The sequence below is a fragment of the Methylobacterium sp. 1973 genome (assembly GCF_040545035.1).
Lineage (GTDB): Bacteria > Pseudomonadota > Alphaproteobacteria > Rhizobiales > Beijerinckiaceae > Methylobacterium > Methylobacterium fujisawaense.
Genome location: NZ_JBEPLA010000001.1, coordinates 607,844 through 663,478 on the forward strand (window position 1 = coordinate 607,844; position 55,635 = coordinate 663,478).

Here is a 55,635-nt window from a genome sequence, read left to right on the forward strand (position 1 = left end):
GGTGGAGATCGTGGAACCCGCGGGCTTCGATGTCTCCGACCGGCACCTGCGCCGCTCCGGGCTCGACTACCTCGACCACGTGGCGATCACGCGGCACCGCTCATTCGCGGCCTTCGCGGCGTGGCGGGCCGAGGCCGGGATCCGGCTCGTCCTCGCAACCACGGCGGGCGCCCTGCCCTACACGGACTTCGCCTTCCGCCCGGACGATTGCGTGATGATGGGACGCGAATCCGCCGGCGTACCGGAGGCGGTGCACGCGGCGGCCGATGCCCGGATCGTGGTGCCGATCCGGCCCGGCCTGCGCTCGCTCAACGTCGCGGTTGCGGCCGCGATGATCGCCGGCGAGGCCCTGCGGCAGGTGGGCGGGCCATCGCGGGCGGGCGTCTAGAATCTGAACGCGGCCGGATTGGCCGCGCGCACGGCTGCGTTCGACCCGATACCGTCACTCAGCGGACTGTGACGCCATCCCATAGGCGGACCGTGCGGGCTGCGCGGGGCCGTCGGCAGAGTGATCCGCCCCCGTGAAGGGGCAGTCCTTTTGGCGCTGCAGCTTGCCGCGCTCCGGGGGATCGCCTTGAGCGGCCCTCACCGACATCCCACCGGATCGCTGTGCCATTGCCGATCAGGCCCGTCCCGCAGGCATCGGTCGGACGAGGGGGCGCCTGCGCCAGGTGCCGCCGCTTGCAGGCCACTAGGAGCCGGCCGTCTCGCCGACATGACTTGCGGATGTGGAGATGGCCCCCTCGGCGACGTGGCGCGGCGGTCCGCCGAGCGCCGGTCGATGCTGCGAAACGGGGCGGCGAAGTCGGGCGGGCCTCGGCCGCGCGCCCGACCGGCGGCCGCGGCCCAGATCTGGCCTCTGGAGATCGAGCGAAATCAGAATTTCGGAACTGGCAGGATAGGTGAATGTTCTGATAGACGCTGAATAATGTAGTTTCAGGCCGACGCGGCGACTCGCCTGCACGGCCGTGAGGTTCGTCCATGTCCGGATTTGCACTGCGGACGATTGTGTTCGCCGCCGCCGCCGCGGGGAGCATCACCGCCGCTGCGGCGCAGGGCGCGCCGGTGCCGAACGTGAACGACTGCACCTTCATCCGCGACCCGACGGCCCTCCGGGACTGCATCGAACTCTACGAGGGGCAGCGCCTCGCGCCCGGCCCGCGACCGGCTGCGTTTCAGCGGGCGCCGGTGATCGACCGGTCCCTGCTTGAGGCGGCGGGCCCAATCCCGGCGGCGGGGGCATCACGGCGCGGGAAGCGGCGCAGGCTTCGGCAGAGCCGCCAGCCGACCACGCCCGCCCAGGCGGTCCGGATCGAGCAGCTCGCGCCCCCTCAATAGACCGCCTGGACGAGGCAGGTGCGGCCTTCGCCGTTCAGGACCGCGCAGAGGGCCTGCTCGGAGCGCGGCTGCGGGCTCCGTGCCGACGGGCGCTGGGGCCTCGTCCTGGCGGAGCGCGCCGTCGACGGCACGGGCCCGTCGCGCAAGACCGCCTCGGCCTCTAGCAGGGACGCAGGACGCAGGAGCGGGTCGGCGCGGCCGGCCCAGGCAGAGTCGAGACTGCGCGGGGCGAGGAAGGCCAGCGCCGTCCCCGGCAGGGACCGGCCGCTCTGCAGGGCCCACTCCTCCAGGGGGCGGCCCGTGATGCGGATCACGTAGTCGCGCGTCTCGGCGGGCATGCCCGAACGGCCGTCGAGCCATCCGCGCACGCGCTGAGGGCCGGCATTGTACGCGGCGGCCGCCAAACCGAGATTGCCGAAGCGCGCGCGGTGCTCGCGCAGGAGTTCGGCGGATTTCGGAATCGCCTCCACGGGATCGAACGGGTTTCGCAGGCCGCGCTCGGCGGCGGTCCCGGGCATGAACTGGGCGATTCCCTGTGCGCCGACCGGACTGACCGCATAGGGATTGAGGCCGCTCTCCTGACGCAGAAGGCGCAGGAAGAAGTCGGGCGGCAGGTCGTTGGCCGCGGCCGCGGTCGCGATCAGCCGGTCCAGGTCGCCATCACCCCGCGAGAACAGCAGTGACGCGGCATCGATCGGCTGGAACGCGCCCCGATCCAGGACCAGAAGGTCGGCCATGGCCGGACTGATCGCCGGACTGATCGCCGGCCACCGGACCAAGCTGGCCACCGGCCCAATCGGCGGCGGCGCACTTTGCGCGAAGGGTGTGAGGTCGGCCGCATCCGGCGCCATCGGGGCACGCGCGGTGCTCGATGCCCGGGGCGCGATGATCGGGGTCAGGGCGGCGGCCAGCACGAGACAGAGGGCGAGCGGCCCCCGCACGCCCCTGCGGCGGTGGCCGAACCGGAGCGGGCGTGCGACGGGCTCCAGCATGGCGGTTCAGGACTTGACCACCACCGGCCCCACCGGCGCCACCGGCGCCTCTGCGGCCGGAACCTCGAGCGGCGTCGGCTTGTCGCGGGCGAGGTACGCGTCGATCAAGCGCGTCCCGAGCACCGGGTCCCGGAAGCGCCAGAGCTTCTTGCGCGTGCCTTCCATGATCGTCGCGTAGACGGCGAGGTCGATCGCCTCGCGGACGGCCATCTGGGTCGGCTCGTTGCGGGTCACACCCGCCTCGACCTGCAGCAGCTTGGCCACCGCCACGTAGCGGTACGCGTTGGCGTTGAGGGCGACCGAGTAGATCGTCTTCGTCACCGTGACGCTGTTGAGCACCTCGCCGCTCTGCACGGAGACGATGCGCATCGCCACCGTCACCTCGTCGCGCCGGTATTTGGTGTCGCCGCCGATGCCCAGAAGGTTGGCGCCGGCGCCGCCCGTGACGGTGTTGGCATCGTAGCCGATGATGCCGCCCTCCACGATCAGGCCGGCGAACCGGATCGGCGGCAGCGGCTTGGCCTCCACGCCCTCGAATTCCTGGCGCGTGGCCCGGATGAGCTGCCGCTCCTGCAGCAGATTGGCGAGACCGGTGCGCTCCACCACCGAGAACCACTGGCCGCGGCCGGCGCGCCGCAGGGCGTCGACCACGAAGGCGCCCCCGCCCTGCGTGACCGCGCGGGAATATTCCGCGATGTTGTCGTTCGGCTTGTTCTGACCGGTGAGGTCCGGGAAGCTGTAGATCGCGATGTCGACCCGGCGGGTCGGCGGCGGCAGCGTCTCCAGATTGAGGTCGGTGGGCGACGGCGGCGTCACCACCGGGGCCTGGGCGAGCAGCTCCCGCTCCCAGGGGGCGCAGGCGGCGAGGCCCGCACACAGGATGACGGCGCCGACCAGGCTGTTCAGAAGGCTACGCACGGGCAACGCCGTCTCCGTTCCGGTCCGCATGCCGGTCCGCCGCGTCCGCTCGCGCGGCACAGGTCGGCGAAGCCGGCCGCCAAGGATGATCGGTTTCCATCGTCCTGCGCCCGGCTTCAGGGCGCGCCCGAGAGCGGCGTCGTGGCGATCGCGCTGCCGCCGGCCGCCGCCGTCGCCGGGACGACGATGGTGGTGGTCGACTGGCCGTCGAAGATCTGGAGCTGGATGTTGGTCCCCAGACGCTGGAACGTGACCTGGGATCCGCCGAAGCTGTAGCTGCCGCTCTGCTGGGCGTTCTCGCCGAAGAGGGCCTGGGTGATCTGGTTCGCCAGCGAGCTGTAGATCTGCGTCTGCAACTGCTGGGCGAAGATTTGACCGGGGGTCTTGGTGTTGGCGTTGCTCTGGGCCGCCGAGAACAGCTGCTGGTCGCGCTGGGCGGACCGTTGCGCGTCGTTCTGGGCGGCGGCCTCGGCCTGCAGCCAGGCGCCGTTCAGGGGGCTTCCCCCGAAGGACGGGTTGATCGGCTGGTAGACGAGGCTGCTGGCCTGCGCCTCTGCACCCGCAAGGAGAGCCGCGCCGCAGACGAGCGGCCCGAGGAGACGGGACAAGCGCATGGGGTTACCTCCGGGTGACCGAGACGTTGGCGCCGTTGCCGACTTGCGTGATGCTGATCGGCAGGGCGTTGTTGCCCTGCTGCTGCGCCGAGATGGCGTTGTTGTCGCCGCGGACCGTGATCGTCGCGGCCGCGCCGCTGCCGTCCTGCCGGGTGCCGACGGTGTTGGAATCGCCGAAGACCGAGACTGTCGACTGATTGTAGGAGCCTGTCTGCTGCTGCGTCACCGTATTGCGCGCGCCGATGATGCTCTGGACCGCGACATTCCCGTAGCCCGACATGTCGATCGTGGAGATGTTGCCTGTTCCGACCTGAAGGGCCCGGGCTTGATTGGCTGCCGGCTGGGGCGGGAGGCTCGGGCTGAGCAGCAGGATGCCGGACTGGTTGCCCAGGATGTAGTCGCTCTCCTGGATCGCCCGCCCCGGAGCACCGGCCGCGGCGCGTTGGGCTAGGGCTTGGATCTGTTCGATCGCGACGCGATCCTGGGCCGCCGCCGAGCCGGCCATGAGCGGGAGGACGAAGAGCAGCACTTGACCTGCGGTCCGGCTGCGGCGCGTGCGGCGCATCATCTGTCCCCCCTGCTTGTTTGGCCCACCTTAAATCAGTGCTATTCGATAACGTACAGCAAAATATCTTATCCACACGGCTTCTAAGCCGGCGTGTGGTGACTATGGCACAATGAATTCTGATAAGAATCGAACCGCTGCCGCCGTTGGCAGCCCATGTCAATGAATCGACGGATAATTTCCCGATAACTAAAAAGTGGTATGTCAACCGACTGACATCGGCGATTATCGATCAGCCGATCAAAGATCGTATATGCTGATATGACCGCAGTTGATCTTGCGCCCGTCGATCAGCACGGACGCGTCGATCCGGAGCTGGCCGTTCGGCAGGACGCTGACGGTCAGATTGCCGACATCCCGGGTTTCGCCGGGGGCGAGGTCGAAGCCACCGCCCTGCTGCATCGTCGCGGTGCCTGCCGGATCCGATTTCCGCACGACCAGGCTGTACCGCCCTGCGGTGCCGCGGGGCGCCTCGACGCGAAGAGCCAGACGCGTCGTTTCGGCCGAGCGGCTCTCGACCACGCGACAGAGGACGGGCGGATCGACGGTGAGGCTGGGCATGATCGAGACTGCGCCTGCGATTGAAGACGCTGGGATGGCGAGAGAAGGGACGCTCCCGCAGGAGCGCCCCTTCCAGGACACGTCAGACTGGGAATGGGCCTCAGCCCGATCCATTAGTGCTGGCGGATCGTCACGCTGTTGAAGCCGCCGATCTGCGCGAAAGCAGCATTGGCCGAGTTCGCCGACTGCGTGATGGATCCATAATTGCCGAAGCCGTTCTGATAGCCGAAGGCGCCGACAGACGATCCGGTCTGCGTGATCGACGCCTCGTTGCCTCGGCCGATCTGGAGCAGGGCGGCGTAGTTGGTGTTGCCGTTCTGGCTGATGTTGCCTACGTTATAGTCGCCGGACTGGACGATCGCGGCATAGGCGTTGTCAGCTCTGTAGTCTTGCGTGATGCGGGCCCTGTTGTTGTCGCCGTTGAACTGGAAAATGCCCGCGTAGGTGTTCTTCGATCCGGCCTCGGCGGTGATCCACGCCTTGTTCTTGTCGCCGTTCTGCTGGAACTGCGCCACGCCGTTGGTCCCGAGCTGATTCGAGTCGACGGAGTTGGCGATGCCTTGCTGGAACGAGCCGTTGGCGACGCCGATCGTCGGATTGCCGTAGCGATTGCCGGCGATCGTGCTCACGGTGTTGTTCGAGCCGCCCTGCGTGACCTTCAGTTCGTTGAACGCACCGTTCTGCAGAATGGTCTGGGCGCCGTTCGAGACGCCGTTCAGGTTGCTCTCCGACAGATTCGGGACTGACAGGTCGACATTGGTCGAGAGCTTGCCGGCCTTATTGTTCGTTCCGGTCTGATCGACAGCCGCGGAGTTCGATAGACCGCGTTGGATGACGAAGGCTTCGTTCGCGGTAGTTCCAGCGCCCATGACGGGGGTCTGGGACTGCGCCGAGGCGCCTGTCGCAAAGGCCGTCAGACCGGCGACCGCCGCGGACGCCAGAACAACTGACTTGAACATAGATACACTCCCATTTTTATTTATGTGTCCTATCGAACACAATCTATGCCATCGCAGTCGCTCTATCGTTACAGCGATTTAACGGCTTGTTAAGCGTATCCATAAGCCGATGATGGGTGTCAAGCGTGAGTTAGGCAAAAATCTACAATCTTTACAATTTTCTGGATTCCTTTTTCAGATGAAAGTGCCGTGAATTCAGTATGGATGGCGCGTCGAAAGACGAACATTCTCAACTGTTTAAAGTGGCCCTGCCGCGATCGCTGACTTAGAATCCATTCCACGGGATAGGCAGTCTTCGTTAGTGCCATCACAGGTCGGTATAGGCGTGTTAAATTGGTCACATCAGTTATGGCTGAAAGTGGTATGTTGCTGGCCAAGCAAGAATGCTCCGAAAGGTGATGTGGGACGGGTCTCACAGGGCCATGCCGCCGTCGCCGCTTAGGATCCGTCGACTGTGCTTGAGCCGAAAGGTTTTCGCGGACGACGAAGAGATCGAATTCACCGCAAGACGAAAAATCGTCTGCGATACGCGTTGAGTGGGAGGCTACGATGAGGCAGCGCGGCCGATCGCTGATGCAGGTCCTGCTCGCCACCGCGACCCTGGGGTCCGTCGGCGCCAACTCGGCCGAGGCTCCGCCCGCGGCCCCGGCCCCGCCGGCAGCCTCACCACAGACACCGCCCGCGCAGCAGCCAGCCTCCGCCAGGGCCGCGTCGACGCAACCGGCGCCCGCCCCCGCGGGCTGCGACGCCACCTGCGTGCGCGCCAACAACGAGGTCGCGTCCCAGATCTGCGCGCCGCGGATCGAGGCGCAGGCGCCGACGGATTTCGAGTGGGTCTCGCGGCCCTTCGCCAAGATCTTCCAGCAGGCGGAGGCGCCCGAGGGCGCCGCCACGGTGGTGCGCTATCGGGGGGATTCGATCCGCTTCCTCAGCCCCGCGAAGGAATGGGTACGCGTGACCTACGAGTGCGGGTTCGATGCGGCCAACCGTTCGGTCGCGTATGTGCGGGTGCGGCTCGGCCGGCTCGACCAGGCGGACACGCCCGCACAGCCGCCGCAGCAGGTCCGGGCCAATGCTCCGTCCCCGCAGCCGATGGCGCCCCAGGCGCAGCAGCAGGCTGGCCGCGTCGGGGCGCCGGTCCCACGCAGGCTGCTTCCGTCGGAACCGAGCGAGGTCGAGATCCGGCAGGTCAACCCGCGGATCCGGCAGGCGCAGCCATGATCCCGACCCGGTCCCGGCAAGCCCGGTCCCGGCAAGCCAAGGCCGTCCTGGCCCTGCTGGCCGGCCTCGGTGCGGCCCCCGCCGCCGCGCAGCCGAGCCCGCTCTCGGTGAACGATTGCACCTTGCTGCCGGACCCGGGCGCCCTGCGGCGCTGCCTCGATCAGGCGGAGGGCCGCGTGGTGGCGCCCCTGCCGCCGGTCGCGGGGCCGGCCACGTCCGAGCGCCCCGAACAGGTGGTGCAGGCCGCGCGCGGCGCCCCGGTCGCCAAGCCAGGCGCCCTGCCCGGCGCCCAGCCCGGCGCCCTGCCGCCGACGGACTTCCTCGGCAACAGGCGGGAGCCCGCACCGCGGGCCCATCCGTCGGGACGGACGGTCATCGATCTCCAGTGACGCCTGCACGGCGTCGATCCGGCGTCGATCCGGCGACGATCCGGCCGTCACGGCCGCCGGAACGCGGCCTCGAGCGCGTCCGAGACGCTCGACAGGGTCGCGGCGCGGGCGGCGGCGTCGGAGCCGATATGCGGGTCGTGCTGCACGCACGGGGCGGTATAGGTGAACGGCGTGGCGTTCGGGCCCTCCACGAGGGCGCCGCCCTCCGCCTCGCGGATCGCGCAGGCGCGGACCGTCTGCGCGCCCTTGGCGACCACGGGGTGGGCCGGCCCGTTCGGGTTGTCGAAGACGTGCTGCGCGCCGGGATAGACGGTCAGGCCGACATCGGCGCCGGCCGCCTTCAGTCGCTCGGCGTAGGCAGCGCAGGTCGCGGCCGGATTGTAATCGTCGCCACTGCCCCCGAACATCCGGATCGGCCGACCCACCAGGGCGGTGTCGTCCCGGAATCGGATCGCGCAGTCGGGATAGACCGGCAGGTAGAGGGCGGGGGTGACGCCGGAGCGGTTCCAGGCCGCGTCGAAGCGCTTGAGGCTGGCATACAGCGCAGCCTGGCCGCCGCGCGAGAAGCCCATCACGGCGATGCGCGCCGGATCGACCCGCGGATGCTGGGCCAGCACGCCCAGCGCCCGGTAGATGTCGAGGATCAGGTTCGTGCGCGCGAGGAGACTCTGATCGGTGTTGACGCTGGTCAGGCCCCGGCCGGTGAAGCCGTCGATGGCGAAGGTCGAGATCCCCCGCGCCGCCAGCGCCCGCTGCCAGAACTCGATGTTGCCGCCGAGGCCCCCGGAGCCGTGCATCAGGATCACGGTCGGCAACCGCTCCGACCCCGGCTTGGCGATGCGCAGGAGCCCGGCGACCGTGACGGGCTTCGCACCCTCGGACGTGCCGGTCAGGAACTGCCGGTCGGTCAGCGTCAGGCTCTCGAAGGGATGCATCTCCACGCGGGCGGCATAGCTGCCGAGATCGGCGACGCCGTCCTGCGCCGGCTCGGCGGAGGCCGCACGCGGGCTGCAGGCCAGGAGGCCGGCCGTCAGGAACAGGATTGATCGCCGCATCGAAACGCTCCACAGCCGCGCGATACCGTATCAGCGGCGCGGCGGCCCTGTCGCGGCGCGCCAGGACGGAACCGGTTTCCCTTCGGCGCCCGGTGTCACGCCCTGGGGCTCCGGCGGTGGGCACCTGGATGCCGACGGAAACGGGACGCTTCGGAGCCGCCGCAGGCCCCTGTCACCGGGCCGTGTCCTTCAACTTCTGTTCCACGGACTGCCTTGCATCGCCCGGAAGCCGCCGCCTACAAGTTTGCCGACTTAAGGCTCGGCCGCGATCGAGCGAGGACATGACGGCGCCGGCCCGAGGCACGGCTCCGCAGGGAGGATACCGCGTGACATTCGCCCGATACGGCGCAGCCCTGGCGCTGCTCTGCGGCTTCGGTTCCCTGTCGCCCGTCAGGGCCGACGCGTGTCCCAACCGCGGCCAGCTCGACGATGCCTATTGCGACGCCGACAAGGATCTCGTCGCCGACGTCCCGGCCAAGACCCGTGACCCGAGCGTCATCGTCTTCGCCTACACGCCGGTGGAGGATCCCGCGGTCTACGAGAACTCGTTCAAGCCGTTCACGACCTACCTCAGCCAGTGCACGGGCAAGCGGGTCGTCTACTATCCGGTCCAGTCGAACTCCGCCGAGATCGAGGCGATGCGCTCCGGCCGGCTCACGGTGGCGGGCTTCTCGACCGGGCCCCTCGGCTTCGCCGTCAACATGGCCGGCGCGGTCCCGTTCGCCGCCAAGGGCACCGAGAAGGGGTCTGAGGGCTACAACCTGATCGTCGTGGTGAAGGCGAGCAGCCCGTACAAGACGCTGGCCGACCTGAAGGGCAAGCGCGTGGCCCACACGGCGCCGTCGTCGAATTCCGGCAACCTCGCCCCCAAGGCCCTCTTCCCCGAGCAGGGGCTGAAGCCCGGCGAGGATTACAAGCTGATCTATTCGGGCGGGCACGACAAGTCGGCTTTGGGCGTCGGCACCGGCGACTACGACGCCGCCCCGGTGGCCTCGGACGTGTTCTACCGGATGGTCGCCCGCGGCACGATCAAGGGCGACGATTACCGGGTGATCTACACGAGCGAGAAGTTCCCGACCTCGGGCTTCGCCTATGCCCACGATCTCAAGCCGGACCTCGCCGAGAAGCTGAAGCAGTGCTTCTACGATTTCCGCTTCCCACCCGACATGGTGAAGGATTTCGAGGGCGACGACCGGTTCGCGCCGATCACCTACCTCAAGGACTGGGCGATCGTCCGCAAGGTCGCGGAGGAATCGGGCACGCCGTACAACAAGGTCGCCTACGAGCGCGAGGCCGCCCGCGAGGCCGAGGCCGCCCGCAAGAAGGCCGCGGACGCGCCCAAGCCGTGATGCAGGCTGTGACGGCGGGAAGCGCGATGCGCGCGGTCAAGGACGGACCCGACGGCGATCCCCGGGCGGAGGATCCCCGCGCCCTGGTGATCCGCGGGCTGACCAAGGAATACCGGCCCGGCCAGCCGGTCCTGAAGGGCATCGACCTCGTGGTGCCCGGCACCGGGCTCACGGCGATCATCGGGCCGTCCGGCACCGGTAAGAGCACCCTGATCCGCTGCATCAACCGGCTGGTCCAGCCGACCGCGGGGCAGATCCTGTTCCGCGGCGAGGACCTCGCCCGGCTCTCCGGCCCCGCCCTGCGCCGGGCGCGCCGCCGGATCGGGATGGTGTTCCAGGAGTACAACCTGGTCGAGCGCCTCTCGGTGATGGAGAACCTGCTCTGCGGCCGCCTCGGCTACGTGCCGGCGTGGCGCGCGTGGCTGCGCCGCTTCCCCGAGGCCGACATCGCCCGCGCCTTCGACCTCCTCGACGCGGTCGGCCTGTCGGGCTTCGCCACCCGCCGGGCCGACGCCCTGTCGGGCGGCCAGCGCCAGCGCGTCGGCATCGCCCGGGCGATCATGCAGGAGCCCGAGATCGTGCTCGCCGACGAGCCGACCTCGTCCCTCGATCCGAAGAGCTCCGTGGAGATCATGGAGATCCTGTCCCGGCTCGCGGCCGAGCGCGGCGTGCCGGTGGTGGTCAACATCCACAACGTGGCGCTCGCCCAGCGCTTCGCGGCGCGGATCGTCGGCATGTCGGGCGGGCACGTGGTCTATGACGGGCCGCCCGACCGGCTGAGCGAGGCCGACCTGCGCGGCATCTACGGCGGCGAGAACTGGCTCGAATGATTCCGACCGCCCGACCGGCCTCCTCCGACGCCGCCGGCCGCGTCGCGTTCCGGCCCAACTGGACCGCCCGCGCCGGCTGGGCGCTCCTCGCCCTCTACGCGGTCTACGCGGCGACCCAGCTCGGCTTCTCGCCCGAGCGCTTCGCCGGCGGCCTCGCCCACGGGCAGCAGTTCCTGGCCCGGATGTTCCCGCCGAACTTCTCCCGCTGGGAGCTGATCCAGTCGGGCATCCTCGAGAGCCTGCAGATCGCCGTGATCGCGACGGTGATCGGCATCGCGGTCGCCCTGCCGATCGGCTTCCTGGCGGCCCGCAACCTGATGCCGGCCTGGGTGACGTGGCCGACCCGCATCCTGATCGCGCTCTGCCGGTCGTTCCACCCGATCATCGTGGCGATCCTGTTCGTGAAGGCGATCGGCTTCGGGGCGCTCGCCGGCGTCATGGCGCTGATCGTCGCCTCGGTGGGCTTCATCGCCAAGCTGTTCGCCGAGGCGATCGAGGAGATCTCCCTGAAGCAGGTCGAGGCGGTGCGGGCGACCGGTGCCGGCTTCCTGTCGACCCTGATCATGGGCGTGCAGCCGCAGGTGCTGCCGCGCTTCATCGGCTTCGCCACCTACCAGCTCGATTCCAACCTGCGGAACTCCACCATGGTGGGCATCGTCGGCGGCGGCGGCATCGGCGCGACGCTGTTCACCGCCTACCAGCGCTTCGACTTCGACGTCGTGCTGGCGATCCTGATCGTCATCGTCGCCCTGATCATGGTGGCCGAGATCGTCTCCGGCTGGGCCCGCAAGGTGTTCCAGTGAGCGTCGCCCTCGCCCCCGCTTCCGCCGGCCCGCGCCACTGGCAGCGCTTCCCCCTGTGGAAGCGGCTGGCGCGGCTCGCCTTCACGCTCTGCGCGGTGGCGGCCTTCGTGGCGAGCCTGCGCACCATCGAGGTGATCCCGGAATTCCTCTACGACGCCCCCGAGCAGCTGGCCGACCTGTTCGGCCGGATGTGGCCGATGGATGCCGGCTATGTCGGGCCGACCCTGCGGGCGCTGGTGGAGACGCTCCACATCGCGACCCTCGGCACCCTGATCGCCATCGCGATCGCGGTGCCGATCGGGCTGATGGCGGCCCGCAACGTCACGCCCAACCGCGCGCTGAACCTGTTCGCCAAGTTCGTGTTCGTGACCTCGCGCTCGGTGAATTCCCTGGTCTGGGCGCTGCTGTTCGTGGCGGTGTTCGGCCCCGGCCCCCTGGCCGGGACCCTGGCGATCGCGCTCCGCTCCGTCGGCTTCACCGGCAAGCTGTTCGCCGAGGCGCTGGAGGAGGCCAATCGCGGCTCGATCGAGGCCCTGCAGGCCGCGGGCGCCGGCCGGCTCTCGACGCTGCTGCTCGGCTACTGGCCGCAGGTGAAGCCGGCCTTCTGGTCGATCGCGCTGTTCCGGTGGGACATCAACATCCGCGAATCCGCCGTGCTCGGGCTGGTCGGCGCGGGCGGCATCGGCGTCGCGCTCGATACCGCCCTGAACCTGCTCTACTGGGATCAGGTCGCCGTGGTGCTCGCCGCGATCTTCGGCGTCGTCATCCTGGCCGAGATCGTCGTGACGGCGCTCCGCGCCCGGACGCTCTGAGGGGGCCTCACCGCCCCAGCGACATGCCGAGCGGCGGCGCGACCTCCGGCGGCAGCGGCGAGACGTAGCCGGCGGCGCCGACCCGGCGGGCGAGGTCCGCCTTCGCGGCGTCGCGCAGGGCCGCGTCGGTCACCGCCCGGGCGCCGGTGGCGGCCATCGCCTTGGCGACCTGCACCATCGCCTTGTGGGCCGCGGGCGTCTTTCCCTGCGCCACCACCTGCCAGGTGTGGAACGGCGTGCCGATCGCCACGGTCGGCGCGTGGGCCTGGACGGTCGGCACCACCCAGCTCACGTCGCCGACATCCGTGGAGCCGACCGCCGGGTTGCGCGGCGCGTCGAGGGGCACGAGGAAATCGGCGAGCGGCGCCTCCGTGCGGGGCATCCCGATGGCGCGGAACACGGCATCGATGTCGCCGTCGGTGAGCGTCGCGCGGATCTGGCCGGCGAAGTCCCGGTCGGCCTCGTCGAAATGCGGCGGCCCGAGCTCCTCCATCACGCCGTGGAGCGCTTGCTCCAGCGGCGTGTTGCCCAGGAGGTTCGACACCGCGCTGACGATTCGCACCTCGAGGGCGGTCTCGGTCATCAGGGCGGCGCCCTCGGCGATCTTCTTCACCCGCTCGACCAGCGCCAGCATGCCCAGCAGGTCGCGCGCCCGGATCGAGTAGCGCACCGTGGCGCCGGCCTGGACGACGTTCGGGGCGATGCCGCCGGCGTCGAGATAGGCGTAGTGGACCCGCGCGTCGGACGGCATGTGCTCCCGCATGTAGTTCACGCCGACGCTCATCAGCTCGACGGCGTCGAGCGCCGAGCGCCCGAGATGCGGGGAAGCCGCCGCGTGGGCGGTGCGCCCGGTGAAGACGAAATCCGCCCGGGTGTTGGCGAGCGCCACCGGCGGCGCCACCTCCCAGAAGCTGCCCGGATGCCAGGAGATCGCGATGTCGGCATCCGCGAAGGCGCCGGCGCGGACCATGAACGCCTTGGCGGCGCCGCCCTCCTCGGCGGGACAGCCGTAGTAGCGCACGCGGCCGGGGGTGCCGGTCTCGGCGAGCCAGTCCTTCAGGGCGGTGGCGGCGAGCAAAGCCGCCGAGCCGAGGAGGTTGTGGCCGCAGCCGTGGCCGTGGCCGCCCGCCACCACCGGCCGGTGCTCGGCGACGCCCGCCTCCTGCGACAGGCCCGGCAGGGCATCGTACTCGCCGAGGAAGGCGATGACAGGCCCGCCTTCACCGGCCTCGCCCATCACGGCGGTGGGGATGCCGGCGACCTGCTCGGTTACGCGGAAGCCCTGGTGGCGCAGCTCGGCGACGTGCTCGGCGCAGGACCGCGCTTCCGTGTAGCAGACCTCCGGCATGCCCCAGACCCGATCGGACAGGGCGATCAGCCGCTCCGTCTGCGCGTCGACGTGGCGCCACACGGTGTTGCGGTTGTCCATCGTGTCGTCTCCCGGAAGGTCGCGCGTCGCGTTCGCGCCATCATAGCGGGCTCCGCGCCGTCATCGCGAGCGCAGCGAAGCGACCCAGGGCTGCGCACGGTCAGGGGACGTGGCGCTGCTGGATTGCTTCGCTGCGCTCGCAGAGACGGCGGCGTCGCGCTGCTCGGCTCGGTGCGGCAGGAGAGGGACTGGCATGCAGGGCCGGGGCCATGCTGCGCACGAAGCGAACCTTCCTCAACACGTTTCGGTTGAACCGTCACTGGCCCGCCCCTTGCCAAGGCCGCCACCGGAATGTTGCTGTGCCGCGCGGCGGTCAACGGGAATGCGTACATGGACGAGCGGGATCTGCGCGGCCTCATCGGGCAGGTGAAGGGCGGCCGCCTGTCGCGGCGCGCCTTCGTGCAGCGGATGGTGGCTTTCGGCCTCACCGCGCCCATGGCCGGGCTGATGCTGGCCGGGAACGGGGTCGCGATGGCGGCCGATATCCGGGCCGGCTATAAGCCGACCAAGGCCGGCGGCGGCGGCGCCCTGAAGCTGCTCTGGTGGCAGGCGCCGACCCTGATCAACCCGCATTTCGCCATCGGGACCAAGGACCAGGACGCCTCGCGGATCTTCTACGAGCCGCTCGCCGCCTGGGACGCGGACGGCAACCTCGTGCCGGTGCTGGCCGCCTCGATCCCGTCGAAGGAGAACGGGGCGCTCGCCGCCGACGGCCGCTCGGTGGTGTGGACGCTGAAGCCCGGCGTGACGTGGCACGACGGCAAGCCGCTCACCGCCGACGACCTCGTCTTCACCTGGGACTACGCCCGCGACCCCGCCACCGCGGCGGTGACGGCCGGCTCCTACAAGGATTGCAAGGTCGAGAAGGTCGACGACCTCAGCGTCCGGGTGCTGTTCGACAAGCCGACGCCCTACTGGTGCGACGCCTTCGTGGGCATCGTCGGGATGGTGCTGCCGAAGCACCTGTTCGGGCCCTATAGCGGCGCCAAGTCCCGGGACGCGCCGCAGAACCTCGCCCCCGTGGGCACCGGCCCGTACCGGTTCGTGGAGTTCCGGCCCGGCGACATCGTCCGCGGCGAGCGCAATCCCGACTACCACCTGCCGAACCGGCCGTACTTCGACACGATCGAGATGAAGGGCGGCGGCGACGCGGTCTCGGCGGCCCGCGCGGTGCTCCAGACCGGCGAGTACGACTACGCCTGGAACATGCTGATCGAGGACGAGGTGCTGAAGCGCCTGGAGACCGGCGGCAAGGGCCGGGTCGACGTGGTCTACGGCGGCAAGCTCGAGTTCCTGCTCCTCAACGCCACCGACCCGAACGTCGAGGTCGACGGCGAGCGCGCCTCGATCACCACCAAGCACCCCGCCTTCTCCGACCCCAAGGTCTGCCAGGCGATGAACCTGCTGGTCGACCGCAAGTCGATCCAGACCTACATCTACGGCCGCACCGGCAAGCCCACCGCCAACACGGTCAACGGCCCGGAGCGCTTCGTCTCGCAGAACACGAGCTTCGCCTTCGACCCGGCCAAGGCCAACGCGCTCCTCGACGAGGCCGGCTGGAAGAAGGGCTCCGACGGCATCCGCGCCAAGGACGGCAAGAAGCTCAAGCTGCTCTTCCAGACCTCGATCAACGCGCCGCGTCAGAAGACCCAGGCGATCATCAAGCAGGCGGCCGCCAAGGCCGGGATCGAGATCGAGCTGAAATCGGTGACCGGCTCGGTGTTCTTCTCCTCCGACCCGGCCAACCCCGACACCTGCACGCATTTCTACGCCGACATGGAGATGTACGCCTACAGCATGACCCAGGCCGATCCGGCGATCTGGCTGCTCATGTACGCCTCCTGGGAGGTGGCCCAGAAGGCCAACAAGTGGCAGGGCCGCAACGTCGTGCGCTGGCGCAACGACGCCTACGACAAGGCCTACAACGCCGCCCAGAGCGAGCTCGACCCGGTCAAGCGCGCGGCGCTGCTGATCACCTGCAACGACCTCGCGGTCTCCGAGAACGTGCTGCCGCTGATCCACCGCGCCGAGGTCTCGGCGGTGGGCGCGACGCTCACGGCCCCCCGCAGCGGCTGGGACAACGACCTGTCGTTCCTGCCCGACTGGTACAGGGAGGCCTGAGCGGGAGCGCGGGCCATGGGCGCCTACATCCTGCGACGGCTCCTGATCGCGATCCCGAGCCTGCTCGGCATCAGCCTGATCCTGTTCACCGTCCTGGCGCTCGCGCCGGGCGACCCGTTCGGCGAACTCGCCAGCAATCCGAACGTGCCCCCGGAGGTGCGGGCCGCCCTGCGGGTGAAGTTCGGCCTCGATGACCCGATCCTCACCCGCTACCTGCACTGGCTCACCGCCATGCTGCAGGGGGATTGGGGCTTCTCCTTCGCCAGCCGGGTGAATGTCGACACCCTGATCCTGCAGCGGCTGCCGACGACCCTGTTCATCGTCGGCTCCTCGCAGGTTCTGGCGCTGCTGATCGCGGTCCCGGTGGGCCTCTACGCGGCGCGCCGGCCCTACTCGCTCGCCGACCAGATCGCCAACACGCTGGCCTTCGTGGGCTTCTCGCTGCCGACCTTCTTCACCGGCCTGCTGTTCATCCTGCTGTTCTCGATCAAGCTCGGCTGGCTGCCCTTCGTCTACCAGGCCGACCTGCCGGGCTCCGGCCTGCCCTGGGTCTGGGCGAATGTCCGGCAGGCGATCATGCCGGTGGCGGTGCTGGGCTTCTTTCAGGCCGCCTCCTACACCCGCTACGTGCGCGCCTCGGCGCTGGACGTCGCCCGCCTCGACTACGTCACCACGGCCCGCGCCAAGGGCCTGTCGGAGGGCACGGTGACCCGCCGGCACATCGCCCGCAACGCCCTGATCCCGGTGGTGACGCTCGTCGCCCTCCAGATCCCGGCGGTGTTCGGCGGCGCCATCGTCACCGAGCAGATCTTCCGGATACCCGGCATCGGCTCGCTGCTGATCGACGCGATGCTGGCCAACGACACGCCGGTGGTGATGGCGGTGACCTTCGTGTTCGCCGGCCTCGTCATCCTGTTCAACCTCGTCGCGGACCTGCTCTATGGCTGGCTCGACCCTCGCATCGCCCTCCGATGAGGCGGTGCCCGTCGCCCGCGCGCCGGCCTCGCCGGCGCGGGAGACGTGGCGGCGCTTCCGGCGGCACCGGCTGGCGCTCGCCAGCGTCGGCGTGCTGGCGCTCCTCGTCGCCGGCGTGGTGTTCGGCGGCCTGCTCTGGCCGGTCGCCATCGACGATATCGACTTCGCGGCCCAGCTCCAGGGTCCGTCCTGGGACCACCCGTTCGGCACCGACGATCTCGGCCAGGATCTCCTCGCCCGGATGATCTACGGCGGCCGGATCTCGCTCGCCGTGGGCTTCGCCGCCATGGCGGTGGCGAGCCTGATCGGCGTGCTGGTGGGCGCGCTCGCCGGCATGTCGCGCCGCCTCCTCGACCCGGTGCTGATGTGGCTGACCGACCTGTTCCTGTCGCTGCCGCAGCTGCCGCTGCTGCTCCTGGTGATCTACCTGTTCCGCGACAGCCTGAAGGCCGTGTTCGGCAGCCAGGGCGGCGTGTTCCTGATGATCGTCGCGGTGATCGGGGGCCTGCGCTGGATGCCGGTCGCCCGGCTGGTGCGGGCGCAGTTCCTGAGCTTGCGCGAGAAGGAGTTCGTGGAGGCGGCCCGCTCACAGGGGGCGACCACCGGGCACCTCGTGCGCCGCCACATCCTGCCGAACGCCCTGGGGCCGGTGATCGTGGCGGCCTCCATCGAGGTCTCGTCGGCGATCATCGCGGAATCGACGCTCTCCTTCCTGGGGCTCGGCTTCCCGCCCGACATCCCGACCTGGGGGCGGCTGCTGTTCGACGCCAAGGACCATCTCGACGTCGCCCCGCACTGGGCGCTGTTCCCGGGGGGCGCGATCTTCCTGACGGTGCTGTCGATCAACTTCATCGGCGACGGTTTGCGCGACGCCCTCGACCCGCGCCGGGTGCTCTAGGGCATGCGGCGGGGCTTCGAGGGCTGCCGGCTTGCCGTGACCGCGCCTGCCCCCGCAGAGGGGCGGACAGACCGGAAGGCCCTTTCCGGCACTGGGGCTTCAGGATCGGGCGCGGGTCCCCTCTCCCGGGCGGGAGAGGGACAGGGTGAGGGATCAGGTCTTTCAGGATGGGGCGCGCCCTGTCGGAGCGTCGACGGTGTGCTCGGTCCTGAACCTTCTCATCCCTCACCCCAACCCTCTCCCGCACGGGAGAGGGGGCCCGTCGCGCTCCGTCATCAGCGTCGGTGCGCATCGGAGAGGCGGGAACATCGTCGCGTCGGAGGACGCGGGGACGGTGTGGAGTCGCCCCGTCGAACCCCGCTGGATCAGGAGTGAAGCCCGTGACGGATCCGATCCTCTCGGTCTCCGACCTCACCGTGTCCTTCCGCTCGGAGGGCCGCTGGCACGCGGTGGTGCACGGCGTCTCCTTCGATGTCGGGCCCCGCGAGACCGTGGCGCTGGTGGGCGAGTCCGGCTCCGGCAAGAGCGTCAGCGCCCTGTCGATCCTGCGCCTCCTGCCGCGGGACGCGAGCCGCATCGGCGGCAGCGTGCGCTTCGCGGGGCGCGAGCTGCTCACGGCCCCCGAGGTCGAGATGCGGCGGGTGCGCGGCGATTCCATCGCCATGATCTTCCAGGAGCCGATGACCTCCCTGAACCCGGTGCTCACCATCGGCTTCCAGATCGCCGAGGCGCTGATCCGGCACCGGGGCCTGTCGCGCTCCGCCGCCGAGGCGGAGGCGCTCCGGCTCCTCGACAAGGTCCGGATCCCGGCCGCCCGGTCGCGCCTGCACGAGTACCCGCACCGCTTCTCCGGCGGCATGCGCCAGCGGGTGATGATCGCCATGGCGCTCGCCTGCCGGCCGAAGCTTCTCATCGCCGACGAGCCGACCACGGCGCTGGACGTCACGATCCAGGCCCAGATCCTCGACCTCATCAAGAGCCTGCAGGACGAGGAGGGCATGTCGGTCCTGTTCATCACCCACGACATGGGCGTGGTCGCCGAGATCGCCGACCGCACCGTGGTGATGTACCGGGGCCGCGCCGTGGAGGCCGGCCCGACCGCACGGATCTTCGACGCCCCCGCCGAGCCCTACACGCGGGCGCTGCTGGCCGCGGTCCCGCGGCTGGGGACCATGGCGGGCCGCGCCCGCCCGATGCGCTTCCCGGTGGTCGACCGGGCGACCGGCCTGGCGGCGCCGACGCCCGAGACCCCCGACACCGTCAGGGCCGCCGAGCGCCCGGTGCTGGAGGTGCGCGACCTGACCGCCCGGTTCGACATCCGCTCCGGCCTCCTCGGTCGCGTGACCGGCCGCGTCCACGCGGTGGAGCGGGTCTCGTTCAGCCTCGCGGCCGGGGAGACCCTGGCGCTGGTCGGCGAATCCGGCTGCGGCAAGTCCACCACCGGCCGCGCGATCCTGCGCCTCGTCGAGCCGCTGTCGGGCTCGGTCCTGCTCGACGGCGAGGACATCACGGGCCTCGACCCGAAGACCCTGCGCACCCGCCGCCAGCGCATGCAGATGATCTTCCAGGACCCGTTCGCGAGCCTCGACCCGCGCCTGAGCGTCGGTGCGGCGGTGGCCGAGCCGCTGCTGATCAACCGCCTCGCCGCGCCCCGCGCGGCAAGGCTTCGGGCCGAGGAGCTGCTCGCCCGGGTCGGACTCGCGCCCGAGACGGCCGGGCGCTTCCCGCACGAATTCTCCGGCGGCCAGCGCCAGCGCATCTGCATCGCCCGGGCCCTCGCCCTGACCCCCCGGCTGATCGTCGCCGACGAGGCGGTCTCGGCGCTCGACGTCTCGGTGAAGGCGCAGGTCGTGAACCTGATGCTCGATCTCCAGGCCGAGTTCGGCCTCGCCTACCTGTTCATCTCGCACGACATGGCGGTGGTGGAGCGGGTGAGCCACCGGGTGGCGGTGATGTATCTCGGCGAGATCGTGGAGATCGGACCGCGCGCCGCGATCTTCGGCGACCCGCAGCACCCCTACACGAAGAAGCTGCTCGCCGCCGTGCCGGTCCCGGATCCGGCCCGGCGGGGCGCGCGGCACGCCCTGCCGGACGACGAGATCCGCAGTCCGATCCGCGCGCCCGACTACATGGCGCCGGAGCGGCTCTACCGGGAGGTCGCGCCTGGCCACAGCGTCCAGGATTGGGGGGGCGACTGGGACGCGGGCCCGCGTCAGGGCGCGGCGGCCTGAGGCCGCTCAGCTCCGCCGCTCCGCCGATCGGACGCAGCGCCTCGCCCGCCTCGCCGCCGCGGCGATCGCGCGGCCGGACTGGGCGCGCAACGTGGCGGCCCATGCCGGCCCGTTCTGGGCGCGGGCCCCGATGGCACCCGGTCGTCGCGGTCGACAGCGCTCCGGCCGATCTCGCTCGGGTCGAGGGTCTCGACGGAGCCGAACCGGTCCAGCGCCGCATCGGCGGATCCGAAAATCGGAAGCGCCCGGCCTCTACAGGAGACTTGTGAAGTATTACGACGCCACCGCAGCGGGGTGGCGCCCGCAATCGATTGCCGCTAAGCTGCTCCTCTATCCAAGTAAGTCTTTCATTTGAAGATTTACAAACAACAGCTCTGGAGCGATCGGTCCATGTTGCGTGCCGAAGGAGAGGGGCAGCGCGGCTTTCCGGCTGGGACCCGCGCGGGGCCCGGCGCGACGCAGCCCGTTCCGCTGCCGGAGCCGGCGGCCGAGATCGGCTCGGCGCGTCTCCTGCAGGGGCGCCGGGAGATCGTCATCCGCCACGGCGGCCACGCCTATCGCCTGCGCGTGACCGCGAGCGACAAGCTGATCCTGACCAAATGAACGCCCCCGCCCCGATATCGCGCCGCACCCTCCTGGCCGCCGCCGCGGCCGGTGCGCTCGCCCCGCGCGCCGCCGCCGCGCAGGCGGCCACCCGCATCGCCGCACTGGGCGGTGCCGTCACCGAGATCCTCTACCGCCTCGGCGCCGGCGGCCGGATCGTCGCGGTCGACACGACCAGCCTCTACCCGCCCGAGGCGCTGCGCGAGAAGCCGAATGTCGGCTACCTGCGGGCGCTCTCGGCCGAGGGCCTGCTGGCGCAGCAGCCCGACCTGATCATCGCCGCCGAGGGGGCGGGCCCGCCCGCGGTCCTGGCGCAGCTGCGCGAGGCCGGGCTGCGTGTGGAGACCGTGACGGAGCCGCCGAGCCCCGAGGGCGTGCTGGACAAGATCGAGACGGTCGGGCGCCTCGCCGGGCTGGAGCGCGCGGCCGAGGCCCTCGAGGCCGAGGTCCGCGCCCGTTTCGCCGACCTCGCGGCCCGGCGCGCCCGGATCGCCCGGCCGGCCCGGGCCCTCGTCGTCCTCTCGGTCCAGGGCGGCCGGACCGTCGTCGGCGGTGCCGGCTCCTCGGCGGACGGCATCCTGACCCTGGCGGGCATCGCCAACGCGGCCACGGGCCTGGAGGGCTTCAAGCCGATGACCGACGAGGCCATCGTGGCCGCCGCTCCCGACGCGGTGGTGATGATGCAGAACGGCCCGGAGCCGCCGAAGCCCGAGGGTATCTTCGCCCCCGGCACGGCCCTCGCCCAGACCCCCGCGGGCGCCCAAGGCCGGCTGGTGGCCATGGACGGGCTCTACCTCCTCGGCTTCGGTCCGCGCACGCCGCAGGCCGCCACGGACCTGATGCGGGCGCTCTACCCGGACCTGCCGCGTGACTGAGCCGCGCGGCGGCGGGCGGCGCGCGTGAGTCGGCGGTCCACGGCGCCCTGGGCGCTGGGGATCCTGGCGGCCCTGGTGGTGTCCGCCGCCCTGCTCTCCGTGAGCCTCGGGGCGATCCGCATCCCGGTGGAGCGGGTCCTCGCGGTCCTGCTGGGGGACGGCAGCGATCTGGCGCGCGCCCGGGACGCCCTCGTGATCCTCTCCATCCGCCTGCCCCGCACTCTGCTGGGGCTGATGGTCGGGGCGGGGCTGGCGGTCTCCGGCGCGCTGATGCAGGGGCTGTTCCGCAATCCCCTGGCCGACCCGGCGCTGGTCGGGGTCTCGTCGGGGGCGGGGCTCGCCGCCGCGCTCATCATCGTCCTCGGCGACCGCATCCTCGCCCATCTCGGGCTGCCCGGGCCGCTGCCCTACGCGGTCCTGCCGGCCGGGGCCTTCCTCGGGGGCCTGGGCGCGACCCTCATCCTGTACGTCCTCGCCACGCGGTCCGGGCGCACCGCCGTGGCGACGATGCTGCTCGCCGGGATCGCCCTCGGCGCGCTGACCGGCGCGCTGACCGGCCTGCTGACCTTCGTCAGCGACGACCGGCAATTGCGCGATCTCGCCTTCTGGTCCCTCGGCAGCCTCGGGGGCGCCACCTGGGCCAAGGTCGCGGCCTCGGCGCCGCTGATCCTGCCGGTGCTGGCCGCGGTCCCGTTCCTCGGCCGCGGCCTGAACGCCCTGGTCCTCGGCGAGGCCGAGGCGTTCCATCTCGGCGTCCCGGTGGAGCGGCTGAAGCGCGCCTGCATCGTGCTGGTGGCGGTCGCGGTCGGCGCCAGCGTGGCGGCGGCCGGGGTGATCGGCTTCGTCGGCCTCGTGGTGCCGCACGCCCTGCGGCTGCTGATCGGCCCGGGGCACCGGCTGCTGCTCCCGGCCTCGGCGCTCCTCGGCGGCGCCTTCCTGATCCTCGCCGACGTGGTGGCGCGCCTCGTCGCCGCGCCCGCCGAACTGCCCATCGGGATCGTCACGGCGCTGGTCGGGGCGCCGGTCTTCCTGTGGCTGCTCCTCGACCGGGTGCGGGCGGACGATGTCTGATCCGGCCCTGCTCACGGCGCGCGACCTGACCGTCACGGTGGCGGGGCGCGACCTCGTGCGCGACGTCTCCCTGGGGGTGGAAGGCGGCACCCTCCAGGTGATCGTCGGCCCGAACGGGGCCGGCAAGTCCACCCTCCTCCGCCTGCTCAGCGGCGCCCTGCGCCCGACCCGGGGCACCGTCGCCTATGCCGGCGCGGCAATTGAGACGATCCCGCCCTGGCGGCTCGCAGCGATGCGGGCCGTGCTGCCGCAGGCGGCGCGCCTCGCCTTCCCATTCACGGCGGCCGAGGTGGTCCGGATCGGCCTCGACGGCATCGGCCGGGGCCTCGGCGCCCGCGACCGCGCCGCGATCCTGGCCCGGGCCCTCGAACAGGCCGACGCGGCCCATCTCGCCGGGCGCGCCTATCCGACTCTGTCGGGCGGGGAGCAGGCGCGGGTGCAATTCGCCCGCGTGCTCTGCCAGCTGGAGGCCGGCCGCACGGTCGCGGAGCGGCAGGTGCTGTTCCTCGACGAGCCGACCGCGAGTCTCGACCTCCGCCACCAGGGCGCGCTTCTCGACGCGACGGCCGGGCTGGCAGCGGCCGGCGTCGCCGTGGTGGCGATCCTGCACGACCTCAACCTCGCCGCGGCCTATGCCGACCGGCTTCTGGTTCTGGACGGGGGCCGGCTGGTCGCGCGCGGGCGACCGGCCGAGGTCCTGACGGACGAGCTGATCGCGCGGGTCTTCGGCGTCCGCTGGCCGGTCGGCCGGGTGCCCGAGGGCGACCAGCCCTTCCTCCTGCCGCATCGGGATGTGGCCGGCCGGACACCGACCTGACCGGATTTCGTGGATCCTCGACGTCGTCCGGCCGGCGCCAGGACGGCCTTCTCGGCATGCCGGCCCGACATCCCAGAAAAATCTGTTGCGCATCGCCGTCGCGATCGGCGAGAAAAGCTTCAGCAAGCCAGCCATCCGCCAGCCAGCTCTTGGAAACGACTGTGCGGGGGCGACCATCATCATGGCTTATGCTTTCCACCGGGCGCTCGTCGCCCTCGGCGTTGCGCTGGCGACTCTGCCGGGCGCCCGGGCGGAGGAGTCCGGCCCGGCCGCGCGCCTCGAGCCCGAGATCGGCCTCGATACGCTGTCGGTCACCGCGACGAAGACCGCCGTTCCGGCCGTCGACGCCCTGGCGGGCACGAGCGTCGTCCCGCGCGCGGCCCTCGACCGGCTCCAGCCCGGACGCCTGTCCGAGGTGCTGCGCGACGTGCCCGGCGTGACCACCCAGGAGAACCGGACCGATCCCGCGCAGGCGATCAACATCCGCGGCCTGCAGGATTTCGGCCGGGTCAACGTCCTGGTCGACGGCGCGCGGCAGGACTTCCAGGTCTCGGGCCACGGCGCCAACGGCGTGTTCTACCTGGATCCCGAACTCGTCGGCGGCGTCGACATCACCCGCGGGCCCACGGCGACGATCTACGGCTCGGGCGCCATCGGGGGCGTCGCGGCGTTCCGCACCCGGTCGATCGACGACATCCTGGCCCCCGACGAGACCGCCGGCTTCGTGCAGAAGCAGGGCTTCGGCACGAACGGCCAGCGCTTCGTGAACAGCTCGGCGCTCGGCGCTCGCATCGGCACCGCCGCGGACCTGTTCGGGCAGTTCGTCTTCCGCGACACCGCGCCCTATCGCGACGGCGCCGGCCTGCCGGTGCCCGATACCGGCAGCGACCTGAATGCGGGCCTCGCCAAGCTCACCCTGCGGCCCGCGGACGGATACGCGATCCACGCCACCGCGCTCCTCCAGCGCTTCGACTTCGTCAATGGCGGCGACACCGGCGGCGGGGCCCGCTTCGCCAACGCCGTGCAGGCCGACACCTACACCGTCGGCTACCGCTTCGCCCGGCCGGACGTGCCGCTCGTCGATCTCAGCCTCGACAGCTACGCGACCACGACGCACGACGCCCTGACTTTCCTGCAGGACTCGCCCCGGGGCGTTTACGGCCGGCTCGGCACCCGGGCCGGCGACCGTCTGACCTACGACATCGCGACGTTGGGCTTCGACGCCCACAACACCGCCCGGTTCGAGACCGGTCCGGTCGCGCACGCGCTCACGCTCGGCGGCGACGGCGTGGCGAATCGCGTCCGGACCACCGACCGGGCCGGCGGCTTCGGGGCGGCCTTCACGCCGTCGGGGCGGCGGGACCTGGCCGGCGCCTTCCTGCAGGACGAGATCCAAGCCGCGCCGTGGCTGCGGATCGTCGGCGCGCTCCGGCACGACAGCTACCGGCTCGACGGCGGGGCCTATCACGCCGGCGGCGCGCGGGTCTCGCCGAAGATCACGATCGGCGTTGCGCCGCTGGGCGGCCTCGAACTCTACGGCACCTATGCCGAGGGCTATCGCGCCCCGACCGTCACCGAGACGCTGGTGCAGGGCCTCCACCCGTTCCCGGCCTTCACGATCCTGCCGAATCCGGCCCTGCGGCCGGAGGTGGCCCGCACCGTCGAGGGCGGCGTCAACCTGCGCGCCGACGCCGTGATGGGGCCGGAGGCTTCCCTGCGCGCCAAGCTCGCCGTGTTCGACACCGCAATCGACGCCTTCATCGACATGCAGGCGGTCGGGCCGACCTACTTCGTCCCGGCGATTCCCGGCATCCCGGCCTCGGCCTGCTCCGGCCGGCCCGGGCGCTTCCCCTGCGTGATCCCGGTGCGCTCCTACCAGTACCGCAACATCGCCCGGGCCGACCTGTCGGGCGTGGAACTGGAGGGCACCTACGATTGGGGCCGGGGCTTCGTGTCGCTCGCCGCCACCCATATCGACGGTCGCGACCGCGCCACCCGCGAGAGCCTGCTCACGGTGCCGCCGGACCGGATCGGCACGACGTTGGGCCTGCGCTTCCTCGCCGACCGGCTCACCGTCGGGACGCGCCTGACCCTGGTGGATGCGCGCACCGACCTCCCGGCGGGTTCCCGGAACCGGGCCACCAAGGCCTACGGGCTGGTGGACCTCTTCGCCACCTATGCGGTCACCGACCGGGTCACGGCGGATGTCGTCGTCCAGAACGCCCTCGACCGGCGCTACCGCCAGTACCGCGACGCCCTGGCAAGCCCGGGCCTCGTGGCCAAGGCGGCGCTCAGCATCGCGTTCGCGACCCGCTAGGAGACGCTAGAAGACGCTACCGGTAGCGCGACGGGTGATATTCCCGGTAGCTCAGGCCGATGACCGCCGCGAGCAGGCCGGCCCCCCGGCACAGCGTGTAGCCGCCGCCGATCAGGGTCTCCGGCCTGAGGGACAGGCCGGCGATCCCGAGCCGCAGCAGGCCACCGCCGAGGCGCGCGAGGCCGCGGCCCGCATTGGCGAGGCGGCCGGTCACCGTCTCCGGGCGGAGCCGGCCGAGATAGGCCTCGACGTTGCCGCTGCGGTACCAGCGGGCCAGCAGCCAGCGCACCCGCATCCGGTGCGTCGGGATGCTGTCGTAGACCAAAGCCGTCTCGGCCCAGGCGATCCGGTGCCCGGCCTGCAGCAGGGACCGGAAGAAGAAGGTGTCCTCGCCGCCCAGGGTGTTGAAGCGCATGTCGAAGGACAGGCCCAGCGCCCGGATCACCCGCAGGTCCAGGAGCGCGTTGGCGGTGTAGCCGTCCTGCACGAAGCCGTCGCGGACCGGCAGGCGCTTGGCGAAGAAGCCCCCCGCCGCCGCCCAGGTGGGCGGCACCCGGTCGAAGAACGGCACGACCGGCCCGATGCAGGCCGCGGCCCCCGTTCCGAGGGCGGTCTCGAGCAGGTTGTGGAGCCAGTCCCGGTCGGGGAACTCGTCGTCGTCGATCAGCGCGACCCAGTCCGCGCCGGCCGCGGAGGCCTCCGCGAGGCTCCGGTTGCGGACCGCGGCGAGGCCGCGGGTCTCCTCCCGGGCATAGGTGACCGGGAAACGGCCGGTCGCCCGATAGGCCTCCACCACCGGCACGGCGGCGCGGCTGCGCCCGTTGTCGATGATCAGGATGCGCAGGGCGGTCTCGGCGAGGTTGCCGAGCCGCTGCTGGTCCAGCGCCTTGAGAAGGCGCGCGAGCCCGACGGGCCGCTCGCAGGTGCAGATACAGATGCACAGGCGCATCGTCTCACCTCTGTCCGATCGGGAGGGCGTGTAGCCTCGGCCGCAGGCGCTTGCCCGCCGCTTCCAGCAGCGTCGCGGCCAGGGATTGCCACATCCGGGGATGCCGGAGCGCCAGGGCGGCGCCCTGGATCCACCGGCCGGCCTGGGCGGCCTCGATTACCTGGGCCATCATGCGCATCATCGCGAGGCCGTCGCGGTAGGCGCGGCTGCCGTGGCGGATCTCAGCGGACCGCGCCCGGGCCTCCGCAAGGCGGCCGTGCTCCGCCCGGGCCGCGAAGGCCGCCTCCAGGCGCGCGATGTCGGCTTGGCGCAGCCGGTGGGACAGGGAGGTCGGGCCGCGCCGATAGCCGTAGCCCGCGTCGCTGGTGACCACGAACCGCGCGCCCGCCGCGAGGGCCTCGAGGCACAGCAGGAAGTCCTCGCCGATCCGGACGCCTTCGTCGTACCGGATCTTGTGCCGGTTGAGGGTCTCGGCCCGGATCATGGGCTTGAGGTAGCCGAGTTTGGTCCCTGGCCTGAGAAGTTGATTGCAGGCGATGTACTTGGCGAGATCGATCTCGAACAGGTACGGCTCCCGGCCGCCCTCCATCATCCCCGGTCCCCGGGGATCGAACACGTCCGTGAACGGGATCGGGTTGTCGGCGACGATGTCGGCATCCGCCGCCAGGGCAAGGTCGAGCAGCGACCGGGAGCGATCTGGCAGGATCAGGTCGTCGGCGTCGAGGATCGCGATCCAGCGGCCCCGGGCGGCGTCCAGGGCCGCGTTCCGGGCGCTCGACGGGCCCCGGGGCGATCCCGGCCCGGCCCCGGCGAGGGAGATCACGCGGACGCGCCGATCGGCCTCCACCAAGGAAGCCAGCACGGTCCCGGTCCCGTCCCGCGAGCCGTCATCGACCGCCACGACCTCCACGGCGACGCCGGTCTGGGCGAGGGCGGAGCGAACGGCCATCTCGATCCAGGGCGCCGCATCGTGCGCGGCCATGATGAACGAGACGTCCACGGACGTGCCCCGGGCATCGGACAAGAGTTGATCCGCCATCGCGTTTCCTGGCCCGACGGGCGCGGCCTCCCGGGCCGCCCTCGACATGAGCCCGAAGTGATCGGGGCGCACGACGCTCAAAGGGCGTAGGGCCGCCGGCAGCCCTTCCTCTTGCGGCGGATGGCCCCGGTGGCGGGGGGCGCTCAGCGTGACCCGGGCTTCGATTCGCCGCCGGGACGCGGCTCCTGCGGGGTGAGGCCCTGCGTCAGGATCGACCGGACATGGGCGCGCAATTTCTGCTTTCGCTCCGCCGAGGCGGGAGAATCCTTCTTGAGGCTCGAATCGCCGGAGGCTGTCATGTCGAACGCCGCTGAGGCCCGTCACCGCGCGTCGCCATGGCCGACGCGGCCGGAAGGGTGATCGGCGATACCTATAATGGATTATTTGGATGGAATCTCGACATTATTGCAACGCGACTGGCGAAAACAGTTTTGGTGTTTGTTAAGGTTTATGTCTCCTACTGAGCATTGTCGGGCACGGGCGAACTACGTAGGTAGTATCCGAGGGGGCCCTCCCGAGGGCAGCATTCAGGGAGGAGATGGGTGCCCAGTCGCTTCTATTTCGATATCGAGAACGGCAAGGAAACGATCCGCGACGCGCAGGGCGTGGAAGCCGAAGACCTGGCCGAGGCGCTGGCGGAGGCCCGCAGCGTGATCGACGAAGTGGCAGGCGATCTGGGTGCCGCAGGCTCGGACGGCAGGTGGACGCTCGTCGTGCGCGACGCCACCGGTGCCGAGGTCGGCCGGTTGCCGATCAAGAGCTAGACGGGGCCCGCCCGCGGGCATCCGCAAACCGGCCCGGCCGCTGCCGCCGCGGGACGCGGCTACGGGCCGATCAGCGCAGACGAGCCGACCCGCCGGGGTGGCGCCCGCAGGAGCCGGCGGGCCGGCGCCTCGAGGAGCCGCCACGACAATTCCGCCAGCAACAGCGTCAGGATCAGGTCAAGCGCCATCGAGACCGGGCGCGGGCCGGCGACGTCGAGGCCGATTGGCGCGAGCACCCGTTCCGCGTGGAGCGGAACGTGGAACAGGTAGGCGGCGTAGCTGATCACGCCGATCCGGCGCAGCCACGGGATCTCCAGCAGGGCGACCGCGCGGCCGTCCCGCACCTGAACCACCTGCAGCAGGAGCAGCGCCGCCAGGACGCCGCTGAGGCGGCCGAGGATCAGCCACCAGCCGGTCGGCGCGACCACGAGCGGCAGGGTCAGGAACAGGATCGCCACGCCGGCCAGGGCGGCGTCGTGGGCGAGCCAGGCCGGAAGCGGCTTGGTGCGCAGACCGGCGAGGCCGCCCAGCGCGATCAGCCCGAGATTGGCCAGCGTATCGACATCGAAGCGCGTCGGCCCGGCGCCCGACAGCCACAGGGCGCCGTGCGTCACGACGCTGACCCCGATCAGGATCCCGCACAGCGTGCCGAGGTGCCGCCGCGGCAGGAACAGCGCCGCCGGCGCGAACAGCAGGTAGAATTGCTGCTCGACGGCGAGGCTCCAGAGGTGGCCGAGTTCGGTCCCCCAGCCGTTCTGCGCGATGTAGACGTTCGTGACGTAGAACCACGTCGCGCCCTTGAACGCGGCGGTGCCGAGACTGGACGGGTCGCCGGGCCGGACCGTGTAGAGCACGAACAGGAAGACGTAGTAGACCGGCACGATGCGGGCGATCCGGTTCCGGTAGAACAGTCCGAGGCTGCCGAGCGGCGTCGCCGTGCCGGCCTCCACCGCCGCGCGGGCGGCGTCGAGGATGCGGACGATCAGGAAGCCGCTCAGGACGAAGAACAGCCACACGCCGGCGGTGCCGAGGGCTTCGGTCCTCGGGCTCGGCGCCTTGTGGCTGATGAAGACCATCAGGAACGCCACGGCCCGGAGGCCGTCGAACCCGATGATGCGGCGCTCTGGAGGGGCCACGGCGCGCCTCGTCCGGTGATCGTCCGCGCCGCGCCGGGGCAGACCTGAGTGCCGATCTCGCCCGTGCGGCTTCGTTCGCGTCCGGGAGGGCCGGACACGCCGTCATAGACCGGGCTGAGAGCCGGAGGTCCCTACCTCGATCGGGGGAGCGGGGCTCCCCGAAAGCGGTCTTGCCGCTCAGCGGCGCCGGGCGAGGAGGGCGACGAGGCCGACGGAAACGGCCGCCGCAGCCTGGGCGGCCAGCAGCGCGACCAGGATCCCCTTCGGCAGGACCAGTGTGAAGCCGATCGCTCCTCCTATCAGCGCAGCGAAGACCAGCACGACCAGCAACGATTTACCTCCATTGATGGATCGGCGGCCGTCTTGTTGCCGAACCTCTCGCCGGCCCAGAGTCGGCGCAAGGGTTCCGCCTGCGATCGACGCCCCTTCGGACCGGCTGACAGCCGTCGAAGCCGGCTGCGGCGACGCGGGCCGGACCGGCCGGGCGCGCACGCCGCTCCGCAGGTTCGGACCCCGTCTCGCTTCGAGTCAAGGAGCCGACATGTTGCGCCCGGCCGGGACCCCGACGCCGATCGAGTCGTCGACGCCGCAGGATGTGGTCGAGACGATCAACGAGGCCTTGGTCAAGACGTTGCCGGCGACGGTGCAGGCCGGCCCGGGCCTCAGGGCGAGCTGGGTGACGAAGCGCATCCTCGACGCCACCATCGCCCTGACGGCCCTGCTCCTGCTGCTGCCGCTCCTGCTGTTCATCGCCCTGCTGATCTGGGGGAGCGACGGCCGGTCGCCGATCTTCCGCCACAAGCGCCTCGGCCGGTACGGGCGCCCCTTCGGCTGCCTGAAGTTCCGGTCCATGGTGCCGGACAGCGACACGGTTCTGACGCGGCACTTCGCCGAGCATCCCGAGGCCCGGGCCGAGTGGGAGGCGTCCTACAAGCTCACGCACGACCCCCGCGTGACGGCGCTGGGCCAGGTCCTGCGCAAGACCTCCCTCGACGAGCTGCCGCAGCTCTGGAACGTGCTGTGCGGAGAGATGAGCCTCGTCGGTCCGCGGCCGATCGTGCAGGCGGAGGTCGTCCGCTACGGCGCCGACTTCATCACCTGCTTCTCGGTTCCGCCGGGGCTGACCGGCCTGTGGCAGGTCTCCGGGCGCAGCGACACGGGCTACGCCGAGCGCGTCGCCCTGGATTGCGCCTATGCCAGCCAGTGGAGTCTCGCCCGCGACCTCGGCATCCTGCTCAAGACGGTGCCGGCCGTGTTGAGCCAGCGCGGCAGCCGCTAGGGCCATGGCCTGGCGGCCGCGTCCCAATCGCCGCGCACACCGTGGAATACGCCGATGAAGGGCATGATGCTCAACGCCCTGCTGGGCGTGATGCTCGGACGCTTCGGTTCGGTCTGGCGGCTGCTGGTCTTCGTTCCGATCGTGGCGGCGGAGGTCGGCTACGGCCTCTGCGTCTACAACCTGAGCGCAGGTGCGTGTCTGCGCCGCGGTACGGCGCTGCTGATCTGCGGCCAGCTGGCCTTTCTGCTCGGCGCGCTGCTGCGGCCCATCGCCAATCAGCGGTGACGCCCCCGGGGCCGGCCCGGGCCGCCGCGGCGACGCGGGCACGTCAGGCCGCATCGTCCTCGGCGGTGGGTGCCTCGATGCAGAGGCGCCAGAACTCCACGAATCCGGCAGCGTAGGCGGCGATGACGAGGCTCGACCAATGCATCGCGCAGCTCCGGGCAAATTCGCGGGCTGAGCGTGATGCGGAGACGTTAAGATTCCGCCCCGTCCGGTGTCCGGGGCGCGGCCGACAGACGGGGGCCGCTACCGGCAGACGATCGATTCCTTGAAGCCGCACGGATCGCCCATCCGGGTGAACGCCACCCGCTCGAACAGCGCGGTGACCGGCCGTCCCGGATAGACCGTCGGCCCGAGCCAGGACGCGAAATCCTGGCCCTGTCCCGACCAGACGCTGAGCATGATCTTGCCCGGATGCGACGGGAGCGGCCGGTCGGGCGCGGCGCGCACCTCGCGCAGCAGGCGTCCGTTGACGTACCAGCGCAGGCGGTCGGGCAGCCACTCGAGGGCGTAGTCGGCGGTGGCGGTCGCGGCGTCGAATCCGAGCGGGTCGAAGCTGTCGTGGCCGCCGACGCCGCCGACGAAGTAGTTGAGCTGGACCTTGCCGGTGTCCTTGCCGAGGAACTCGAAGTCGATCTCGTCGTTCGTGCGCCGGTCGCCGTTCTCGGGGCCGTTGTAGGTGAAGAACGCCGAGACCATGCCGGACCCGGCGCCGGGCCGCATCCGGACCTCGTAGGTGCCGTAGCCGTAGCGCTCGTGGGTCTGGATCTCGGCGCAGCTGAACGGGCGCTCCTTGTAGGCGATGTTCGCCAGGGCCAGCGTCAGTTCGCCGGGCTTGGCGATCCGGACGCGCTGCTTCGACCACATGCAGCCCTGCCAGTCGCCGTTGGCCCAGCCGTCCGAGATGTACCAGCGGCGGTCGCTCAAGGTGTTGAAGGTCTCGACGAAGGATCCGCCGCCCTGTTCGGCCGGGGCGCCGGCCGGCGGAGCGGCGGTCTCGCCGGCGCTGCCGGGATGGGCCTGCAGGAGGAGCGTCGCCGCCACGCAGAGGCGGCGGACCGGGCCGGACCAGATCGTCATGCGCGCGTCCTTATCTTCGCCGCCCGATCGCGGCGGTGCGGATCGTAGCGACGGGGGCGCCGCGGACCGGTGATCATTCGGACGATCCGGGCCGGGGCGCTCCCTCTCCTTTCGGACGATCTCGCGCCCCGCGGCGGAGCCGTCCTACCGTGCGGCGGACCGGCCGCGGCGCGGACCGGCCCGAGAGTCGCGGAGTCGTCCGGTGCGCAGATTACAGGCCCCGTCCCCCGTCCCGGAGGTCTGCGTCATCATCGCGGCCCGGGACGCCGCGGACACGATCGCGACCGCCATCGCCTCGGCGCTCCGGCAGCCGGAGGTCGCGGAGGTCATCGTGGTGGACGATGCCTCCGCGGACCGGACCGGCGCGGCCGCCGCGGCGGCCGACGACGGTTCGGGCCGCCTGAAGCTGATCCGGCTGTCCGTCAATGTCGGACCCGCGGCCGCCCGCAACCGGGCCATCGCGGCCGCGACCGCCCCGCTGCTCTGCATCCTCGACTCCGACGACCACTTCATCGACGGCCGGCTCGGCCGGCTCCTGTCCGCGCCCCGGACCTGGGACCTGATCGCCGACGACATCATCATGGTCCGCGGCCGCGAGGCGGGCTCCGCCGCCGGCCTCGTGACCGGGCCCGGGCGGCCGCAGCGGCTCACCCTCGCGACCTTCGTGGCCGGCAACATCCCCCGTCCCGGCGCGTACCGGCGCGAACTCGGCTTCCTGAAGCCGGTCATGCGGCGGGGATTCCTGGAGCGGCAGGGGCTGCGCTACGACGTGCACCTGCGCCTCGGGGAGGATTACGCCCTCTACGTGGAGGCGCTGGCGGCCGGGGCGGTGTTCGCCGTGACGGCGCCCTGCGGCTATGTGGCGGTCGAACGGGCGAACTCGCTGAGCGCCCAGCACCGGACGGACGATCTCGCGGCGATCCTGGCCTTCGACGACGCCATGCTGGACCGGCCGGGGCTCACCCCGGACGCCCGGGCGGCGCTCCGGGCTCACCGGACCGCGACGGCCAAGCGCTGGCAACACCGGCGCGTTCTCGACCGGCGACGCGCCCAGGGCTACGCGGCGGCCGTGAGGGAACTGCTCGGCACGCCCATGGCGTGGCGGCACATCCTGTCGGTGACTCTGGCGGCCAAGCTCGCGCGCCTGGTGCCCGCGGCTGCGCCGGACCGGGAGATCCGGCCGCGCCTGCTCCTCGGGCCCGAGCGCCGCCTCGAGCCCGTGCGCTGATCCCAGGCTCCGGCCGAGCCTGCCTGGCGGATCAGCGGTCGCGCTCCGCCTTGCGGGTGCGGACGGCCGCCACGTCGGAGCAGACGTCGTCCAGCGCGCAGCGGACCCGTTCGAGGGCGGTCGAGAACGCCGCGTCCAGATTCGGATCGACGGCGTCCCGCTTCGTGCCCTGGTGGAAGCTGTCCAGCAGGTAGGGCATCATCTTGCCATGGAGCGCCACGTAGGCACCGGGGCTGGACAGCTCGTAGACCACCGCAAGAGCGTGATAGGCCCGGATCAGGACCTCGAGCGCGACATCCGCACTGCGCGCGCCTCGATCACAATCATCGCTGCATATCATCGTGATTGATATTCTATTGCCGCCCTTTTCTCCAGGTAACATGCTCAATTATATCTGTCGATATTGAGGCCAATTGCACTTTTCGACAAGGCGTGCCGCACGGCGATTTAGCGGAGGCCCATGGCTCGACTGCAACAGTCGCAGAACGGACAAGCTCAGCGCAAGCCTATCTCAAGACGATACCTAGCTGCGCATAGGTCGTGTCGGCCGGATCATCGTGGCAATCTTGTTTTCAACCTCAACGAGGACGCTGTTCACAAGTTGAACGGCGTCGTCGACTGTCCCGGTTGTCAGGCTTCCGTTGCGGCTTGTTTCTTGAATGATGCGGAAATTATCTTCGACGAACGAGCGGATCTTCTGCTGAACATCGCCGAACTCGCCAGGATGAGCCGTCTCATAGAGCAGGGCGAGGGCCAAATAGGCGCGCCCGACCATGTCCAGCGCCAGGGTTGTACTGATATCCGAATTTTCCGCTTCTGGCGCCGGCACGACGACTGAATTTCCTGTCGCAAGCTGAGCTGCTACTCTATCACACTCTCAATTCGACGCCAGCCATGTCGAATTTTTTCAATGGGATGGCGCCTTTCACGCATCCCGTTCGGACCGCGACCGTCCCGAACCCGCTTTCCGGCGGAGCTGGCCCGCGGGGGGACTGTCCAGGACACGGCGTGCCGCTTCGGCCGGATCGGGCGCGAGGCGGGCGACCGCACGTGGAGAGCCCGCATCCGCCGGCGCCGACAGGCAAGGCCGCCGCATGGCTCGATCGGCGGATCGGCCGCCCCGGGGGCATCGGTCAGGGTCGGGCCCGTCGCAAGACGGGGCAGGCGCCGGCCGTTAAGGCGCGGCGAGCAATCGGCGCCGGTGCGGGCGTGGGGGCCTGTGCCCGGGACGCCCTGTCTCGAGGGGAGCGAAACCGGGCGTGCCGCGTCGCTCCGGGCGGAACCGTCAGCGGGTCGCGCTGCCCTGATGCCGGACGCGGTCGCGGCTCGGGAGCGGCGCGAGACCGTGCTCGACCCGCAGCTTGAGTCCGAGGATCCGGTTGTGCCGCGCCATGGCGCGAAGCGATTCGGCCGTCTCGATATCGCCGCGCAACTGCAGGGCGTCGGCGGCCAGCGCCATCTGGGCGGCCATGGCATCAGCCTGCAGGGCGGCGCGCGGGTCGGTCGAGGAGAGGGGCATTCCGGCCATGGCTGCGACGGTGCGAGGGCTGGCCCGATCCTCAAGACGATCCGTTAACGATATCTTAACAGGCGCGCCTCGGAGGCGGCGGGTGCGGCCAGTGCCGTCACTTCCGGATGGGCAACCGGCCGACCAGCCAGCCGGCCTCGTTGCGCACGAGCAGGGTCCAGAGCGGTTCTCGGCCGCCTCCGGTGATCTCCTCGGCCATCTCGGCGATCACGCTGCGGGCCTCGATCAGGGCTTCCTCGAGGCCCGCGGCCTCGACGCCGACCAGGTCGCGGATCGTCTCCTCGGCATTTGCGATCTCGAAGTAGAAACGCGCCGCCAACAGGATTCTCCTCGGTCGGAACTCTTTCGGGAGTTCTCTGCTATAGCCCGATGCGCGCATCTTAGCCGCGTGCGCCCTGAGATGAAGCGGTCAGAAAAGAGCAGCCGTCTTTGGCAATTCGGGTGATGCCTGTGCGCAATCTTCGCCGGATCGCCGAAGGATGGCTCGACGTAGGCCGAAGGGCGTAGCCGTCTGACACCCGCGATGTCCGGACGGTGATGACGGGGCAGCACGGGTGCGGACCGAAGGACGGGGGATGTCGAGCCCTGCGCGGACGTGCCGGCGCCTCCCAAGCCCCCAGGCTGGGGCGGGGAGACGCGTCCGGCGCCGCGCTGCGGGGCGCCGCCAAGCGCGAGGCGGGCGTGGCCCTGAATGCGGGTGGCGGCGGTCGGCGGCCGGGTGCGCGATGCCTGGACGGGCGGCGGCCCACCAGCGGCCGAAGCGGCCAGTTCCGGTGCGGCCCGGCGCCCGCATGCCCGACGGGGCGGGCGAGACGCTGCGCGAACTGCCCGCGACGGAGTGGGGCGGCCGGCAGTGAAGCGATCTCGACTTCGCCCACGATGGGGCCCGTCGCCGCGCGAGCCGGGATCTGCGCCGATGATCGCGCCCGCCGGGGCGGCGCGGGCGATCCGTCCGCTTCAGGAGCCCGATGCCTCGAGCGGCGGCGAGGCTGACGAGGCCCCTCCCGGGCCGATCAAGCCGTCGACCGGAGAGGAGTCCGTGAAGCCCCGCTTGGCGCCGCCGGATCGCGGTCTCGCCGGGGTCACCCCGCGACCGCGGGAGGGGCGCCGGGAGCGATCAGGCCGCGGGGGCCTTCACGCTCGCCAGGCTCGAATCCTCCCGGAGGAAGTACTTGTTCGTCAGATAGGCGACTTCCGTCCGGTTCTTGGCCTTGAGCTTCTTCATGATGTTGCGGACATGAACCTTCACGGTGCTCTCGCACATGTTCAGTTCATACGCGATGATCTTGTTCGGCGTGCCCTTCCGCAGCGCCCGCGCCACGCAGAGCTGCCGCGGCGAGAAGATCTCATCGTCGCCGGCCTCGACCGGCTCGTCCACCTTGATGTTGGCCAGCAGGGGCAGGAGGCACTCGGCCGGGATGTAGACGCCGCCGGCCTGCACGAGCTGGAGGGCCTGCAGGGCGATGTCGACGGAGGTCGTCGTCGGAATGTAGCCTTTGACCCCGAGCTTGATGATCCGCACGATCTGCTCGAGGTGCTCGCCGTCCGAGATGACCGCCACCGGCGGCGTGCCGGCCTCGCCCTGCAGGAAGGTCAGCTCCCGGGTGATCTCGGCCCACTCGGTCTCGGACAGATTGCCGTCCGGCCGGCAGAGGACGACCACGCTCGCCGGAACGAAGGGCGTCTGACGCTTCCACGATTCGATGTCCGCGAAGACTTCGAACGAAGTCTCCCGGTCGGCCTCGCTGAGCGAGGCGGCGAGGCATCGGCCGACGAGTTGGCGTCGATCGATGATCACGATGCGGCTGGAGCGGCCCCGGGACTGGTCCCGTTGCTCGACGACGGCCGGGTTGTCACCGGCATGTGCACCCGAAAAGCCGCCGCGGCTCTCGGCCGTGTCCCGCTCAACGATGATGAGCGCGTCTCGAGTACCAAGACTGGCCATGAGAAATTACCTCCTTTCGAAGGAAGTCCATTGTCAGCGATGACGTGAGTACCCAATGAGCCCGCCGACGGCGTGACACTGAGATACGCGGTCGCTCCGGTCGTCTGGGGCGATGGCCGATGACCACGGATACAATGCTAACTTTCGTAAAATCGCCTGTAAATACCCTGTATGAAATTAACTGCCTAAATTTCTTCTCTAAATACAATCATCGCTCACTACGTACGTACAGGGTGATTTGTTTGATAGCCGGTTCTTGAACTGATCGAGATGTGCATTCGCAAGGTCGTTTGTCGTCGGGCAGCGATCGGTCTCAAGATCTTTGCGAATGTAGTCCATCGTTCATCGATTTTCTGAATGATCAAACTTTGCTTTGCTTGCCTCCGCTTATTGCTAAGGCGTTTGGCTTGGCTTTCGAACCGATTTCGATGATCCGAATGCGCTTCAGGTATTCGATTGCAAGTATTCGCCCCAATGCGATCCGGTGTCAAATGATGAGGCTAAAATGCAACATATGTGGGTGTTTGTTGGGGCTGTTTTGAGTCGAGTACTGATTTCATGGGTACGCTGCGGTACCGAATGGCAGGGCATCCGGATCCGCGGCGCGGCTGGGCGTGCCGCCCGGCGCGGCGGGCGAATCAGCCCGCGCCTGCGCGCCGGAATTGCGATGCCCGGACTGCTCTGAAGAGGCCTGTTCAGTCCACCCGGACCAGGAGATCGCGCATGCCGCCGACATCGACGAACGTGGCGAGGTCGCAGGCGAGCAGGCGGGCGTGTCGCTGCGCGTAGACGGCGGGCGTCAGCGTCCGCAGGAACGCCGTCACGGAATCCGCGAGCGGCTCGGGGAAGGCCCAGCCGAGCCCTTCGGCGACCGCGTAGCGCCCGGTGGCGGTCGAGGCGCGCGCGAGCGTCAGCGCCCCGCACAGGCCGCCCTCGTAGAGCCGGTTCGGCAGCAGCCAGTCCGAATTCAGTCCGTCGTCGAGGTAATCGACAGCCCAGCTGAAGTGGATCCCACTGTAGATCTCGGGGAGATCGCGGGGATTGGCGTAAGGACCGCGGAACGCCATGTTCGCACGGCCGTCCAGGGTTTCGGCCAGCATGTGCGGGGCTATGTCCTCCTCGGAGAGACGCCCGGCCAGGACGATCCGCACCGAGTCGCCAAGGGCGTCGGCAATGGCGGCGAGAAGCGTCAGGCTCCTGCGGCAGCGCAGCGTCCCGAACCAGCCGATCACCCAGGGCGGCTCAGCCGCGCGGGTGCGATCGAGCCTATCCGCCACCTCGCCGAGGCGATGGCCCATGACCTTGTTCTCCAGCAGATGCCACGCGCCGGTGAAGCCTTGGACGGGCCGGAAGTACCGGTCGATGAAGTCCGGTGCGCTCACGACGAGGAGGGCGCTGCGGCGGAGGAGCCAGCGCTCGACCGTGCGGGCGATCCACCCCGGGGCGTCCGGCCGGACCATCAGCCGCTGGATGTCGAGCACCTCGTAGACGAGGCGCGCGCGGCTTCCGGCGAGGCGTGATGAGGTCCAGGCCACGAGGGCCATGTCGAGGTTGCGCACGTAGATCACGTCCGCCGCGCGCAGGTCGGGCCCGCGGCGCAGGGCGCGGAGGATGCCGAGGGCGAGGCGCGGCAGCCGGCTTGCGTAGTTCCGGTCGACGGTCCGGCCGAGCGGGACGGTGTCGTCCGCCTCCCGGGGCGTGGCTGCGCCGCCGGGTCGGGCCCGCTCGAAGGCGTAGACGACCACGGACCAGCCGGCTTCCCGGATGGCATCGACCCGCTTCCGGACCGTCGGCTCGGCCAGATCGTGGCCGAAGAAGGCGACCCGACGGCCGGGCACGGTCTTCGGGTTCGCGACCGCCGGGGGCGCGGTGGCCGCGCCCGGCCCGAAGGCCGAGGTCCGGCCGATGCCCCGGCTGAGCGGGTCGATCACAGAGCCGCCTGGGTTGCGTCGTGGGGCCGCCGCGGGGCCGTGGCCCAGCGCCGGAGCGCGCTCCTGAGGCCGCCCCGCCGGACCGTCGTCCCGTCGCTCGTCTTGTTGAGCACGATGCCCAGGACGGTGCTGCCGCTCGACTCGAGATCGTGGACGGCGGCGGCGACCTCGTCGATGCTCGTCCGCCCCGCCTCCACCACGATGATCAGACCGTCGAGGCTGTCGAGGAGCGGCTGAAGCGTGGGCAATTCGTCCACCGGCGGCAGATCGACGACGACGCGGTCGAGGGTGGTGCGCTCGTCCCCGACGACGGACGCGACGCCCTCCGGGGTCATCAGGTCGCTGAAATGGGGGTCGTTCGGGTGGCGGTTCCCGCAGGCGAGCAGGCGGACTTCCCCGGGCTGGGGCCGGACCGCCTCCGTGGCGCAGCAGCGGCCGGCGAGCACATCGAGCAGGCCGCGCTGGTCCGTGGCCCGGTTGATCTGCGAGAGCGTCGCCCGCCTGACGTCCGCGTCGATCACCAGCACCCGCCCGGCGCTCGACCGGACGCGGGCGAGGAGCTGGCCGAAATTGCTCGCGAACAGGGTCTTGCCCGCGCCGGACCCCACCGAGGTGACGCCGATCGCGAAGACCGCACCGCGGCGATCGCTGCCCAGCACATGGGCCTTCAGGCTGTGCAGGCGCTCGACGAAGACCGATTGGGGCATGAACCGCACCGCGCTCGCCTTGAACGCTTCGACATTGGCCGGGCGCTGCGCCTCGCTGGCATGGGCCTGAGCCAGCGCCAGGGCGGCCCGGAAGCCCGGCTCGCGCCGCAGCTCGGGGAGAGCGGCGAGGCAGGTCAGGCCGTGGCCGGTGAGCTGCCGGGGCGAGCGGATCGTCCGGTCGAACCAGTGCCGCGCGAAGGCGCCGCTCACCCCGAACCCGGTGCCGACGAAGAGGCCGAGGAGCAGGATCAGGCTGCCGCGGGGCGCGCTCGGAGCCTCCGGCACGGTCGCCGGCGTGATCACGTGGGCAGAGGGCTGCGGATAGGATTGCTGGTTGACGGCGTCGATGTAGCGCTGGAGCAGGTTCGTGTAGATCTGGTCGTAGGTCTCGGCGGTGCGGTCGAGTTCTTTCGCCTTGACCCGGGCATTGCTCATGATCAGCGTCTTCGAGATCAGGGCGTCGAAGGCCGCCGTCATGCTGTCCTCACGTGCCTTGGCGACCTCGTAATCGTGGTCCAGGGACATGGCGAGGCGCTCGAGTTCGGTGCGCAGCGACTGCTTGGCCGCCTGAATGTCCCGCTGGATCGCCTGGACCGCCTCGTGGTCGGGGCCGAGCCGGCGCTTCAGGTCGTCGGCGCGCTGCACGAGGTCGACATATTGCCGGCGCAGCTGGATGATCACGCTATCCTTGAAGGCCTCGGTGATCCCGGGATCGGCGATGTCCGAATCGAGGAGCCCGCGGATCTGGTCGCGCACCGCCCGGGCATCCATGGTCTTGGCGCGGGCCGCGGCCACGGCGGTGTTGAGCTCCTCCACCTGCTGCTCGCCCACGAGGCCGCGCTTGCCCAGGTCGATGATGGTGTGCTCGGCCTTGTAGGTCTGGGCCTCGCGCGAGGCCTGGCTGGCGCGCTGCTGGAGTTCCTTCAGCCGCGGCAGCATCCACTCGCCGGCGACCTTCCAGATCTGGGCCCGGTTTTCCAGCTCGGTGCTGACATAGGCCTCGGCCACCGCGTTCGCGACGGCGGCGGCGGTGGTCGGGTTGTCGGCGCTGTACCCGACCTCGATGACGTAGGCCGCGCCGATGCGGTTGGCCTCCACGTTCTCCCGGAGGGTCCGTGCCTGGCTCAGTTCCGGGCTCACGGGGGCAGTCTCCCGGACCGGCGGTTCGGTGCCGATCAATCGATGGGGGAGCGCCTTGAGGGCCTTCACGACCTCACGGATCTTCGCCACCAGCGGGTGCGAGGGCACCGCGAGGTCCTGCAGGGGGGGGAGGCCGAGCCGGCGCACGGCGGCCAGCGCGATCTTCTCCGAGCGTATGTACTCGACCTGGCTCTCCACCTCGGCGATCTCGAGCGGGGCCCCGGCATTGGGCGTGTCGCGGGCCGTCACCGGGCTGGTGCGGCTCTCGATGTAGATGCGCGTCCGGGCCGTGAAGATCGCGGGCGCGGTCGCGACGTAGAATCCGGCGCAGACCAGGCCGATGGTGGCGAAGACCAAGATCGACCGCCAGTTCTGCCGGGCAATCGTCAGGATGGAGACCTGCGCCTCCGTCTCGGACGAGAACGGCAGGCTGCGCCAGGGGCCCGTCCCACCGGCGCGGGCCGCACCGATCGGCAGGAAGGACGCGCTGGTCGAGTGTCGGTTCATGGCTCTCTCCTCACCGCGGCGGACACCGCCTCGGAGCGCTCTCTGTCAAAGGGGGTGTCGGCTCGGCCCATGGGGTGCCGAACCGGGGGGCGTCAGTTCTGGCCGGCTCCGTCACCGATGCCCCGCAGGGTGGGATCCGGCTTGAGCGCGACCTCCAGGACGTCGCCCGGCTGAAGCTCCATGTCCTCGGCGGCGTCGAGCTGGGTCCGGGACGTGCTGCCCTGGCGGAAGACCGAGATCGCGGCCTGCGCCCGGCTTCCGGATAGGAGCTGGGCCCGCAGGGCGCCGGTGTAGACGAGCTTGTCGTTGATGCTGTTCAGCTTCGAGCGAAGTGCCGACAGGTTGCTCTCCGCGGCCTGGAGCTTCTCCAGGGCGTCCATGGCCTGCAGGTCTTCGACCCGCTCGAGCTTGCGGGCGACGTCGCTCTTGTCACGGTCGAGCTGGGTGAGCTGGACCGTCGTCTGCAGGGCGCGGGTCGAGGAGAGCAGCACCGCCCGCCGGGCGTCGGTCAGCCGCGTGGTGACCACCGCGCCGCGCTGGAACAGGGCACGCACCGTGTCGTACTCCTCGGCATCGGCGTTGACGCCCTCCTTCTCCTTGACCTGCTGCTCGCTGAGATTCGCGTACTGCGTCTGGGCCCGGGCGAGGGAGCGCTGCAGATGCTCCTTCTCCTTCGCGATGTCGGTCAGCTGGATCCGGAGCTGCTGCTCGGCGAGCTTCTGCGCCGGTGTCGGGCGGCCGCCCGAGGCGGCCTGCGGGTCCGCGGCCGGGGCGCTCCTGTCCCGCGGCGCGGCGATGATCGCCTTCAGGCGCCAGATCGTCGCATTCTCCCGCGCGATGCTCGCCCAGGTCGCGTCGTAGTCGGCGCGCAGGTTCGCGGATTCGATGATCGGGTTCTCCATCCGGAACCGCAGGAGATTGTAGCCGCCCGCGAGGGCGACCGCCTGCCGGACGGTCATGCCCGGATGGAACGGGTGCTCGCCCTGCTTGGTCACGTCGCCGCTCAGGTAGATCGGCTGGTACTTCGCGACCCGCACGCCGATCTCGTCCGGCTCGATCACGGCGATCGTTTCCCTGCCGTCCGGCCCGCGCTGCCGCACCGCCTTGGCGGCCAGGGTCTTCTGCAGGTTCCGGCGCAGCTCCGCGAGGGTCAGGCCGGCGGCCGGCACGTCCCCGAGCAGCGGGACCATGAGGGCGCCATCGGTCGAGACCGTGGATTCCTGCTTGAAGTTCGGGAGGCTCAGGGCCGACACCTCGATCGTGTCCCCGGGGGCGATCCGGTACTCCGCCGCCGCGGGGACCGTGAACAGGGCGAGCAGGCAGGCCATGATGCCGGCTCGGGAGGCGCGCCGGGTGACGGCGGACCGATATCCGGCAGGCATAGGCTCAGTCTTCGCCAGATTCCTCGACACGCGTCGTCCCCTCGAATGCGCTGCCATGTCCGGGCGTGGCCATCGAGCGGCGAACCGCGCGTCGGCCTCACGGGCTTATGGGTGGCTGAGGCGGCATGATGCGTAACGGCAAAGTCCGCCGGGACTCCTCCAAAAGGTGGGCCGGCGCCGTCCCGTCGGGGCAGGATCCCCGCCTTTCGGCGTAGGCGCGGCGACCGGAGCGCCGCCGGATCGCGACGGCCGGCAGCATCGGGCAGACGCTATTCGCCTTTCGACGGACGAACGACATCGAAAGCCTGGGTTCCCGGCCACCTGCAGCTCTGTGCAGCTTTACCGCACGGAAATTCGGCGGGTGGAGCGACCGGTATGCCGATTAATGATGTCAATATTGGATCTGATGTGGGCATATTGTACCCAGATCTGGTCAATATTTATGGATGTCGAATCGAAGACGGCTCGCGCATCGGCCCGTTCGTGGAGATCCAGCGCGGCAGCCATATCGGCCCGCGCTGCAAGATCTCCTCGCACAGCTTCATCTGCGCGGGCGTCTCGATCGGGGCCGAGGTGTTCATCGGCCACGGCGTGGTCTTCACCAACGAGCTCTATCCGGAAGCCACCAACGCGGACGGGAGCCTGAAGCGGGACGGCGAGTGGGAGCTCGTCGAGACCGTGGTCGAGGCCCGCGCCTCCATCGGCTCCAACGCCACCATCGTGGCGGGGATCACCATTGGCGAGGGCGCCCTGGTCGGCGCCGGCTCCGTCGTCACCCGGGATGTCCCGGCCTTCGCCATCGTCGCCGGATGCCCCGCGCGGGTCGTCGGGGACACGCGCACCAAGCGCGCCGAAAGCGCCGCGCGCGCCCGTTCCGCCCAGTCGCCGCGGCCCGAGCCGGCCGAGCCTCTGCAGATTGCTTGAGGGGAATGCACTCATGATCTCGATCGGTATCGTCGGATACGGCTACTGGGGGCCGAACCTCGCCCGGTGCACGTCGGAGAGCGAGCGCTGCCAGCTGGTGGCCATCGCCGACCAGTCGCCCGCCGCGCTCGCCCGGGCCGGCAAGCGCTACCCCGCCGTCCAGCTCCATCAGGACTGGCGCGACCTCGTGGCCGATCCCGCGATCGACGCCGTCATGGTGGCGACGCCGGTGAGCTCGCATTTCGAGATCGCCATCAACGCGCTCCGGGCCGGCAAGCACGTCTTCATCGAGAAGCCGATCACGCCCTCGGCCTTCGAGGCCCGGCTGCTGATCGAGGAGGCGGCCAAGCGCAACCTGAGGCTGATGGTCGATCACACCTTCGTCTACACGGGCGCGGTCGAGAAGATCCACGAGCTCGTCACGACCGACGCCATCGGTGACGTGTTCTACTACGACTCGACCCGGGTGAACCTCGGCCTGTTCCAGCGCGACGTGAACGTGATCTGGGACCTGGCGGTCCACGACCTCGCGATCCTCGACCACATCCTGGATCTCGCCCCGGTGGCGATCTCGGCGAGCGGCACCGGCCATTTCAGCGGCCGTCCCGAGAACATGGCCCACCTGACCGTCTTCTACCCGCGCGGCGTGGTCGCGCAGATCAACGTCAACTGGCTCGCGCCCGTGAAGGTGCGGCAGACGCTGATCGGCGGCAGCAAGAAGATGATCGTCTACAATGACCTCGACCCGATCGAGAAGGTCAAGGTCTACGACCGCGGCGTCACGGTCGGCGGCGGCTCGGACGACATCACCGAGCTGATGGTCTCCTACCGGACCGGCGACATGTGGTCGCCGCACCTGTCCTTCCGCGAGGCGCTGATCGTCGAGATCGAGCACTTCGCCGATTCCATCGAGAACGGCACCGCGCCCATGACCGACGGCCACAGCGGCCTGCGCGTCGTCGAGATGCTCGAAGCCGCCATGCGCTCCCTGCGCCAGAACGGCGCCCCCATCGACCTCATGCCACTTGCGAGGGCCTCGTGATCCCCTTCCTCGACCTCAAGGCGCAGTACGCGGCGATCGGCGGCGACGTCGAGACTGCAATCCTCAACGTCCTGCGCAGCGGCGACTTCGTCCTCGGCCCGGCGGTCAGCGCCTTCGAGACGGCCTTCGCCGAGGCCTGCGGCGCCCGCCACGCGGTCGCCGTCAGCAGCGGCACCGCGGCCCTGCACCTCGCCCTCCTCGCCCTCGACATCGGCCCGGGCGACGAGGTGATCACGGTCTCGTCGACCTTCGTGGCGACGGTCGCGGCGGTCCTGTATGCCGGGGCCACCCCGGTCCTCGTCGACATCGACCCGGTCACCTGGACCATGGACCCGGCCCTGGTCGAGGCGGCGATCACGCCCCGCACCAAGGCGATCCTGCCGGTGCACCTCCACGGCCGGATGGCCGATCTCGACGCGCTCGGCGCCATCGCCCGGCGCCACGGGCTCGCCCTCGTCGAGGACGCCGCCCAGGCGCATCTCGCCGAGCGCGGCGGCCGCAAGGCCGGCACGATCGGGGATATCGGCTGCTTCAGCTTCTATCCCGGCAAGAATCTCGGGGCCTACGGCGAGGGCGGCGCCATCGTCACGGACCGGGACGACCTCGCCGCGGCGGCCCGCTGCCTGCGCGACTGGGGCCAGCAGGGCAAGTACAACCACGTCCGCCACGGCTTCAACCTGCGCATGGACGGCGTCCAGGGCGCGGTGCTGGGGGTCAAGCTCCCGCACCTGGAGGGCTGGACCCGCGCCCGCCAAGCGGTGGCGGCGGAGTACGGCGCCCGGCTCGCGGGCCTCGGCCTGGAGCTGCCGGCGCCCGCCGGGCTCGACCACGTGTTCCACGTCTACGCCGTGTCGACGGCGGACCGCGAGGGGCTGCGCCAGTACCTCAACGCGGCCGGCATCGCCACCGGCATCCACTACCCCGTCCCGGTCCACCGGCAGCCCGCCTACAGCCACCTCGACGACGGCGCCGGCCGCCTGCCGGTCACCGAGCGGCTGGCCGCCCGGACCCTGTCCCTCCCGATGTTCCCCGAGATGACGTCCGCGCAGATCGACACCGTCTGCCGGGCCGTCGCGAGCTACTGCGAGGTCGCCGATGCCCAAGCTGCGTGAGGTCACCAAGGGAAGCCGGTTCAGCGGCGACCTGCGCGGGACCCGGATCCTGGTCACCGGCGGATCGGGCTTCATCGGCTCGCACATCATCGACCTGCTGGTCGAGGCCGGCTGCGACGAGATCGTGGCCATCGACAACATGATCCGCGGCCGCCCCGAGAATCTCGGGGACGCCCTCGGCTCCGGCCGCGTCCGCCTTGTCCAGGGCGACATCCGCGACCGCGCCCTGATGGACACGCTGGTCAAGGGCACCGACGTGGTGTTCCACCAGGCGGCCCTGCGGATCACGCAATGCGCCGCGGAGCCGCGCCACGCCTTCGAGGTGATGGCCGCCGCGACCTTCAACCTGCTCGAGAGCTGCGTCGAGGCCGGCGTCGCCAAGGTGGTGATGGCCTCCTCGGCTTCGGTCTACGGGATGGCGGAGGTCTTCCCGACGACCGAGAAGCACCACCCCTACGACAACCGGACCCTGTACGGCGCCGCCAAGTCCTTCGGCGAAGGTCTGCTGCGCTCGTTCAACGACATGTACGGGCTGGACTACGTCGCGCTCCGGTACTTCAACGCCTACGGCCCGCGGATGGACCTGACCGGCCGCTACACCGAGGTCATGGTCCGCTGGATGCAGCGCCTGGCCGAGGGCCAGTCGCCGATCGTCTTCGGCGACGGCCTGCAGACCATGGACCTCGTCCATGTCCGCGACATCGCCCGGGCCAACATCCTGTCGGCGATCTCGCCGGCCACCGACGTGGTGCTCAACGTCGGCACCGGCGTCGAGACCTCGCTGGTCGACCTCGCCGGCCACCTCACCCGGATCATGGGCCGGGACGGCACGCCGCTGATCCACGAGGCCGAGCGGGCCGTGAACCCGGTGCCCCGGCGCCTCTGCGACACGAGCCTCGCCAAGGCGCTGATCGGCTTCGAGGCGAAGATCGGGGCGGCCGAGGGCCTCGCCGACCTCGTCGCCTGGTGGCAGGACGAGTCCCGCTCGGAACACCTGCGGCGGGCGCTGGCATGATCCCGATCGCCAAGCCCGAAGTCGGCGACCCCGAGGCCGAGGCCGCCGCCGCCGTCGTCCGCTCCGGATGGCTGACCCAGGGGCCGCAGGTCGCGGCCTTCGAGACGGAGTTCGCCGCGATCGTCGGCGCGCCCCATGCCTGCGCGGTCTCGAACTGCACGACCGCGCTGCATCTCGCCCTCCTCGCCGTCGGGGTCGGCCCCGGCGACGAGGTGGTGACGGTGAGCCACAGCTTCATCGCCACCGCCAACGCCATCGCCCAGTGCGGGGCGACGCCGATCTTCGTCGACATCGACCCGGCGACCTACAACATGGCCCCGGACGCCGCCGCGGCGGCGATCACCGGGAAGACGAAGGCCATCGTCTGCGTCCACCAGATGGGCATGCCCTGCGACCTGGAGGCGATCGTGGCGATCGGGCGCCGGTCCGGCATCCCGGTGATCGAGGACGCGGCCTGCGCCATCGGCTCCGAGCGGCTCCAGGGCGACGTCTGGCGGCCGATCGGCAGCCCGGCGGGGGACATCGCCTGCTTCTCGTTCCACCCGCGCAAGGTGCTGACCACCGGCGACGGCGGCATGATCACCACCGCCAACGCCGCGTGGGACCGGACCTTCCGGCTGCTGCGCCAGCACGGGATGAGCGTCTCCGACATCGCCCGCCACGGCAGCGCCCGGGTGGTGGTCGAGGAATACGCCATCGCGGGCTTCAACTACCGGATGACGGACGTGCAGGCGGCCATCGGCCGGGAGCAGTTGAAGCGGCTGCCCGACCTGATCGCCCGGCGCCGCGACCTCGCCGACGGCTACCGCGCGCGGCTGGCCGACCTCCCCGGGGTGACGCCGCCGCCCGAGCCGATGGGGCTGCGCAGCAACTGGCAGAGCTACTGCGTCCGCCTCCCGGACGATGCGGACCAGCAGGCGGTCATGCAGGCGATGCTCGACCGGGGCATCGCCACCCGCCGGGGCATCATGTGCGCGCATCTGGAGCCGCCCTACGCCGAGGCGCCGCGGCGGTTCGCGCTGCCGGAATCCGAGCGGGCCCGCGACCACGCGATCCTGCTGCCGCTCTACGCGGCGATGACGGAGGCGGCGCAGGATCAGGTCGTCGACGGCCTGCGCGCCGCCCTGCGATGATCCCCGCACCGGTCAAGAGCCTCGCCCGGACGGTCGGCCTGACCCGCCCGCGCGTCGCCGCCGCCCGGATGGCCTGCGAGCGCACGACGCTCGCCCTCGCCCGCCGGCGTCGGGCCCTGCCGGGCGGGCGCATCCTCTGCTACCACTCGGTGGGCCAGCCGGAATGCGGCGTCAACGACGTCGCCCCCGGGCGCTTCCGGCATCAGATCGAGCGGGCGCTCCGTCTGGGCTACCGCTTCGTGCCGGCGGCCGCCATCGCCGAGGGACGCGGCGGCGCCCGCGACCTCGCCATCACCTTCGACGATGGCTGGCACAGCGTGCTGAGCGCGGCGGCCCCGATCCTGCGTGATTACGGGATCCCGTGGACTCTGTTCATCGTGGCGGGTTGGCTGGACCGGCCCGAGACCGGGCCGCGCGGCATCCTGGACTGGCGCGCCATCGAGGCGCTCGCCGCGGCCGGGGTCGAGATCGGCAGCCACTCGGTGACGCACCCGGATTTCGGGCGCCTCGACACGGATCGGACCGTCGAGGAACTCGTCGTCTCCCGGGCCATCATCGCGCGGCGCCTGGGCGTCGCTCCGGCGAGCTTCGCGATCCCGCTCGGTCAATCGATGAACTGGACGCCCTTCGCCCAACAGGCGGCCCGCGAGGCCGGCTACCGGACCCTCTATGCGCAGGCGGAGGAGACCAAACCTGAGGGCACCGTGGGGCGGACCTTCGTCACCTGCTTCGACCATGATCTGATCTTCCAGGCCCTGCTGCGCGGCGCCTTCGATGCGTGGGAAGAATGGGTCTGATCTCCGGCGTCTCGGGGTGCTCCGACAGTCCGAGGCCGTACTGCCCTGTCATGTCGCAGCAGATCCATCGGCCTGGGAGGCGCCCCGATGCAAGACGGTCCGAGGCTGGTTTCGGTCATCGTGCCGACATTCCGGCGGCCCCATCTTCTGCGCGGTGCGCTCGCAAGCATCCGGCGCCTCGAAGATCGCGATCTCGCGTTTGAAATCCTCGTCGCGGACAATGGGGGCGCGTGCGAGAACCGGGCGATCGCCGAGGCGTTCGGGGCCACCTACCTGGCGGTGGAGCGCCGCGGGCCGAGCGCGGCACGGAATGCGGGCCTGCGTTTGGCGACCGGCGACTTCATCGCTTTCCTCGACGATGACGACGCGTGGCTTCCGGGGAATGTGCGTGCGCAGATTGCAGTCCTCGATGCGGATCCCGCTTTGGACGGCGTTCTGGGGCAGGCCGTCGGCACGGACCCGGACCTGAAGAATCCCTCAGCCCCTTGGCCGGAACGGCATCCGGGCGTCGGCGACGCGCTTCTTCGGACCATGCTGAGCGGCTACTTTCCTCAACTGGGCACGCTCGTGGTCCGCAGACGCGTCCGCGATTTGGTGGGTCTGTTCGACGAGACGCTCATCGGTGGAGAAGACCTGGATTGGCAGCTCCGTATCGCCCGCCGGCGGACCCTGGGCTATGTCGAGACACCCTGCATGCTCTTCCGCGGCCGCGCCCACGGCACCTACGACGCGATTCAGTACGACCGTCTTGCCTACGACCGGCTGGTCTTCTTCAGGCATAGTGTGCCGGAATGGCGTATCTGGCCCTCGCCCCTCGCGTTCCTCAGGGCGTATCAAGGAACGCTGCAGCACTTTTACTGGTATTTCGTCACGATCATGATCGCCGCGGCCTCGCGCGGCCAGAAGCGCCGGGCCTTCAGGGCGATCGTCGGAGCGCTGAGGGTCTTCCCGGTCCGCGCGACCTATCATCTGGTCGCGCGCCGGGATTGCCGAAGGGCGCTTGTGCAGATGGCCTCGATGCATCGGCCGATCTGATCGGGCGCCAGCCGGGCCGACGGCCCGGCACGGCCGGTCCGTCACGGGGATCGGCGGGATCGCTCCCCGCGGCCGCCGTCACGCCGTCAAGCGCATCGACCGCATCGACGCGGAACGGGCCGAAGCCGGTGCCCGCCCGGTCGCGCGCAGGCCCGAACCGCCGCGGGACCGAACGAACCGATCTATGGCAGAGGCGACTCCGTCGACGGCCGCGTCCAGCCGGATGTCGCGGCTCATCTGCGGCTCCGCATGCGACAGCTGCTGCAGACGCTTCGCGGCGATCCAGGTCAGCATCTGATTGACGGGCTTGAGAGTCGGCATCGTGCTCGAACGCGCCGCGCGCCAGACTTCGGCGTTGGGCCAAACGACGTGATACATCTCGCGGATGTTGCTCGGCAGCAAGGCATGCGGGCGCAGGTCGATCTCGAGGGACTCGGACCAGTCCCGCCACTTCATGCGATGCGAGTGATGGAGCGGCTTGGCGGCGATCCAGGGTGTGCGGAGGGCATCGGCGACGATGGCGCCGTGCATCGCCTCGGTGATGAGGAGCCTGGCGCCCCTGATCTGGGACAGGATCCGCCCGACATCGTCCCGGGGATCGATCAGCGTGACGCCCGCCATCCGGCAGGCCACCTGCCAGAAGCCACGCTCCAGGCTTTCGTAATGCGGCATGAAGGCGACCGTGATGCCCGACGCGGCCTCCGGCAGCGGCAGCAGGCGCAGCAGGACGGCTGGATCGCAGATCGCCCGCTCCGCCGGGAGGCCGAGGCGCTGCGCGGTCCCGGGGCCACGGACGAACAGGACGTCCCAGGATCCGTCATGCACGTCCGGCATCGCCGAATAGCCGCCGTAGCCGGACCCGATAACGTATTTTCTTGCCGATCTCGGGTAGATGTCTTGGATGATCGAGCCGATCCCGAGGAACAGCGCCTCCTCGCGATCATCCAGAAAGCCGTCCGGAAGCATCGCGCTCCAGACCAGCGGGTTGAGTTCATCCCCGAAGTTCGGCGGATCGCCGGCAAAGTAGGTCAGCTTCATGTCGGGCGCCGTGACGTGTCGGGGTTCGACCGGGGCCGCGTCGGCGCGTTCGGCGCCGGCACGCTTCCGAGAAACTCAGGAGAAGGCCGGCTTCGCTATTGGAGGCCGAGGTTCCATCTGCAGAAGCATCTAAAATTCCACAGCAGCCAGCGCAGACGCCATTTGAGCCGGGTCTTGAAGCCGATGCCCGCATTGCGCAGGAGGCTCAGGCCGAACTCGGCACCGCGCAGCTCCTTCAGGTAAAGCCACGCCAGAGGATGCCATTCGTCGCGGCGCCAGGGTTTGGTCGCGTCGGTGAAGTGGATGATCTTCGGCCGCGGGGCGCTCCGGGTCAGGGCGGTCCACGTTGCGAACTTCTCGTAGAGGAAATTGCGCTGGAAGTTCCAGTCCGGTGGAATGCTAGTCCAGCGGTTCCAGAAGCTGATGTTCAACGCATCCTGATCGTCGTAATCGTAGACGTTGCTTGCAAGGAGCGCGATCGTGTGATCGAAGCTCTGGTCCGCTCTGAGTTTCTGGACATCCAGCAGGAGCACGCCCGCGTTGAAGTATCGGCCCTGGGCCGGCAGGCCGTACCGCGCGGCGAAGTCGCGCGGGTTGAGGCCGGCATCGACCACGGCTCCGAGCGCATGGGCGCCGAGGTCGAAGTCCCAGAGTTCGGCGATGTCGCTTTGAAGGATGAGATCGGAATCGAGATAAATCGCACGGCTGACGTCAGGCGGCATAAATCGCGGGATCATCAACCGGAAATACGTCGCCCGACTCATGCTCGGGCGATGGGCGTCGAACCCGAGCAGGACCGGATCGCAGATCTGAATCCACTCGATCGTGGCGCGTTGGGTCGAAACCTGGGCTCGGCTGGCCGCGTCGATGCCGTCATGGAAGACGAAAAACCGCAGCGGGTTGCGTTCGTTTCGTGTCTCGATCGAGCGCATGACCACACGAAGTTGTGGGATGTACGACTGATCGATGCCGAATGCGACGTTTATGACGGGCCTCTGCACGTCGTCCTCCGCTCGATTGCACCTGTGCTGACATGCGGCGCCGAGAAGCCACCGTCCGCGACAGGATGTTCAGGCGGGCCACCAGCCGGTGACCTCGCCATGGTTCGTCCAGTCGAGACGACAGTCCCGGATCGACCGTCCGTTCGATCGGTGCAGCTGCCTGCGGAAGGTATGGAGCGCCGGACGACCGATCACCCGCTTCAGGGCGAGCTTCCACCAGTCGCGCCGCAGGAGCAGGTGCGGATCGAACTCCGCTGCAGCTGCGAGGATCTCCTTCCAGTCGTCGTCGTGATGCAGGGTGAAGGAGTTGCTCGCCGTGATCAGGAGTTCGCGTCCGATCCGCCGCTGCATCGCGGCCACCCATCCCTGAAGCTCGGGGATCCTGTCTCCCTGCTCCTGCAGGATGACGCGGCAGGTTTCCATCTGCTCACGGCGATCGCTGATCGCCTGTGCATAGTAATGAGAACTCATGTTCTGGTTATGCCAGCGGTAATAGGCCTGCTTTGCATTCAGGATGACCACGGGCCCATGGCACGCGAAGCGCATCCACATCTCCATGTCGGAGGTGTGCCGCATCTTCGGATTGTAGCCGCCGAGACGGTGCTGGACGGATGTGCGGACGATCACGACCGGGGACGCGAACTGGTTTCCGAAGTCGCAGAAGCGCTTGATGAACGTGCGCCCCGGGACGAGCCGGCATTCCGGGTCCGATGCGTCGGCGACGGCCACCGGCTCCACGTCGCCGGCCTGGGACACCGCCATCCCGCAGACGAGCCCCGCTTCGGGATGCCGGTTCAGCGCCTGCGCCGCGCGGGCGAGCGCCCCGGGCGTCAGCATGTCGTCGGCCGAAAGCAGCAGCGTGTAGTCGGCCGTGGCCCAGTCGATGATTCCTTCGTTGAAGGTCTTGATATGTCCCTGGTTGACCGTGTGGCGCCGATAGGTGACGCGGGCATCCTCCCGGGCCAGGGCCCGTCCCACCTCTTCGGATGAGTCGTTCGACATGTCGTCGATGATGAGAATCCGGACGTCCACATCGCGCTGCGTCAGGATACTGTCGACGCATGCGCGGAGGTAGCGGCCGTAATTGTAGCAGGGGACGACGACATCGACCGTGCTCATGGTTCTTTGCCTTCCCGATAAGTCTACCTGCCGAAGGTCCAGTGACCTTCTTCGTGGAAGATGCCGAAGATGTACGGATCGAGATCCGGGTGCTGAACGTGGAACCGGGCGCCGATCTTGGCGTCGGCGATCGTGTCGAAGCCCTTGCGGCGCACGGAGATCGACACCCGGTAATCGTCCGCGGTGAGCCGGAGCGGCGGTGTCAGCAGCTCGATCGTCCCCGTACCGGTGATCACCGGCACCGGTGCCGCGTCGAGCAGCGTGCTGAACGTGCAGCAATGGGTCTCGTCGGCGCGGGTGAAGGAGCAGGAGACGTTCGCGTCGTGGATCGGCAGATCGGCCGCATACCGCATGCGGATCCGCATCCGCTCGCCGTGGGAGAAGACCGTCTTGCCCTCTCCGGCCGCGTCGAAGATCTCGACGCCGGTGATCCGGAAGTCCTGGCTCGACTGTTCGGGTCTGTACCACGAGGGGTGGGACAGGTAGCTGTCCTGCTCGTAGATTTTGAGGCCCGCATCCACGGGCCCGTCATAGGCCACCGTCCCGTTCTTGATGTAGATCACGCGCTTGCACATCGTCTTCACGCTGAACATGTTGTGCGACACGATCAGGATGGTGGCGCCGCTCGCTTGCAGGCGATGGGCGAAGTCCATGCATTTTCTCTGGAAGGCGTAGTCTCCGACGGCCAGGACTTCATCCAGGAGCAGGATGTCGGGCTCGAGATGGGCCGCGACCGAGAAGGCCAGCCGGACATACATGCCGCTCGAGTAGCGTTTGACCGGCGTGTCGATGAAGTCTCCGATCTCCGAGAACGCGACGATCGCGTCGAACTTGTCGGCGATCTCCTGCCGGCCCATGCCCAGGATCGAGCCGTACAGGAAGATGTTCTCCCGGCCGGTCAGCTCTCTGTGGAAGCCAGTGCCGACCTCGAGCAGGGCACCGACCCGACCCTCGAGGCGGATGCGGCCGGTGGTGGGGGCGGCGATCCGTGAGAGCAGCTTGAGGAGCGTGCTCTTGCCGGCGCCGTTCAGGCCGATGATGCCGACATTCTCACCGTGCTTGATGCCGAAGCTGACGTCCCTGAGCGCCCAGAAGGATTCCCGTGCCGGGCGCGCCTCGGAGCGGCGGGACAGGAGGCCCCGGACGCCCTCGCTGAGGGCATCGCGCAGGGAGTTCTGGTGCGCGGCCCGCGGCGCGCGCCAGTACTGCTTGCCGATATCTTGTACGCTGATTGCCATCGACATCAGATTACATCCGCGAAGGAGCGCTCCATGCGCTGGAAGAAGATCAGTCCGCTGACGAGCAGGACGAAGGCTGCCGTGACCGAGACCGTGATCGCGAAGGCGTCGGGCGGCGTCCCGCCGAGGACGGCGAACCGGAACGCCTCGATCAGGCCGACCATGGGATTGAGTGCGTAGAGCCAGCGCACCGAGGCGGGCACGATGCTCGACGCGTAGACGATCGGCGAGGCGTACATCCAGATCTGGATCAGGAACGGCAGCGTATGCTTGACGTCCCGGAAGCGGACATTGATCGGGCCGAGCCACAGACTCACGCCGAGGGCGAGCATCGCCGTGACGATCAGGGTCGGGACGGCCAGCACGAGGTGCCAGTCCGGCACCACGCCGTACCAGACCATCAGGGCCAGCATGACGGCCAGCGCGATGGCGAAATCGACCATCGGCGAGATCACCGTGGCGAGCGGGATGACCAGCCGCGGGAAGTAGATCTTGCGGATGAGTTCGGCCTCCGCCACGAGGCCGTTGGCGCTGCGCCGGACCGCTTCGGCGAAGTAGGTCCACAGGACGACCGCGCTGCCCGCGAACAGCGCGTAGGGCGCGCCGTCGGTGGGGATCTTGGCGAAGTGGCCGAAGATCACGGTGAAGATCAGGACGGTGAAGAGCGGCTGTGCGATCGCCCAGCAGGCGCCGAGGGCGGTCTGACGATAGAGGACCTTCAGGTCCCGCAGAATCAGGACGCGCAAGAGACCGCGATACTGCCAGAGGCCCACGGCGTCGAAGGCGATGATCCGGTCGTCGGGCGCAATCTCGGTGACCCGCAGCGTCGACGGATCGCCTCGCTGTTCGGTCAGCCCGCATTCCGACGGGCCGAGGGCAAGCGCATCCAGAGATTTCATCATTCGAGGGGGTCCCGCATGACGCTTCGAGCCCGTGATCGAGCTCGCGGGATCCGGTTCGAATCGACTGTCGAGCCGTCCGGTTGTCCCGCCGGAACGGGCTATCATTGCGGTGGGGCGGTCAGAATTACACCTTTCGTCGTATCGGTGCGGCCAACCGAAGTGGTGGTTGTGATCAATGACCGTAATCGCGGCCAATCACGGCAGATGAGCCCTCGGATGCGGGACCGTCGGCGTCCGCTTCCCTCCGGAACGGCCGGCCCGGATCCGCCGACCACCGGGGCCCGGTGTCGGGAGAGCCCCCATGAGATCACCCACGAGCCCCCCCGCGCGCGCCGCCGGTGCTCCGCTCGTGACGATCGCCATGCCGGCCCTCGACGAGGCCGACCACATCGCCGAGGCCATCGCGTCCGTTCTGCCCGACCGGGATGCGGTCGCCTGCGAATTGCTGGTGTTGGACGGCGGCAGCCGCGATGGCACCTGCGCGATCGTCGCCGCCCTGAGCGCCGGGGATCCGCGGATCCGGCTCGTCCACAACGAGCGCCGGATCCAGGCGGCGGCCCTCAACCTCGCGGCACGGCTGGCGCATCCCGCCTCCGCCTACCTGGTCCGCGCCGATTGCCACGCCGTCTATCCGGAGGG

At 70.0% G+C, this 55,635-nt stretch carries 55 protein-coding genes (2 of these 55 only partly in view); 29 read left to right on the forward strand and 26 right to left on the reverse strand.

Annotated features, from left to right (window positions below; translation table 11 throughout):
* Positions 1–388 carry the 3' portion of a tRNA (cytidine(34)-2'-O)-methyltransferase gene (locus tag ABIC70_RS03005; protein ID WP_043355337.1) on the forward strand. It extends 83 nt beyond the left edge of the window, so only the last 388 of its 471 coding nucleotides appear in the window; its start codon lies beyond the left edge, outside the window; it ends in the stop codon at positions 386–388.
* A gap of 593 nt (positions 389–981) precedes the next feature.
* Positions 982–1,338, forward strand: a complete 357-nt coding sequence (locus tag ABIC70_RS03010) for a hypothetical protein (protein ID WP_043355336.1) — start codon at positions 982–984, stop codon at positions 1,336–1,338.
* Here the strand turns inward: ABIC70_RS03010 and ABIC70_RS03015 are convergent.
* The 6 genes from ABIC70_RS03015 to ABIC70_RS03040 all read right to left on the reverse strand — a co-directional run bounded on the left by ABIC70_RS03015 (position 1,332) and on the right by ABIC70_RS03040 (position 5,947).
* On the reverse strand, positions 1,332–2,330 hold the full coding sequence (locus tag ABIC70_RS03015) for a lytic transglycosylase domain-containing protein (protein WP_354438841.1): 999 nt from the start codon (positions 2,328–2,330) through the stop codon (positions 1,332–1,334). The two genes, ABIC70_RS03010 and ABIC70_RS03015, sit on opposite strands and share 7 nt — an antisense overlap.
* Positions 2,331–2,336: 6 nt before the next feature.
* The gene (locus ABIC70_RS03020; protein ID WP_354438842.1) at positions 2,337–3,248 is read right to left on the reverse strand and encodes a CsgG/HfaB family protein; all 912 of its coding nucleotides are present in this window, start codon (positions 3,246–3,248) and stop codon (positions 2,337–2,339) included.
* 116 nt (positions 3,249–3,364) lie between these two features.
* The gene (locus ABIC70_RS03025; protein ID WP_274926454.1) at positions 3,365–3,862 is read right to left on the reverse strand and encodes a curli assembly protein CsgF; all 498 of its coding nucleotides are present in this window, start codon (positions 3,860–3,862) and stop codon (positions 3,365–3,367) included.
* A gap of 4 nt (positions 3,863–3,866) precedes the next feature.
* Positions 3,867–4,430: a hypothetical protein gene (locus ABIC70_RS03030; RefSeq protein ID WP_236961864.1), complete on the reverse strand. Its 564-nt coding sequence runs from the start codon at positions 4,428–4,430 to the stop codon at positions 3,867–3,869.
* Positions 4,431–4,667: 237 nt separating this feature from the next.
* Positions 4,668–4,949, reverse strand: coding sequence for a curli-like amyloid fiber formation chaperone CsgH (csgH, locus tag ABIC70_RS03035; RefSeq protein ID WP_139239475.1), 282 nt, complete (start codon positions 4,947–4,949; stop codon positions 4,668–4,670).
* A gap of 152 nt (positions 4,950–5,101) precedes the next feature.
* Complete coding sequence (locus ABIC70_RS03040; protein ID WP_182591386.1) at positions 5,102–5,947, reverse strand: hypothetical protein; 846 nt, start codon at positions 5,945–5,947, stop codon at positions 5,102–5,104.
* A gap of 549 nt (positions 5,948–6,496) precedes the next feature.
* On the opposite strand from ABIC70_RS03040, the gene ABIC70_RS03045 reads away from it, so the two are divergent.
* Positions 6,497–7,168, forward strand: coding sequence for a hypothetical protein (locus ABIC70_RS03045; RefSeq protein WP_354438844.1), 672 nt, complete (start codon positions 6,497–6,499; stop codon positions 7,166–7,168).
* On the forward strand, positions 7,165–7,557 hold the full coding sequence (locus ABIC70_RS03050; protein ID WP_354438845.1) for a hypothetical protein: 393 nt from the start codon (positions 7,165–7,167) through the stop codon (positions 7,555–7,557). Before ABIC70_RS03045 ends, ABIC70_RS03050 begins: the two co-directional genes overlap by 4 nt.
* Positions 7,558–7,604: 47 nt before the next feature.
* On the opposite strand, the gene ABIC70_RS03055 is transcribed toward ABIC70_RS03050, so the two are convergent.
* Positions 7,605–8,612 carry a dienelactone hydrolase family protein gene (locus ABIC70_RS03055; protein ID WP_354438846.1) on the reverse strand — a complete coding sequence of 336 codons (1,008 nt, stop codon included), beginning with the start codon at positions 8,610–8,612 and terminating at the stop codon, positions 7,605–7,607.
* A 326-nt stretch (positions 8,613–8,938) separates the two neighbouring features.
* Between ABIC70_RS03055 and phnD the strand changes: the two genes are divergently transcribed.
* Genes phnD through phnE (ABIC70_RS03075) form a run of 4 tightly spaced genes read left to right on the forward strand, consistent with a single transcriptional unit; the run spans position 8,939 to position 12,406 of the window.
* Positions 8,939–9,961 carry a phosphate/phosphite/phosphonate ABC transporter substrate-binding protein gene (gene phnD / locus ABIC70_RS03060; protein WP_043353999.1) on the forward strand — a complete coding sequence of 341 codons (1,023 nt, stop codon included), beginning with the start codon at positions 8,939–8,941 and terminating at the stop codon, positions 9,959–9,961.
* A gap of 26 nt (positions 9,962–9,987) precedes the next feature.
* Positions 9,988–10,791, forward strand: a complete 804-nt coding sequence (gene phnC / locus ABIC70_RS03065) for a phosphonate ABC transporter ATP-binding protein (protein WP_052083927.1) — start codon at positions 9,988–9,990, stop codon at positions 10,789–10,791.
* A complete protein-coding gene (gene phnE, locus ABIC70_RS03070; protein ID WP_354438848.1) occupies positions 10,788–11,594 on the forward strand; it encodes a phosphonate ABC transporter, permease protein PhnE in 807 nt (268 codons plus the stop codon). Before phnC ends, phnE (ABIC70_RS03070) begins: the two co-directional genes overlap by 4 nt.
* A complete protein-coding gene (gene phnE / locus ABIC70_RS03075) occupies positions 11,591–12,406 on the forward strand; it encodes a phosphonate ABC transporter, permease protein PhnE (RefSeq protein ID WP_043379068.1) in 816 nt (271 codons plus the stop codon). Before phnE (ABIC70_RS03070) ends, phnE (ABIC70_RS03075) begins: the two co-directional genes overlap by 4 nt.
* Before the next feature lie 7 nt (positions 12,407–12,413).
* On the opposite strand, the gene ABIC70_RS03080 is transcribed toward phnE (ABIC70_RS03075), so the two are convergent.
* Entirely contained in the window at positions 12,414–13,835 is a 1,422-nt protein-coding gene (locus ABIC70_RS03080) for a M20 family metallopeptidase (protein ID WP_354438849.1), read from the reverse strand.
* Between the two features lie 330 nt (positions 13,836–14,165).
* On the opposite strand from ABIC70_RS03080, the gene ABIC70_RS03085 reads away from it, so the two are divergent.
* The 9 genes from ABIC70_RS03085 to ABIC70_RS03125 all read left to right on the forward strand — a co-directional run bounded on the left by ABIC70_RS03085 (position 14,166) and on the right by ABIC70_RS03125 (position 25,743).
* Positions 14,166–15,956: a peptide ABC transporter substrate-binding protein gene (locus tag ABIC70_RS03085; protein ID WP_354438850.1), complete on the forward strand. Its 1,791-nt coding sequence runs from the start codon at positions 14,166–14,168 to the stop codon at positions 15,954–15,956.
* Positions 15,957–15,971: 15 nt separating this feature from the next.
* Positions 15,972–16,931, forward strand: a complete 960-nt coding sequence (locus ABIC70_RS03090) for an ABC transporter permease (protein WP_043379060.1) — start codon at positions 15,972–15,974, stop codon at positions 16,929–16,931.
* On the forward strand, positions 16,897–17,829 hold the full coding sequence (locus tag ABIC70_RS03095) for an ABC transporter permease (protein ID WP_043353306.1): 933 nt from the start codon (positions 16,897–16,899) through the stop codon (positions 17,827–17,829). Before ABIC70_RS03090 ends, ABIC70_RS03095 begins: the two co-directional genes overlap by 35 nt.
* A 380-nt stretch (positions 17,830–18,209) precedes the next feature.
* On the forward strand, positions 18,210–20,060 hold the full coding sequence (locus ABIC70_RS03100) for an ABC transporter ATP-binding protein (RefSeq protein ID WP_354438851.1): 1,851 nt from the start codon (positions 18,210–18,212) through the stop codon (positions 20,058–20,060).
* A 390-nt stretch (positions 20,061–20,450) separates the two neighbouring features.
* Positions 20,451–20,663: a hemin uptake protein HemP gene (locus ABIC70_RS03105; protein ID WP_043353304.1), complete on the forward strand. Its 213-nt coding sequence runs from the start codon at positions 20,451–20,453 to the stop codon at positions 20,661–20,663.
* Positions 20,660–21,538, forward strand: coding sequence for a heme/hemin ABC transporter substrate-binding protein (locus ABIC70_RS03110; protein WP_043759842.1), 879 nt, complete (start codon positions 20,660–20,662; stop codon positions 21,536–21,538). The genes ABIC70_RS03105 and ABIC70_RS03110 overlap by 4 nt, the downstream gene beginning before the upstream one ends.
* Positions 21,539–21,562: 24 nt before the next feature.
* A complete protein-coding gene (locus tag ABIC70_RS03115) occupies positions 21,563–22,609 on the forward strand; it encodes a FecCD family ABC transporter permease (RefSeq protein WP_354438853.1) in 1,047 nt (348 codons plus the stop codon).
* Entirely contained in the window at positions 22,602–23,426 is an 825-nt protein-coding gene (locus ABIC70_RS03120) for a heme ABC transporter ATP-binding protein (RefSeq protein ID WP_179697520.1), read from the forward strand. The genes ABIC70_RS03115 and ABIC70_RS03120 overlap by 8 nt, the downstream gene beginning before the upstream one ends.
* A 181-nt stretch (positions 23,427–23,607) precedes the next feature.
* Positions 23,608–25,743: a TonB-dependent hemoglobin/transferrin/lactoferrin family receptor gene (locus ABIC70_RS03125; RefSeq protein ID WP_354438855.1), complete on the forward strand. Its 2,136-nt coding sequence runs from the start codon at positions 23,608–23,610 to the stop codon at positions 25,741–25,743.
* Between the two features lie 16 nt (positions 25,744–25,759).
* On the opposite strand, the gene ABIC70_RS03130 is transcribed toward ABIC70_RS03125, so the two are convergent.
* The gene (locus ABIC70_RS03130; RefSeq protein ID WP_043355178.1) at positions 25,760–26,692 is read right to left on the reverse strand and encodes a glycosyltransferase family 2 protein; all 933 of its coding nucleotides are present in this window, start codon (positions 26,690–26,692) and stop codon (positions 25,760–25,762) included.
* A gap of 4 nt (positions 26,693–26,696) precedes the next feature.
* A complete protein-coding gene (locus ABIC70_RS03135) occupies positions 26,697–27,731 on the reverse strand; it encodes a glycosyltransferase family 2 protein (protein WP_354438857.1) in 1,035 nt (344 codons plus the stop codon).
* Between the two features lie 542 nt (positions 27,732–28,273).
* Here ABIC70_RS03135 and ABIC70_RS03140 point away from each other — a divergent pair.
* Entirely contained in the window at positions 28,274–28,495 is a 222-nt protein-coding gene (locus tag ABIC70_RS03140; RefSeq protein ID WP_043355176.1) for a DUF6894 family protein, read from the forward strand.
* 59 nt (positions 28,496–28,554) lie between these two features.
* Here the strand turns inward: ABIC70_RS03140 and ABIC70_RS03145 are convergent, their stop codons facing one another.
* On the reverse strand, positions 28,555–29,631 hold the full coding sequence (locus ABIC70_RS03145; RefSeq protein WP_342144639.1) for an acyltransferase family protein: 1,077 nt from the start codon (positions 29,629–29,631) through the stop codon (positions 28,555–28,557).
* 177 nt (positions 29,632–29,808) lie between these two features.
* On the reverse strand, positions 29,809–29,961 hold the full coding sequence (locus tag ABIC70_RS03150) for a hypothetical protein (RefSeq protein WP_164706357.1): 153 nt from the start codon (positions 29,959–29,961) through the stop codon (positions 29,809–29,811).
* A gap of 211 nt (positions 29,962–30,172) precedes the next feature.
* Here ABIC70_RS03150 and ABIC70_RS03155 point away from each other — a divergent pair, with 211 nt between their 5' ends.
* Both ABIC70_RS03155 and ABIC70_RS03160 read left to right on the forward strand, forming a co-directional pair.
* Entirely contained in the window at positions 30,173–30,910 is a 738-nt protein-coding gene (locus ABIC70_RS03155; protein WP_051045014.1) for a sugar transferase, read from the forward strand.
* 54 nt (positions 30,911–30,964) lie between these two features.
* Positions 30,965–31,195: a hypothetical protein gene (locus ABIC70_RS03160; RefSeq protein ID WP_043355172.1), complete on the forward strand. Its 231-nt coding sequence runs from the start codon at positions 30,965–30,967 to the stop codon at positions 31,193–31,195.
* A gap of 243 nt (positions 31,196–31,438) precedes the next feature.
* On the opposite strand, the gene ABIC70_RS03165 is transcribed toward ABIC70_RS03160, so the two are convergent.
* Complete coding sequence (locus ABIC70_RS03165; protein ID WP_043355170.1) at positions 31,439–32,272, reverse strand: family 16 glycosylhydrolase; 834 nt, start codon at positions 32,270–32,272, stop codon at positions 31,439–31,441.
* Between the two features lie 202 nt (positions 32,273–32,474).
* On the opposite strand from ABIC70_RS03165, the gene ABIC70_RS03170 reads away from it, so the two are divergent.
* Positions 32,475–33,500, forward strand: a complete 1,026-nt coding sequence (locus ABIC70_RS03170) for a glycosyltransferase (RefSeq protein ID WP_354438859.1) — start codon at positions 32,475–32,477, stop codon at positions 33,498–33,500.
* 31 nt (positions 33,501–33,531) lie between these two features.
* Here the strand turns inward: ABIC70_RS03170 and ABIC70_RS03175 are convergent, their stop codons facing one another.
* The 8 genes from ABIC70_RS03175 to ABIC70_RS03210 form a co-directional block, all read right to left on the reverse strand.
* Positions 33,532–33,840: a hypothetical protein gene (locus ABIC70_RS03175; protein ID WP_043355166.1), complete on the reverse strand. Its 309-nt coding sequence runs from the start codon at positions 33,838–33,840 to the stop codon at positions 33,532–33,534.
* A gap of 183 nt (positions 33,841–34,023) precedes the next feature.
* Complete coding sequence (locus ABIC70_RS03180; protein WP_091994769.1) at positions 34,024–34,329, reverse strand: hypothetical protein; 306 nt, start codon at positions 34,327–34,329, stop codon at positions 34,024–34,026.
* Positions 34,330–34,785: 456 nt separating this feature from the next.
* Entirely contained in the window at positions 34,786–35,028 is a 243-nt protein-coding gene (locus ABIC70_RS03185; RefSeq protein WP_043379164.1) for a hypothetical protein, read from the reverse strand.
* A 97-nt stretch (positions 35,029–35,125) separates the two neighbouring features.
* Entirely contained in the window at positions 35,126–35,347 is a 222-nt protein-coding gene (locus ABIC70_RS03190) for a DUF6894 family protein (RefSeq protein WP_043355162.1), read from the reverse strand.
* Positions 35,348–36,145: 798 nt separating this feature from the next.
* Positions 36,146–36,973: a LuxR C-terminal-related transcriptional regulator gene (locus ABIC70_RS03195; protein ID WP_043355160.1), complete on the reverse strand. Its 828-nt coding sequence runs from the start codon at positions 36,971–36,973 to the stop codon at positions 36,146–36,148.
* A 695-nt stretch (positions 36,974–37,668) separates the two neighbouring features.
* Positions 37,669–38,904: a glycosyltransferase family protein gene (locus ABIC70_RS03200; protein WP_182591419.1), complete on the reverse strand. Its 1,236-nt coding sequence runs from the start codon at positions 38,902–38,904 to the stop codon at positions 37,669–37,671.
* On the reverse strand, positions 38,901–41,258 hold the full coding sequence (locus tag ABIC70_RS03205) for a GumC family protein (protein WP_043355156.1): 2,358 nt from the start codon (positions 41,256–41,258) through the stop codon (positions 38,901–38,903). Before ABIC70_RS03205 ends, ABIC70_RS03200 begins: the two co-directional genes overlap by 4 nt.
* A gap of 92 nt (positions 41,259–41,350) precedes the next feature.
* On the reverse strand, positions 41,351–42,586 hold the full coding sequence (locus tag ABIC70_RS03210) for a polysaccharide biosynthesis/export family protein (protein WP_244538847.1): 1,236 nt from the start codon (positions 42,584–42,586) through the stop codon (positions 41,351–41,353).
* A gap of 429 nt (positions 42,587–43,015) precedes the next feature.
* Between ABIC70_RS03210 and ABIC70_RS03215 the strand changes: the two genes are divergently transcribed.
* The 7 genes from ABIC70_RS03215 (at position 43,016) to ABIC70_RS03245 (ending at position 49,698) form a co-directional block, all read left to right on the forward strand.
* Positions 43,016–43,564, forward strand: coding sequence for an acyltransferase (locus tag ABIC70_RS03215; protein WP_354438861.1), 549 nt, complete (start codon positions 43,016–43,018; stop codon positions 43,562–43,564).
* A gap of 13 nt (positions 43,565–43,577) precedes the next feature.
* Positions 43,578–44,606, forward strand: coding sequence for a Gfo/Idh/MocA family protein (locus ABIC70_RS03220; RefSeq protein ID WP_043379174.1), 1,029 nt, complete (start codon positions 43,578–43,580; stop codon positions 44,604–44,606).
* On the forward strand, positions 44,603–45,718 hold the full coding sequence (locus tag ABIC70_RS03225) for a DegT/DnrJ/EryC1/StrS family aminotransferase (RefSeq protein ID WP_043379175.1): 1,116 nt from the start codon (positions 44,603–44,605) through the stop codon (positions 45,716–45,718). The genes ABIC70_RS03220 and ABIC70_RS03225 overlap by 4 nt, the downstream gene beginning before the upstream one ends.
* Positions 45,702–46,733: an NAD-dependent epimerase/dehydratase family protein gene (locus tag ABIC70_RS03230; RefSeq protein WP_053609329.1), complete on the forward strand. Its 1,032-nt coding sequence runs from the start codon at positions 45,702–45,704 to the stop codon at positions 46,731–46,733. The genes ABIC70_RS03225 and ABIC70_RS03230 overlap by 17 nt, the downstream gene beginning before the upstream one ends.
* Positions 46,730–47,866 carry a DegT/DnrJ/EryC1/StrS family aminotransferase gene (locus ABIC70_RS03235; protein WP_354438862.1) on the forward strand — a complete coding sequence of 379 codons (1,137 nt, stop codon included), beginning with the start codon at positions 46,730–46,732 and terminating at the stop codon, positions 47,864–47,866. Before ABIC70_RS03230 ends, ABIC70_RS03235 begins: the two co-directional genes overlap by 4 nt.
* Positions 47,863–48,663: a polysaccharide deacetylase family protein gene (locus tag ABIC70_RS03240; RefSeq protein WP_043759821.1), complete on the forward strand. Its 801-nt coding sequence runs from the start codon at positions 47,863–47,865 to the stop codon at positions 48,661–48,663. Before ABIC70_RS03235 ends, ABIC70_RS03240 begins: the two co-directional genes overlap by 4 nt.
* 87 nt (positions 48,664–48,750) lie before the next feature.
* Positions 48,751–49,698, forward strand: a complete 948-nt coding sequence (locus ABIC70_RS03245; RefSeq protein ID WP_354438863.1) for a glycosyltransferase — start codon at positions 48,751–48,753, stop codon at positions 49,696–49,698.
* A 78-nt stretch (positions 49,699–49,776) separates the two neighbouring features.
* Here the strand turns inward: ABIC70_RS03245 and ABIC70_RS03250 are convergent, their stop codons facing one another.
* The 5 genes from ABIC70_RS03250 to ABIC70_RS03270 all read right to left on the reverse strand — a co-directional run bounded on the left by ABIC70_RS03250 (position 49,777) and on the right by ABIC70_RS03270 (position 54,996).
* Positions 49,777–50,736, reverse strand: a complete 960-nt coding sequence (locus ABIC70_RS03250; RefSeq protein ID WP_354438864.1) for a polysaccharide pyruvyl transferase family protein — start codon at positions 50,734–50,736, stop codon at positions 49,777–49,779.
* A 95-nt stretch (positions 50,737–50,831) separates the two neighbouring features.
* Positions 50,832–51,737: a glycosyltransferase gene (locus ABIC70_RS03255; protein ID WP_078947106.1), complete on the reverse strand. Its 906-nt coding sequence runs from the start codon at positions 51,735–51,737 to the stop codon at positions 50,832–50,834.
* Positions 51,738–51,806: 69 nt separating this feature from the next.
* On the reverse strand, positions 51,807–52,856 hold the full coding sequence (locus ABIC70_RS03260) for a glycosyltransferase family 2 protein (protein ID WP_274926469.1): 1,050 nt from the start codon (positions 52,854–52,856) through the stop codon (positions 51,807–51,809).
* Positions 52,857–52,879: 23 nt separating this feature from the next.
* The gene (locus tag ABIC70_RS03265; RefSeq protein WP_043379188.1) at positions 52,880–54,100 is read right to left on the reverse strand and encodes an ABC transporter ATP-binding protein; all 1,221 of its coding nucleotides are present in this window, start codon (positions 54,098–54,100) and stop codon (positions 52,880–52,882) included.
* Complete coding sequence (locus ABIC70_RS03270) at positions 54,100–54,996, reverse strand: ABC transporter permease (RefSeq protein ID WP_043355138.1); 897 nt, start codon at positions 54,994–54,996, stop codon at positions 54,100–54,102. Before ABIC70_RS03270 ends, ABIC70_RS03265 begins: the two co-directional genes overlap by 1 nt.
* A 301-nt stretch (positions 54,997–55,297) precedes the next feature.
* Between ABIC70_RS03270 and ABIC70_RS03275 the strand changes: the two genes are divergently transcribed.
* Positions 55,298–55,635, forward strand: the start of a protein-coding gene (locus tag ABIC70_RS03275; RefSeq protein WP_043379190.1) for a glycosyltransferase family 2 protein. It continues 742 nt past the right edge of the window; the window shows 338 of its 1,080 coding nt (coding positions 1–338); its start codon is at positions 55,298–55,300; its stop codon lies beyond the right edge, outside the window.

What these genes read in the sequence shown, in the direction of transcription:
- ABIC70_RS03250 (WP_354438864.1), bottom strand. Translation starts at nt 50,736, where the DNA reads ATGAAGCTGACCTACTTTGCCGGCGATCCGCCGAACTTCGGGGATGAA.
- ABIC70_RS03135 (WP_354438857.1), bottom strand. Translation starts at nt 27,731, where the DNA reads ATGGCGGATCAACTCTTGTCCGATGCCCGGGGCACGTCCGTGGACGTC.
- ABIC70_RS03245 (WP_354438863.1), top strand. Translation starts at nt 48,751, where the DNA reads ATGCAAGACGGTCCGAGGCTGGTTTCGGTCATCGTGCCGACATTCCGG.
- ABIC70_RS03240 (WP_043759821.1), top strand. Translation starts at nt 47,863, where the DNA reads ATGATCCCCGCACCGGTCAAGAGCCTCGCCCGGACGGTCGGCCTGACC.
- ABIC70_RS03165 (WP_043355170.1), bottom strand. Translation starts at nt 32,272, where the DNA reads ATGACGATCTGGTCCGGCCCGGTCCGCCGCCTCTGCGTGGCGGCGACG.
- ABIC70_RS03045 (WP_354438844.1), top strand. Translation starts at nt 6,497, where the DNA reads ATGAGGCAGCGCGGCCGATCGCTGATGCAGGTCCTGCTCGCCACCGCG.
- ABIC70_RS03095 (WP_043353306.1), top strand. Translation starts at nt 16,897, where the DNA reads ATGGCTGGCTCGACCCTCGCATCGCCCTCCGATGAGGCGGTGCCCGTC.
- ABIC70_RS03215 (WP_354438861.1), top strand. Translation starts at nt 43,016, where the DNA reads ATGCCGATTAATGATGTCAATATTGGATCTGATGTGGGCATATTGTAC.
- ABIC70_RS03195 (WP_043355160.1), bottom strand. Translation starts at nt 36,973, where the DNA reads ATGGCCAGTCTTGGTACTCGAGACGCGCTCATCATCGTTGAGCGGGAC.
- ABIC70_RS03085 (WP_354438850.1), top strand. Translation starts at nt 14,166, where the DNA reads ATGGACGAGCGGGATCTGCGCGGCCTCATCGGGCAGGTGAAGGGCGGC.
- ABIC70_RS03025 (WP_274926454.1), bottom strand. Translation starts at nt 3,862, where the DNA reads ATGCGCTTGTCCCGTCTCCTCGGGCCGCTCGTCTGCGGCGCGGCTCTC.
- ABIC70_RS03110 (WP_043759842.1), top strand. Translation starts at nt 20,660, where the DNA reads ATGAACGCCCCCGCCCCGATATCGCGCCGCACCCTCCTGGCCGCCGCC.
- ABIC70_RS03090 (WP_043379060.1), top strand. Translation starts at nt 15,972, where the DNA reads ATGGGCGCCTACATCCTGCGACGGCTCCTGATCGCGATCCCGAGCCTG.
- ABIC70_RS03040 (WP_182591386.1), bottom strand. Translation starts at nt 5,947, where the DNA reads ATGTTCAAGTCAGTTGTTCTGGCGTCCGCGGCGGTCGCCGGTCTGACG.
- ABIC70_RS03120 (WP_179697520.1), top strand. Translation starts at nt 22,602, where the DNA reads ATGTCTGATCCGGCCCTGCTCACGGCGCGCGACCTGACCGTCACGGTG.
- ABIC70_RS03130 (WP_043355178.1), bottom strand. Translation starts at nt 26,692, where the DNA reads ATGCGCCTGTGCATCTGTATCTGCACCTGCGAGCGGCCCGTCGGGCTC.
- phnC (WP_052083927.1), top strand. Translation starts at nt 9,988, where the DNA reads ATGCGCGCGGTCAAGGACGGACCCGACGGCGATCCCCGGGCGGAGGAT.
- ABIC70_RS03010 (WP_043355336.1), top strand. Translation starts at nt 982, where the DNA reads ATGTCCGGATTTGCACTGCGGACGATTGTGTTCGCCGCCGCCGCCGCG.
- ABIC70_RS03205 (WP_043355156.1), bottom strand. Translation starts at nt 41,258, where the DNA reads ATGAACCGACACTCGACCAGCGCGTCCTTCCTGCCGATCGGTGCGGCC.
- ABIC70_RS03080 (WP_354438849.1), bottom strand. Translation starts at nt 13,835, where the DNA reads ATGGACAACCGCAACACCGTGTGGCGCCACGTCGACGCGCAGACGGAG.
- ABIC70_RS03125 (WP_354438855.1), top strand. Translation starts at nt 23,608, where the DNA reads ATGGCTTATGCTTTCCACCGGGCGCTCGTCGCCCTCGGCGTTGCGCTG.
- ABIC70_RS03235 (WP_354438862.1), top strand. Translation starts at nt 46,730, where the DNA reads ATGATCCCGATCGCCAAGCCCGAAGTCGGCGACCCCGAGGCCGAGGCC.
- ABIC70_RS03105 (WP_043353304.1), top strand. Translation starts at nt 20,451, where the DNA reads ATGTTGCGTGCCGAAGGAGAGGGGCAGCGCGGCTTTCCGGCTGGGACC.
- ABIC70_RS03015 (WP_354438841.1), bottom strand. Translation starts at nt 2,330, where the DNA reads ATGCTGGAGCCCGTCGCACGCCCGCTCCGGTTCGGCCACCGCCGCAGG.
- ABIC70_RS03160 (WP_043355172.1), top strand. Translation starts at nt 30,965, where the DNA reads ATGAAGGGCATGATGCTCAACGCCCTGCTGGGCGTGATGCTCGGACGC.
- ABIC70_RS03055 (WP_354438846.1), bottom strand. Translation starts at nt 8,612, where the DNA reads ATGCGGCGATCAATCCTGTTCCTGACGGCCGGCCTCCTGGCCTGCAGC.
- ABIC70_RS03185 (WP_043379164.1), bottom strand. Translation starts at nt 35,028, where the DNA reads ATGGCCGGAATGCCCCTCTCCTCGACCGACCCGCGCGCCGCCCTGCAG.
- ABIC70_RS03175 (WP_043355166.1), bottom strand. Translation starts at nt 33,840, where the DNA reads ATGATATGCAGCGATGATTGTGATCGAGGCGCGCGCAGTGCGGATGTC.
- ABIC70_RS03260 (WP_274926469.1), bottom strand. Translation starts at nt 52,856, where the DNA reads ATGAGCACGGTCGATGTCGTCGTCCCCTGCTACAATTACGGCCGCTAC.
- ABIC70_RS03155 (WP_051045014.1), top strand. Translation starts at nt 30,173, where the DNA reads ATGTTGCGCCCGGCCGGGACCCCGACGCCGATCGAGTCGTCGACGCCG.
- ABIC70_RS03210 (WP_244538847.1), bottom strand. Translation starts at nt 42,586, where the DNA reads ATGGCCTGCCTGCTCGCCCTGTTCACGGTCCCCGCGGCGGCGGAGTAC.
- ABIC70_RS03030 (WP_236961864.1), bottom strand. Translation starts at nt 4,430, where the DNA reads ATGATGCGCCGCACGCGCCGCAGCCGGACCGCAGGTCAAGTGCTGCTC.
- phnE (WP_354438848.1), top strand. Translation starts at nt 10,788, where the DNA reads ATGATTCCGACCGCCCGACCGGCCTCCTCCGACGCCGCCGGCCGCGTC.
- ABIC70_RS03230 (WP_053609329.1), top strand. Translation starts at nt 45,702, where the DNA reads ATGCCCAAGCTGCGTGAGGTCACCAAGGGAAGCCGGTTCAGCGGCGAC.
- ABIC70_RS03220 (WP_043379174.1), top strand. Translation starts at nt 43,578, where the DNA reads ATGATCTCGATCGGTATCGTCGGATACGGCTACTGGGGGCCGAACCTC.
- ABIC70_RS03050 (WP_354438845.1), top strand. Translation starts at nt 7,165, where the DNA reads ATGATCCCGACCCGGTCCCGGCAAGCCCGGTCCCGGCAAGCCAAGGCC.
- ABIC70_RS03270 (WP_043355138.1), bottom strand. Translation starts at nt 54,996, where the DNA reads ATGATGAAATCTCTGGATGCGCTTGCCCTCGGCCCGTCGGAATGCGGG.
- ABIC70_RS03265 (WP_043379188.1), bottom strand. Translation starts at nt 54,100, where the DNA reads ATGTCGATGGCAATCAGCGTACAAGATATCGGCAAGCAGTACTGGCGC.